This is a genomic window from Streptomyces sp. NPDC028305, assembly GCF_055569495.1.
In genome coordinates, this window is sequence record NZ_JBVHTN010000002.1 from 1,148,053 (window position 1) to 1,205,723 (window position 57,671).

A 57,671-nucleotide genomic window follows, 5' to 3' on the forward strand; every position below is an offset into this window, starting at 1 on the left:
TCCGACTGGTGGAAGGCGGTGTCGTCCTGGAACCACGGGTCGGTGTCCCCGTTGCACCGAGAGGTGACCTGGCCGTCGCAGTCGATGTCCATGTCGGCCTTCCAGAAGACCGCTCCGTTGGCGCCGCAGACCGGGATGGTGGCCGAGGTCTCGTCGTCGGTGCGGTACTTGCCGTTGGATATCTGCGAACAGCTCTGCACCTTGGCGAGTAACTGGGCCGCCGTGACCGTGCCTTCGTTGGCCGACTTGGGGGCCGGTGCCGGGCCCCGGGTGGCGGCACCGGCGCCCGTGGTGACGGAGACGGCCAGCAGACCGGCGCCGGCGAGCGCGAACGCGAGTCGCTTACGCATGACATCACCCCTTTGTTAGGAACCTTTCCTAACCTCCCCTGCACTGTGGCGACTTGATAAGATCATGTCAACTGTCGGGCGCGGATAGCCCTCCGCGCACGGCCCGTTTATCCCAACTCGCCCGCGATCTCCGGGACGCGGCCGCGCACCCCGATCTGCCCGCCACCGCGCTGCTCGTCCTCGGCTTCGTGGCCCTGCTCTACGGCGTCATCGAAGGACCCGAGCGGGGCTGGACCTCGGCCGCCGTCCTGGGCGCACTCGGGGTGGCCGCCAAGGCACCGTGTTCCGATGAGCCCGCTGACGGCACGCCACCGAGGTGCCGGAAGGGGCTGGGTCAGAGCGCGACTGCGCGCAGCAGCGGGAGGAGTCGGGCCACCTCGCGCGCCACCGCGTCGCGGGCCTTCGCGACATAGCGGCGCGGGTCGACGGCCTCGGGGTGCGCCGCGAGATGGTCGCGGATCGCCCGTGTGTAGGCGACGTTGAGGTGGGTGGCGATGTTCACCTTCGTCAGGCCCGCCTCGACCGCCCGGGTCAGATCCGCCTCGGGCACCCCGGAGGAGCCGTGCAGCACCAGCGGCACGGGCACGGCGGCGCGCAGGGCCGCCACCAGCCCGAGGTCCACCACCGCCGCCTTGACGACCATCGCGTGCGAGGTGCCGACCGCGACCGCGAGCGCGTCCACGCCGGTCGCCGCGACATAGGCGGCGGCCTCGGCCGGGTCCGTACGGGCCCCCGGCGCGTGGACCCCGTCCTTCCCGCCCACCTCTCCCAGCTCCGCCTCCACCCACACCCCATAGGCGTGGCAGTCGGCCGTGACCTCGGCGGTGGCCGCCACATTGGCCTCGTAGTCCAGCGCGGAGGCGTCGAACATCACCGACCCGAACCCGAGCCCCACGGCCTCCCGCACCAGGGCCGGCTCGGTGGCGTGGTCCAGGTGCACGGCGACCGGCACCCGGGCCGCGGCCGCGACCTCCACGGCCGCGCGCCCGATGGCGGCCAGCGCCCCGTGGTACCGCACGGCGTTCTCGCTGATCTGAAGGATGACCGGCGCCCCGGCCGCCTCCGCCCCGGCGACGATCGCCTGGGCGTGCTCGATCTGGATGACGTTGAACGCCCCCGCGCCGAGCCCGGCCCGTACGGCCGGCCCGACGATCTCGCCGGTCGCCACCAGCGGCATGGTCCGGCTCCTTCCGCTGCTCGTCGATCTGTTGGTTCGGTGTTCAGGTGTTCCGGTGTCGCGATCAGCCGAGGATCACCGAGCGGGTCAGATGCCGGGGGTGGTCCGGATCGAGGCCGCGCGCCTGGGCGATCGCGACGGCGAGCCGCTGCACCGCCACCAGTTCGGCCACCGGATCCCGGCCGTCACCCACCAGCCGGCCGCCGGTGGCCGCGATCTCCTCCTCCAGGCCGGAAGGGCCCTCGCCGAGCCACCACACCACGCTCTTCGGACCCGTGACGCTGATCGGACCGTGCCGGAACTCCATCACCGGATAGGCCTCGGTCCACGCCCCCGCCGCCTCGCGCATCTTGAGCGCGGCCTCCTGCGCCAGCCCGTACGTCCAACCCCGCCCGAGGAAGGTGAACTGCTCGGCCTCGAGCAGGTCGTCGGCCACCGGAGCGGCGAGCGCCGCGCGCCCGTCGGCCTCGAGACCGTCCAGCGGCGCCCCCAGATGGGCCCGCAGCAGAACGAGTTCGGTGGTCGCGAAGCGGGTCTGTACGACGGACTCCTCGTCGGCAAAGTCGAGCAGCACCACCGAGTCCGCCACCTCGGTGACCGGGGAGCCGGGCACGGCGGTGACCACCGTGGTCGGCGCGGTGCCGCGCAGCCGGCCGAGGAGTTCGAGCACCTCGGTCGTGGTGCCGGACCGGCACAGCGCGAGCACCCGGTCGTAGCGGCGGCCCGCCGGCATCTCCGAGGCGGCGAACGCGTCCGTCTCGCCCTGGCCTGCCGACTCGCGCAGCGCCGCGTACGACTGGGCGATGAACCACGACGTGCCGCACCCGACCACGGCGACCCGCTCGCCCGCCTGCGGCAGCGCCTCCCGCACCGCTCCGCCCGGTTCCCCGACCAGATGCGCGGCGCGGCGCCAGCAGTCCGGCTGGCTGGCGATCTCGGCCTCGGTGTAGCTCATACGGCTCCCCTTGTTATGCGTGAATGAGCAGGCAGCGTGATGTGAGTTGCATCGTACGGGCCGATAATGCGCATGATTTTGCAGAGAAGTCCAGCGTTCCTGTCAGGTCGCGATAGGGTGAGCCGCGCTGGTCGAGAGCGGGACGAGGGGCGAGGGAGGCGCGGAGTGAAACGGCCCGAACGCTGGAACGCCCTGCTGGAGCTGCTGGCCCGGGACGGCAGGGTGGACCTCGAACAGGCGGCGGCCGAGCTGGCGGTCTCCACCGCCACGATCCGCCGCGACCTCGACGAACTCGCCCGACAGCAGATGCTCACCCGCACCCGCGGCGGCGCGGTGGCGCACAACGTGTCCTACGACCTGCCGCTGCGCTACAAGACCGCCCGGCGCGCCTCCGAGAAGCAGCGGATCGGCGCCGCCGTCGCCCGTATGGTCGACCCCGGCGCGATCGTCGGCCTCAACGGCGGGACCACGACGACCGAGGCGGCCCGCGCCATCGGCACACGCGCGGACCTGGCCGCCGCCGGGGGCGCCCCCGCCGTCACCATCGTGACGAACGCGCTGAACATCGCGAGCGAGCTGGCGGTGCGCCCACAGATCAAGATCGTGCTCACCGGCGGCGTCGCCCGCCCCCAGTCCTTCGAGCTGATGGGCCCGCTGGCCACCGGGGTGCTCGACGCGGTCTCCCTCGATGTGGCCGTCATCGGTGTGGACGCGCTGGACCTCACCCAGGGCGCCACCGCCCACCACGAGGGCGAGGCGAGCATCAACCACCTGATGGCCCGCCGTGCGGAGCGGGTGATCGTCGTGGCCGACAGCACCAAGCTGGGCCACCGGGCGTTCGCCCGCATCTGTGCGATCGACGAGATCGATGTGCTGGTCACCGACACCGGTGCCCCCGACGAACTCGTCGCCCCGTTCACCGAGGCCGGCATCCGGGTCGTCCGGGCCTGACGGCGCCGGGGCCCGCCAATGGGCCCCGGCGGCGTGATCAGGGACCCAGCAGGGTCCGCAGAGGGCGCTCCGGGTCCTTCGCGACCTCTCCCAGGAGCCGGGTGAAGCCCGAACCCCACTCCTCGACGGTGGCCCGCGTGAACAGATCCGTGGAGTACTCGAACACCACGGTGATGGCGTCGTCCTGCGGCTGAAGGACGACGTACAGCTCGTTCCGGGCCACACCCGACATGGGCAGCGCGCGCACCGAGGCCGACACCGACCGCAGGTCAAGAGCGGGCGGTGGCGTGGTGACGACGGTGAACAGCACGGTGGGGAACGGCATGTCCCCGGTCTGCGGGGAGACCAGCTCGACCACATCCGTCAGCGGCAGTTCCTGGTGGTCGAGCGCCGTGAACAGCGTTCCGCCGAGTTGAGTCACGAGGGCGGCGAAGGTCTCGGCCTCGCCGATCCGGGCGCGCAGCAGGACGGCGTCGCCCAACAGCCCGACCACTTCGGATCGCTCGGACCGCAGGCGGTTCGCGCTGGACGCGGCCAGCACCACGTCGGCGGACCCGCCGCACACCCCGGCCAGCCAGGTGGCGAACGCCGCCGCCAGCACGGCGTAAGGGGTGGTGCCCAGGTGTGTCGCGGTGTCCCCGATCCGACGGGGTGTCCCGCCGTCGACGACCACGGTGTGCAGGGCGCCCCGGCCGGACAACATCTCGGGCCGCGGCCGGTCGCAGGGCAGGGCCGCGCGCAGTGGAGCGCCGTCGAGTTCGGTACGCCAGAACCGTTCGAGCTCCGCTCTGCGCTCGTCACCCAGCTCGTGCTCCGCTCGGGCGATATCCGCGAACTGTGTGGTGAGGGCGGGAAGCCGGGCGTCGAGGCCGGCCCGCCGCGCGTTGTACAGCTCTTGCAGGTCGCGCCAGATGAGCCCCAGGGACCAGCCGTCGCAGATGGCGTGGTGGAACACGGTCACCAGCACCCAGCGGTCCGCCCCGAGACGCGCCAGACGGAAACGGAACAGCGGTGCCCGATCCATCGCGAACGCGGGGGATGCCTGCTCCCGGCACCATCGTTCGACGGAGGCGGTGTCCTCGGCGGGTGCGGAGAGGTCGGTGACCGGCAGATCCACGGGCACCTCGGCCAGTATCTCGACGACGTACGCTCCGCCGTCGTGCCGCGCCGCCCGGCCGCGCAGCGCCTGGTGGCGCCGCACCAGATCCTGCAGGGCCCGGGCGAGGGTCCCGGGATCCAGATCGCCGCGCAGGTCGACGCGGTGGGCGACGTTGTAGACGCTCGGGTCGGCGCGTTCATGGTGGCGATGCCACAGGCGGCGCATGGTGGACGGCATCGGCGCGGTGTCCACCACCTCGTGCGCGGGGGCCGGCTCGTGGCGGGCCACCACGCCCCGGATGGTCGGGTCGAGGAAGAAGTCGGCCATGGCGAGGTCGATGTCCAGGCGGTCCCGCATCCGGTTCAGCAGTCTGATCGCGCCCAGGGAGTGGCCGCCGAGCCGGAAGAAGGAAGCGGCCAACGGGATCCGCCGCGCGTCGAGTTCCTCGCACCACAGGTCGTGCAGCGCCTTCTCCAGGGGGGTGACGGGCCCGTCGTCGGCCTCCCGGAACCCGTCGTCGGCGTCGGGCTCGGGCAGGGCGGCACGGTTGAGCTTGCCGGAGGCGTTCACGGGGAGCCGCTCCAGGGACACCCAGTGGCGCGGCACCAGATGGTCGGGGAGCGCGGCGCGCAGCCGCCCGACATCGGCCGCCAAGGACGCCGAGTCCGTGGGCACCACATAGGCGACCAGCTCCGTGTCTCCGTGCCGGTCGCGACGGGGTACGACGGCGGCGTCCCGGATGCCGGGGAGCGCGGTCAACGCCGCCAGGACCTCGCCGGGTTCGACCCGGTGTCCACGGATCTTGACCTGGTCGTCGGCCCGGCCGCAGTAGTGCAGGGCGCCGTCGGCACGCCAGCGCCCGAGATCTCCCGTCCGGTACAGCACCCCGCCCGCGCCGTCGTCGAGGAAAGCGGTGGCGGTCTCCTCGCGTCGGCCGTGGTAGCCGAGCGCGACCGGGGCGCCGCCCACGCAGATCTCGCCGACCGCGCCCACGGGCACCTCCCGCCCGGCACCGTCCAGGAGCGAGATCCGCGCTCCGGGCACCGGGGTGCCGATCGGTGGCCACTCCTCGCCGCCCGGGTCGACCAGGTGCGAGGTGACGATGACCGAGGCCTCCGTGGGCCCGTACTGGTTGTACAGCGCACACCGCGGGTGCGCGGCGAGGAAGCGGCGGAAGGCACCGGTGAGCTGGAGTGCCTCACCGGCCGACACCAGCTCGCGCAGGGACGGCAGCCGGGGCCCGGTCCCGATCAGATACTTCAGCGGGGTGCAGGGCATGAACATCCGCTGCACCTCGTGGCGCCGCACCACCTGCGCCAGGGCCGCGGGATCGTGCCGCACCTCGTCGCCGATCAGCACGAGCGCGGCCCCGGAGGCCAGCGTGGTGAAGATCTCCTGCACGCTGACGTCGAACGCGGCCGAGGTCCACTGAAGGGTACGCAGCGCCGGATGGTCCCGAAGGTGTCCGCGCACCAGGTTGGCCGGGCCTCGGTGAGGGACGACCACGCCCTTGGGGCGGCCGGTCGAGCCCGAGGTGTAGATGCAGTAGGCGGGATCCTCGGGACGGGCCCCGCCCTGAAGGGGATCGGCCGGGAGGGTGTCGTCGATATCCCCGGCCAGTTGTACGGGCAGCCGTGCCGCGAGGTCCGGGTGGAGCGCCAGGGCGGCGTCGGAGGTCAGCAGCAGGACGGGCGCGCAGTCGTCGAGGAGCCCGGCGAGCCGCGGGGTGGGTACGGAGGGGTCGAGGGGCACATACGCGGCGCCGCTCTTGAGCACGCCCAGCAGGGCGGTGATCAGCTGCGGGCCGCGCGGTAGAAGCACCGCCACCCGCTCCCCGCGCACCGCGCCCCGGGCGCGCAGCCGCCGGGCGAGCCGGTCCGCCCCCGCATCCAACTCCCGGTAGCCGACGTGCCGTTCGCCGCTGATCAGCGCGACGGAATCCGGGGTGCGCCGCGCCTGCCGCTCGAACAGGGCGTGCAGGGTGTCCTCGGTGTCGGGAGGCGGCTCGTCCGGGTGTCCCAGGCGGGCCAGGGTGTCCCGGTCGGGGTTGGTGACGGCGGTCAGTTCGCCGAGCGGCGCACCGGGGGCGTCGAGGGCGCGGCGCAGCGTCTGCTCCACGTAGTCCACCAACCGGCGCACGGTGGTCTCGTCGAACAGAGCCGTGTCGTACTCGACCATGAACCGCACGCCGTCACGGTGATGTGTCAGATAGACGCTGAGGTCGAACGGGGCGCGGCCACTCGGCATGTCCAGGAGCGTGGACGTCAGCCGGGGCGGATCGAAGTCCACCTCGCCCTCGTTCTCGTACTCCACCATCACCTGGAAGAGCGGATTGCGGCCGGGGTCGCGGTGCGGGTTCAACGCACCGACCAGCTCGTCGAAGGGCACGCCGCGGTGTTCGTACGCCGCGGTGCTCCGCTGCCGCACCCGGCGCAGCAGGGTCGGGAAGTCCGGGTCGCCGGTGAGGTCCAGCCGCAGGGCGACGGTGTCGAGGAAGAGACCGACCTGATGCTCGACGCCGGCCGGGCGGGCGGCCACCGCCGTGCCGAGGACCACGTCCCGCTGCCCGCTGAACCGGCCGAGCACCGCGCCGATGGCGCTGATGAGCGTCATGAAGAGGGTGGCGCGGTGTGCGGCGGCGAACGTCCGTAACCCGCCCACGAGCTCGGCGTCCAGCTCATGGGTGAGGCTCGCTCCCGCTCCCGACCGCACCGGCGGGCGGGGCCGGTCGGTGGGCAGGGAGAGCTGTGGGACGCCGCTCAGCTCCCGCCGCCAGAACTCCAGGGACTCGCCGACCTCGGCGGGGTTCGGCTCGCCGGGCGGGGGCGCCTCGGCGAGGTGCGGCAGCGCGGGCTCGCCGTTCGGCCAGGAGCGGTAGTAGGCGGCCAGGTCATGGACCAGGACCACCGTGGAGGAGGAGTCGAAGACGATGTGATGCACCAGCAGGAAGAGCACATGCCGCTCCTCCGACAGGCGCAGCAGCCGGGCCCTGACCAGCGGGCCGGTGTCCAGGGCGAGGAGTCGGCCCCCTTCGGTCTCCAGCGCGGCGCGCAGCGCCTCTTCCTCCGTCGCCCCGCCCAGGTCCTCGACCGGACACTCGAGCCGTGTCCGGCCGAGTGTCTCCCGGTACGGCACTCCGTCGGCGACCCCGAACACCGTGCGCAGCGCGGGATGCCGCTCCGCGACCCGCCGCAACGCCCACCGCAGGGCCGGGATGTTCAGGGGGCCGTCCAGACGGATCGCCTTCGGCTCGTGATACATGCTGGTGCCGGGGTGCAGCTGCTCCAGGAACCAGATGCGGCGCTGCGCCGGCGACAGCGGCATCCGCTCCGGCACGAGGGCGGCCTGCTCCCGCTCCCGGGGCTGGTTCCGGCGGCGCATCCGGTCGAGGGCGGGCAGCGCCGCCAGCACCCGCTCGGCCGGGATACCGAAATCGACGAAGCAGGAGATCTCGTCCACTCCGGCGGCCACCAGCCGGCGCACCGTCCCGGTGACACTGTGCTCATCGCCGATCAGGGCGCGGGAGTCGCAGTAGCGCTCGTAGGCGCGCCCGAGCAGGAACTCCACGTCCTCCTCGGGGGCGCTGTCCAGGTCGACGTCGAAGCCCAGGCTGTTGGTGACCTGGTCGAAGAGGGACAGCGAGGAGCGCAGATAGGAGACGAAGGGGCGGTACGCCTCGGCCCGTGCCCGTTCCGCGTCGTCGCCGAGGTAGGTGTGCACGAGCACCACGACCCGGCCCGCCGCCGGGTCGAGGCTGTGTTCGGCACGCGTGCGCCGGTACAGGGCGATGTTCTCGGCCAGTTGCTCGACGGTCTGCGTCATCAGGTTGGTGACCACGCCCAGGTCCTCGGCGGCCGCCCGGCGGTAGCTGTCCGGGTTGCCCACCACCGCCACATACAGGGGAAGCCGCTCCTGTAGCGGACGCGGGTGCAGCCGAATCTCGACCGGCTCGCCGTCTCCCGCGGTCATGGCGAGTGGCCGTCCCGACCACAGCTGCCGCAGGGTCGCCAGCTGCTCGTACATCACTTCGCGGTGCCGGCCGAAGTGCTGCGGGGCGAGCGCGAAGTCGGTGGCGTGCCAGCCGCTCGCCAGGCACAGGCCTGCCCTGCCACCGGAAATGTTGTCCACGACCGACCACTCCTCGGCGACCCGGACCGGGTGGTGGAGCGGCAGCACGACCGAACCGGCGTGCAGCCGGATGCGGCTGGTCCTGCCCGCGAGCGCGGCGGCGAGTACCGAGGGATTGGGGAAGAGCGCGCCGAAGGAGTTGAAGTGGCGCTCCGGGAACCACAGGGCGTGGAAGCCGTGCCGGTCGGCGAACTCCGCCGCCGCCATGATCAGCGCGTATTTGTCACGCTCGGCGTCCTCCGGGTAGTCGCCGAAGAAGTACAGGCTGAAGTCGCATCCCGGGTGCGGCGCGGTGGTGGGTGCCGCCGGTGCGGGTGGCGTCGGGACCGAGGCCGTCCGAACCGTGCGGGACACAGGCGTCGGGGCGGCGTCGGGCGGCTCCGCCGCGGACGCGTCCCGAGGGGTCTTCCCGGCCGGATCGCCGCCCAGGCGCGCCAGGTGCTCGGCCAGCCTGCGCGGTGTGTCGGCCGAGTCGAACAACTCGCGCACCGGAACGCGTACGCCGTACCGCTGTTCCAGCTCCGCCGTCATGCCCATCAGGGAGAGCGAGTCCGCGCCGAACTCGAAGAAGGAGCTGTCGGGCGTGACGTCCGAGACGTCCATACCGAGCTTGGCCGCGGTCAGCTCACGAACCGCCTCCAGAAGTTCACCCGGCAGGACAGACACCTTCGTGGGGGAGGGCGATGGGAGTGTCCGGGGGACCGGAGCCGCCACCGGGCGTCTTCGCAGCGGGTGCCCCGGCAGCGACACCCGGCCCCCGCCACCGGTGAGCACGCGCCAGTCCAGCTCGGCTCCCCTGCGGTAGAGCGAGCCGAGCGAGGTGAGCAGCCCGTGTGTCTGCGCCGCCGCCCCGTCACCGACACCCTGCCCGGCCGTCCACCGGCTCTCCGGTACGCAGTGCCGGCCGAGGGCGGCGAGGGTGTTCCCGGCCCCGATCTCCACGAAGTCCTCGCACCCTTCCCCGACGGCCCGGGCCACGGCCAGGTCGAAGCGGACCGGCTGCCGGGCTTGACGGCAGAGGTAGTCCGCGTCCACGGTCCAGCCCGTGCGGCGCACCTCCCCGTCGGCGGCGGTCACCAGCGGGGTGTGCAGCGGGCGGTACGCCACTTTCTCGGCGTGGGCCCGGAACCCCCGCAGGGCCGGTTCGATCGCGGCCGAGTGGTAGGCCCGGTCGACGGGCAGCGCCCGCCGGCGCAGTCCTTCCTGGTCGAGCAGTTTCGCCACCTCGTCCAGGGCCTGGCGCGAACCCGAGATGACGTGAGCGCGCGGCCCGTTGACCGCGGCCACTTCGGCACCGGCGACATCGGCGATGCGCCGCGCGGTGTGCGCGTCGGCGCGGACCGCGAGCATGCCACCGGCCGGGCAGTCCCTGTGCATCAGGCGTCCGCGCCACGCGGTGAGCCGCAGCCCCGCCTCCAGCGTCAGCGCGCCGGCCGCGTACAGCGCCGCGTACTCGCCGACGCTGTGGCCCAGCAGCAGCGTGGGGCGGACACCCGCCGCGCGCCACACCTCGGCGAGCGCCGACTGGTGGGCGAACAGGGCGGCCTGGGCCGTCTCGGAGGGCCAGACCTCGCTCTCGGCGGACGGCTCCGCCAGGAGAAGCGGCAACAGGGTTCCGCCGAACTCGCCCGCGTAGATCTCCTCGCACCGGTCCAGTACGCGCCGGGCGGCGGGATGCGCGGCGTAGAGTCCGCTCGCCATCCCGTGGCGCGCGCTGCCCTGTCCCGGGAAGGCGAAGGCAAGCGGCCCAAGAGGGCCGCCCCGCGGCGCCCGCCGCTCCGCCAGAGCGCGGGCGACGTCTTCGGCGGTCCGGCCGACGGCCGCGGCCCGCACCCCGCGGTGCGGCCTGCCGAGCGCCATGGTGGCCGCCACGTCCGCGGCCGCGAGTTCGGGCCGCTGCCGTAAGCGGTCGCGGAGCCGGCCGGTGAGTTCGTCCAGGGCCTGCGCGTCGCGGGCCGACACCGGCACGAGCACGGGCAGCTCGGGCGCGGCCGTCGACGCCTCGGACCGTGCGGGAGACTCCTCCAGCACGACATGCGCGTTGGTGCCGCCGACACCGAGAGCGCTGACTCCGGCCCGGCGCGGCACACCGCCCGGTGGCGACCACGGCCTCACCTCGGTGGCCAGCGTCAACGGGCCGTCGTCCAGGCGGAGTTCGGGGTTGGGCCGGGTCAGTCGCGGCGTGGGGACCAGCGTGCGGTGGCGCAGCATCAGGACCGTCTTGATCAGCCCCGCCATACCGGCGCAGCTGTCGAGGTGGCCGATGTTCGGCTTCACCGAGCCGACCGCGCAGAATCCTCTGCGCTCGGTGCCCTCGCCAAGGGCACGGGCGAGGGCCGCCACTTCCACCGGATCGCCGAGCCGCGTGCCCGTCCCGTGTGCCTCCACGTACGAGATCGTGTCCGCCGGGACGGCCGCCCTGCGCAACGCCTGGCGTACCACCTCGACCTGTCCCGCGACGCCGGGTGCGCCGAAGCCCACTTTGTCCGCGCCGTCGTTGTTGACCGCGGATCCCAGGATCACCGCGTGCACGGTGTCCCCGTCGGCCAGCGCACGGTCGAGCCGCTTGAGCAGGACGGCCGCCACACCGTTGCCGCCGACCGTGCCGTCGGCCTCCGCGTCGAAGGCACGGCAGCGCCCGGTGGGCGACAGGATCGACCCGGGGTGGCTGCGGTAGCCGGTCTCCTGAGGGAAGTGCACGGCCGCGGCGCCCGCCAGCGCCAGGTCCGCGTCCCCGCTCAGCACCGCCTGAGCCGCGAGGTGTACGGCGACCAGCGAGGTGGAACACGCCGTCTGCACACCGATGGCGGGGCCGGTGAGCCCGAGCCGGTAGGCGACACGAGAGGCGAGGAAGTCCGGCTGGCGACCGATGGCCGTTTGCAGGCCGGTGGCGGGGTCCGCCATGGCGTCGGGCGATCCGAACGCCGATGGCAGCTGGTGGTCGTACAGGTTCATACCCGACCCCGCGAACACGCCGATCCGGGTGCCCGGTTCGGCCGCCGCGTAGCCGCCGTCCTCCAGCGCCTGGTGGCAGCACTCCAGGAACAGCCGGTGCGCGGGGTGCGTGAGCTCGGCCTCCTTGGGGGGCATTCCGAAGAAGTCCGCGTCGAACTCCTCGACCCCGTCGAGGACTCCGCCGACGGGCACGAGGTCGGGGGCGCTCACGGACTCGGGCGGCAGACCCGCCGCGACAAGATCTTCCTCGTCGAAGGCCCGGACGCTGACCACGCCGTCGCGGAGGTTGGCCCAGAACTGCTCCGGCGTCTCCGCGCCCGGGAAACGAAGGGACAGTCCGACGACCGCGATACGCCGATCGGTGGTGTCCTCGGGGACGAGGCCGGCGTGCGTGGGTTCGGCCCGTGTGCCGGCGGCGCCGGACAGATGCGCGGCGAGCGCGGCGGCGGTGGGGTGTTCGAAGAGGGCGGTCTGGGCGATCCGCGTCCCGAGCCGCTCCTCCAGCCGGGCCCGCAGGCGCACCAGAAGCACGGAGGTCAGACCGAGCTCGTAAAACGGCAGGTCCGTGTCCACCGGCCGCCCCAGCACCGCGCCGATCTCCTCCCGCACCGCCCGCGTGACCGCGTCAGGATCCATCTCGGTGCGCGGGTCCGTGGCCGTGACCGCGGTGAATTCGCCTCCCGTCAGCCGGTCCCGGAGCTCGGCGCGGCGCACCTTTCCGGCGGGCGTCCTGGGAAACTCGTCTCGCGGGACCGGCAGGACATGCGTCACGGCGAGCCGGAGCCTGGAGAACAGCGCCGCCTTCACCTCGGCCGCGATCCGTACGTCATCGGTGGCGCCACGGCTCACGAAGAACACGGCCGCCTCCTCCGTGCCCCGCTCCGGGTGGGGGATGCCACAGGCGGCCACGTCCCCCTGCCGGACGCCGGCGACCGCGGTGGCGGCTTCCTCGACCTCGTGGCAGTAGACGTTGTGCCCGTTGAGGATGATCAGGTCCTTGCGCCGGCCGGTGATGACGACCTGGCCCGCGTCGAGGAAGGCGAGATCCCCGCTGTCCAGCCAGTCCCGCCCGGCGGGATAGGCCGCGGCGTCCGCGTCCGGGTTCCTCACATAGCCGGGGGTGAGACGGGCGGGGGAGTGCACCTGGAGGCGGCCGATTCTGCCCTCGGGAGCGAGTTCGCCGTGATCGTCGACGATGCGCAGGGCGACGCCGGGCGCCGGTGCCCCGGCCGCGACGAACGTGACGCAGTCGTCCTCGGCTGTTTCCTCACCGGCTCGTGTCAGGTGGCCGCTCAGGCTGCTCTTGAGCAGGCGGTGCACGGTACCGGGCCGGTCGAGCCGGCCGTAGGTCACGGCCGTGACCGTCTCGGCCATCCCCCACGCCGGGACGATGTGCCCCTGCCGGATGCCGTACGCGGCCGTGGCGTCGAGGAACCGGGTCAGGACCGGCAGCGCGATCCGCTCGCCCCCGCAGAGCAGGGACTTGACGCGGCTGAGGTCCCAGCTCCCCTCCGGCCGCTCCGCGAGCGCGTCCGCGACGAGTTGGTAGGCGAAGGTCGGAGCCCAGCTGTGCTGCGCCCGGTGTTCATCGAGAAGGTCGAGCCAGCGCCGGGGATCGGCGAGGACCAGCTCGGTCGGCGCGTGGACATTGGTGCAACCGGTGAAGACGGCGAGCATGTGGTACAGCAGGAACGCGCCGCTGTGGTCGACCGGCAGCCAGTTCACCATGGTGTCGTCGGGACCGACGTCCAGGATTCGCCGGGCGCCGGCCGCGAACTCCGCCAGGCCGGCGTGCGTCAGCCGCGCCGCCTTGGGCACGCCGGTGCTGCCGGAGGACAGCATCAGCAGGGCGGTGTCGGACGCGCTCGGCTCGATGTGGCCGGCCGCGGGCGTCGCGTGCAGGCAGTCCTGCGCGGCCACGACCCGGAGCTGCGGCGCGGACCGCGCGAGCCCCGCCGCGACGACCGGGTCGCTCAGCACCAGCGGCCGGTCCAGCAACTCGCACGCATGCAGGAGCCGTTCGAGGGTCGGCGAGCCCGGGGCAGGGTGCTCCGCGATGACGACGGGGCGGGCAGCGCCGAGCACACAGGCCCAGAAGGCGGGGAAGAACTCGGCCAGAGGCAGGCCGCACAGCACCACCGCGCCGCCGGGGCCGAGACCGCGCTCACGGAGCCCGGTGAGCAGCCGCCGGGCCCGCAGCAGAAGTTCGGGGTACGGCAGCGCGGTCGTCGAACCGTCCGCGGCCACGGTGACGACGGCCCCGCCGGGGGCGGAGTCCGCGGCCGTCAGCAGCGCCTGCACGGCGTCGCGCGGATCGTCCTCGGTGCGGTCCGGCTCGGGCCCCTGACAGAAGGATTGCCCCCGTACGCGTTGCATGCGTTTCCTCTCCCTCTTCTGGCCGTGGGTGTCGGGAGTACGTGCGGGTCGCGGTGTCGAGGCGGGCGGGTTCAGGCGGTGGCCGGCTCACTCCAACGAGGGCCCCACGCCGTGGTCAGCCTGCCACTGAACAAGGCCGGGGCGAACATCCCCACCATGTGCCACTGGATGACCATCGCGCCCTGGGACAAGGAGTGCCCGGCGTGCTTGCTTCCGATCGGGCCGACGGCCATCAGCATGGTCATCACGCCCGTGGACACCGCCAGCAAGCAGAAGGCCCGGCGGAAGTCGCTGGTGTGCACGACATCGCGTACGCGCGTGGCCCGGGCCGTCTCCTCCTCCACGTCGGGATCCGCCTCCGTCGTATGAGGCGAGGCGGGCCGCACGGCGAGGATCACAGGCACCACGGCGAACGCCAGGCACGACACCAGCAGGTAGGAGCCGGCGAACTGGGCGCCCATGATGCCGCTGCTCTCGGTCGCGGCCAGCGGACCGACGATCGCCGCTGCCACGCCACCACACAGAACCGTGCTCAGCGCCCTGGCCCGGGATGCCTCGGGCACCAGGTCTGCCGCGAGGAACCGGAAGTAGCCGCCCGTCGACCGGTACACGCCGACCATGCCGGTTCCGACACACAAGGTGAAGAATGAATCCGCCTGGACGGCGAGCATGGACACCAGACCACCGGCCACCGCGATACAGGCGCCCACCGCCAGGACCGCTCGATGGCCGTATCGCGCGGAAAGCATTCCGGTCGCGTACGAAGCGATGGTTCCGGTCACCGTCATCAGGGTGAGTGGCAGCGTCGCCAGGGCGGCCGCCGGCGCCATCTCGAGGCCGACGACGGCCGTCAGTGTCAAGTCGACGCTGACGCCCGCGTAGTAGAGGAATTGACAGATGGTGAGAGGGTAGACCGGTCTGCCCAGCCGGCGCGTCTCCTTGGCGGCCGGTCGGGGTACTTCTGCCACGGTCTTTTCTGCACTCGTCTCGCTGTCCACTGATTCAGTTCTCTCTGTCACGCGGCAGTATGCGGATACCGCCGCCGTCGCGGGCACTTCCAAAAAGAGAAAGGGTCACGCTCTGTCCGGCGAGAGAACCACGATGGCCATTTGATGCCCTGTCAGGCCTAAGTTCTTGGCGAGGGAATTCAGCACGTCCGCATAGATTCCGCCATTGAGTGCATCAGGTGCCCCGGCGCCCCGCTCGGGCAGGTATGCAAATACCACATCCGGTACTTCCTCGAGAGAGCCACCCCCCGAGGAGTTTCTCTGCCGGGGGTTGGCGGTGGCCGATCCAAATCGATTGCCGCGGGCCGAAACCAGCAGTGACTCAAACCTTTCACGGTCGTCGGCGGGCAGATCCAGGGCATTCACCAGAAGGCGCAGAGTTTCCTTCCGTGGCCTGGCCACTTTCCCGCGTTCGAGGTCCCGGATGGCGCGCACGCTGAGCGTCGAGAAGTCCGCCAGTTCCTGCTGTGTCATTCCGCATGATATTCGATACTCCCGAAGAACGTCCCCGAATTGAGGAGACTTCTTGGATATGCTCACGACATCCCTTTCCATGGGCATTGCCTCACATCGGGAGGCTGGTGCGTTGGATGGACGGGCAAATCGGCATACGGAAGAAGGCTTCAGCGTTGCGGTGCATGAGGGGCGCGCGAAACATTGCGCGCCCGATTAATCCCACGATGGGCTGTGGTTTCGTGTCCACCCGTCCCAATGTGCTGTCCCCCGTCCAGATTTGAAATGGTCACACTCTGGTCATGGTTCAGTATTATTGAACATCGTCCCGAAAGCTAAAGTGCGGCCCGCGGGGGTGTCAAGGGCTTTGGCAGTTTGTTGTCCACTGCCCTTCCGGAACGCGTCGCCCTGGTCGTGGTTGACGTCGATAGGTCCCGCAATGCGGGTGCTTTCATCTGTTGTGACCTCAACGCCCGGCGCATCAACGCGAACTCGACGACTTGCTCGGCCACCAGTTCAAGGCGTTCGGCCACCCGTGGATCGTTCACCCGGCCATCGGCGTCGAACGACGTGGTCTCCGTATTGATCGTGACCCCGAGCGGAGTGGGCCACCCGCGCAGTGCGTGAACGGTCGTCCGTAGCGCGGCGACCGCCGAAGCCGCCGCCTGCCATCCGCCGGCGACCGATATGCAGCCCACGGCTCGCCCCGAGAAGTACGGCCGCCGGTCCGTGCGCAGTTCCTCCATGTAGTCGAGCGCGTTCTTCACCATTCCCGAGAGCGAGCCGTGGTAGGCGGGTGTGGCGATCATCAGCCCATCTGCCGACGAGACGGCGTCGACGAGGGCTTTCGCCCGTTCGGACCGTTCAGCCGCCGCGTACTCGTACAGCGGCAGCACCAGGTCGGGCCCACTGATCAGCCTGACTCGCGCGCCTCGGCGGACAGCCTCGGCGAGGGCGATGCGCAAGGCCTTCTCCGCGGTCGAGTCCGCCCTGGTGGACCCGCCGATTCCGATGATCTGGACCGCTTCCGGCATGATGCCCTCACTCTCTTCCTGCATCACAAGTCCCCTGACTTCCGCCGTCGTGCGGCCGTCCTGTTCAGGCCGACACCGCTGTTCGAAGCCGCGCCGCCAGGACCGGGCCGATGACCGCGAGCGCTTCGGGCCGGGTCATGGCACCGTGTGCGACGGGTACGTCAGTTACGTCGATGGTCCCGGCCACATACGGGCGCCACCCATCCGGAGTCGGCCCTCCGTCCTCCCTGTCCACCGTGGCGGAGAAGCCTCCGTGTCCGGGAAACAACACGGTCGCGGATGCTCCAGTGATTCCTGCGAATGTAAGTACGCTGCAACCAGCGATCGCGGCCGTCGTATCGCGGCTCGAACTCGGAACGGGCGTGCAGGCCCTTCCGGTTATTGATGAGCAGCGCCTGGCCGGGGCGCAGGAAGACTTCGTGTGCGACTTCCCGGCAGGCGGACTGAAGCCGCCGCAGCGCTGCTTCGGCCTCAGGGGAAAGGGCATGAACTCCATTGGCGGAGGAGGCGATTTCAGGGCACCATTCGGGCCCGCTGATGATGGGCACGGGGGCGGAGAGCGTTTCGCTCTTGCCGACCAGCCGCGCATAACCCCCGGGAGCGTTGAGCCTGAAGAGAGGCTCCGTGAGCAGCTTGAGCGAGGAGGCGTCCAGGGCCTGGCAGACATCCCGGGCGTCCGCGTAGTAGGTTCCGGCAACACCCTCGTGGTCTGCGCGAAGGCAGTTGAGGACAAGGAAGTCCGGATTGCTCGCATTGTATGATCCGGCCTCGTCGTACACGATGTCGTTGTGGAAGTTGAGAAAAACGGTCGAACTGCGATTCGTCTGTGTCGTAGCTCCGTCCGCGACCGGAATGACATCGTGAATCAGTTGGCCATTTTTCTCGGTGGTGAACTCGACGGGCTCTCCCAGCATCCCACTGAGCCCGAGGAGAACTCCTTCCGAAAGGTATGTGCTCTTCGTTCGGCACGGCCCACCGTCGTCGGGGGTATCGGGAAGTCCGTGTTCGACGGGGAGGTTGCCCACTCGCGCGACGCCGGGGGTGTCCGCATGCCTGCCGAAATCCAGGATGCTCTGTAGGAGATCAATCGGTAAGGTCGCGAATATCTGATGGCAGAGAGCCATCGCCCGATCCATGTCCTGTGCCGGGTCGCCCAGGCCTGCGAGTTGCTCCCCGAGAGATTCCTTCACCCTCTCCGGAATGACGAGGTCTATGAATGTGGGCGCCGACCGGAGGTCCGCGCCAGTGTTCTCGGCTGCATTCATGATCTTCCTTCGTCCCCTTGAGCTCGGACAGGTTCGAGGAGATATACCCATGCCGATACCATCCACACGGTCAGCACTGTGAGTTGCCGGTCTCTTTCGGCACATGTGACAAGGAGAGAGGGAAAGCCATGCGCGTCGCACTGCACTCGGTCCTCAAGGAGGGCCAGGAAGCCGGATACGAAGAGGTGCACGCCACGGTTCCGGCGGATCTGCTGGAGGCGCTGGGCCGGGCGGGCATCACCAACTGGAGGATCTGGCGCAGCGGACGCCATCTGTTCCACCTCGTGGACTGCGAGGACTTCGCCGCCGCGATGGCCGCGCTCGACCAGGATCCGGTCAACCACCGGTGGCAGCCGCCGGATCGGGAACTGGCGCCAGAGGGGGAACTAACCAACCGACTGCTGGCAGGCCTTCATCGGCGACTACGTCGACCACTTCGAGACCACGGGCGGCACCCCGGCCGGGCCCTCGGTCGACATGGCGCTCGGGCAGGTGTGGGAGCTGAGCGAGCAGGCGGCGGCCACGGCGAAGGAGTGAGGGAGGGGCCGAACCGGCGGAGCATACTCATCCCGGGCGCCTCGCGCCCGGTTTTCATCACACCTTGAGTGGCCTTGAAAACACTGAACCACTACCTCCGTATGACCGGGTGACCACCGCGCAGGGACGCAGAGGAAACCACGAACACTCCTCGAGCACCCCCCGGCGCACCCCTACTGGAGGTCAGTGAGTTGAGCCACCGACGTGTGAACAAGCGGACCGTCGTCATAGCCGGCGCCGCCGCGGCCGCCCTCGCGGGAGCGGTCATTCTGCTTCCGAACGCCAACGCGAGCCCGGACAAGTCGGCCGAGTCCAAGACGTTTTCGCCGCAGGCTGCCGTGAAGCTCGCGACGGGCCTCGCTTCTGACCTGGGCACCAACGCGGCGGGGTGGTACTACCAGGGCGACTCCAAGCAGCTGGTGATGAACGTCCTGAACGAGGACGCGGCGAACGACGTCCGGGCCAAGGGCGCTGTGGCCAAGATCGTCGAGAACAGCATGGCGGAGCTCAAGGCCACCACCAAGACGCTGAGCGACAACGCCTCGATCCCCGGCACGGCCTGGTCGATCGACCCGAAGACCAACAAGGTCCGGGTCACCGCCGACAGAACTGTCACGGGTACGAAGTGGGCCACGCTGACCAAGGCCGTGGACGGCCTGGCGGGCACGGCCACCGTTCAGCGAACCAATGGCGAGTTCAAGAAGTTCGACGGGACCGACGAGAAGCAACCCGGCGCCGACGGAGGCGCGGGCCAGGGCCAGGGCCAGGGCGCGGGCGAAGGCCAGGGTCAAGGCGCAGACGACGGTGCCGGTCAGGGCGCCGGACAAGGCGGCGTGGACGACGGCGCGGGCCAGGGAGGCGCGGACGACGGCGCCGGCCAGGGAGCCGGCCAGGGTGGTGCCGACGACGGCGCCGGCCAGGGCGCGGGCGATGGCCAGGGTGCCGGTGACGGCCAGGGTGGCGGCGACGGCGCGGGCGGCGCCGGTGAGCAGGCCGGTGCCCTGGACGGCGGCGACGCCATCTTCGGCGGCGGCGCCCGCTGCTCGCTGGGCTTCAATGTCACGGTCGACGGCGCGCCCGCCTTCCTCACCGCGGGCCACTGCGGCAACATCGCGGAGACCTGGGCCACCGACCAGGCGGGCGCCCAGCAGGTGGGCACCACCGCCGAGTCCCAGTTCCCGGTGAGCGACTTCGCCCTGGTGACGTACGACGACCCGAACACCCAGGCGCCCAGCACGGTGGACCTCCAGGACGGCACCACCCAGGAGATCACCCGGGTCGCCGAGGCGAGCGTCGGGCTGCCGGTGCAGCGCTCCGGCAGCACCACGGGCCTCAGCGACGGCACCGTCACCGGCCTGAACGCCACCGTGAACTACGGCAACGGCGACATCGTCAACGGCCTGATCCAGACCGATGTGTGCGCCGAGCCCGGTGACAGCGGTGGCGCCATGTTCGCCGAGGACGCGGCCGTGGGGCTGACCTCCGGCGGCAGCGGCGACTGCACGCAGGGCGGCGAGACGTTCTTCCAGCCGGTGAGCACCGCGCTCCAGGCCACGGGCGCCGTCATCGGCGGCGACAACGGTGGCGGCGGCGCGGGCCAGGGCGACGGTGCCGGTGACGGCGCGGGCCAGGGTGACGGCGCGGGCCAGGGCGATGGTGCGGGCCAGGGCGATGCGGGCCAGGGCGCCGGAGATGGCGCCGGCCAGGGTGACGGCGCGGGCGCCGGCGACGGCGTCGGCCAGGGAGCCGAGGGCGGCGCGGACGAAGGTGGCGCGGCGGGCAACGGCGACAACGGCGCCGCCGGTAATGGCGACAACGGCGCGGCCGGAGACGGCAACGCCGCGAACCACACGTAACGGCTGATCCGGGCAGGACACCTCCTGCCACCCCTGACCGAGGTCCCGGGCGCCCACCTGCCCCAGTGCCTGGGACCTCGTACCACCCCCCACCGGGCCGCCGGCGCTTCACCGCGCCGGCGGCCCGTCTTCGTCGGCGCGGGTCACAGCCCGGCCGCCTCCGCCGCCGAGCGGAGCACCTCCCGCAGCATCGCCGGGGTCAGCCGCCCGGTGAAGGTGTTCTGCTGACTGACGTGGTAGCAGCCGAACACCCGCAGCGGCGCCCCCGCCTCCACATCCCGCAGTGTGACGCGCGCGCCGTGTGCGAACGCCGGGCGCGGGCGGGGCACCTCCCAGCCGGCCACGGCGAACGCGGGCAGCGCCGCCTGCCAGCCGAACGCCCCCAGCACCACCACCGAGCGCAATGTCGGTCGCAGCAGCCCCAGTTCGCGCACCAGCCAAGGGCGGCAGGTGTCGCGCTCCGAGGCTGTGGGCCGGTTGGCCGGCGGTGCGCAGTGCACGGGCGCGGTGACCCGGACGCCGCGCAGTTCCAGGCCGTCGCCCCGATGGGTCGCCGTCGGCTGATTGGCCAGGCCGACGGCGTACAGCGCCGCGTACAGGAAGTCCCCGGAGCGGTCGCCGGTGAACATCCGGCCGGTGCGGTTGCCGCCGTGCGCGGCGGGGGCCAGACCGACGATGGCCAGCGCGGCGTCGTCCGGTCCGAACCCCGGCACCGGGCGGGCCCAGTAGTCCCACTCGCGGTAGGCCGGGCGCTTGATACGGGCGGCCTCCTCGCGCCACCCCACCAGGCGCGGGCAGGCGCGGCAGCCGCTGACCCGCTGGTCCAGCTCGCGCAGCGTGCCGGCCCCGGGCGCCTGATGAGCGGGGTGTTCGGGGTGCTCGGGTTGTGCGCGGTGTTCAGAGCGTTCAGGGCGTTCAGGGCGTTCGGAGGTGCTCAGCTGTGTCCCTCCTTGCGCAGAAAACGCCGCAGCCGGGCCAGCGGCCATGTGTTGATCACATCGTCGGCGGTCAGCCAGCCGCGCTGCGCCGTCCCCACCCCATAGCGCAGGGCGGCGATGTCGAGGGTGGAGTGCGCGTCGCTGTCGACCGCGAACTTCGCGCCGTGTTCCTTGGCCCGCAGGATGTTCTCGTCCGACAGGTCCAGCCGGTCGGGGTGCGCGTTGATCTCCAGCGCGGTGCCGGTGCGGGCACACGCGGCGAACACCGCGTCCAGATCGGCGTCGATGCCCGGCCGCTTCCCGATCAGCCGGGTGGTCGGATGGCCGATGATGCTGACGTTCGGGTTCTCGCATGCCCGCAGGAGCCGCCGGGTCATCTCGTCCCGCCCCAGGCCGAACTGCGTGTGCACCGACGCCACGCACAGGTCGAAACCCTCGAGGAACTCGTCGGGCCAGTCCACGTCTCCCTGGACGTCGATGTTGAGCTCCACGCCGTGCAGCAGCCGCATCCCGCGCCGCCCCCGGTCCAGGTCCCGGATCTGCTCGCGCTGGTCCAGGATCTTCTCGTCGGTCATCTGCTGCATGTACAGCTTCGGGGCGTGGTCGGTGACGGCGTAGTACGCGTATCCGCGCCGCCGCGCCGCCGCGATCATCTCCTCCAGCGATTCGAGGCCGTCGGTGAGGTTGGTGTGGGTGTGCAGATCGCCGCGCAGATCGGACTCCGTCACCAGCTCGGGGAGGTGCCCGTTCAAGGCCGCCTCGACCTCGCCGCGGTCCTCGCGCAGCGTCGGCGGGATCCAGTCCATGCCGAGCCTGGCGTACACGTCCTCCTCACTGCGGGAGGCGACTCTCTCCCCGCTCCTGGAGTCGAACAGGCCGTACTCGGAGAGCTTGAGGCCGTGGCGCATCGCGATCGCGCGGATCCGGATGTTGTGCGCCTTGGATCCGGTGAAGTACACGAGCCCCGCACCCCAGGAGTCGAGGGGCAGCACCCGCAGATCGACCTGGAGCCCCTTGGTGGTGCGGATCGAGGTCTTCTTCTCCCCGCGCGCGATGACCTCGGCGGTGTACGGCAGGTGGGCGAACGCCTCCATGAACGGGACCGATTCGTCGGCCGCGACCAGGATGTCGATGTCGCCGACGGTCTCCTTCATCCGCCGCAGCGACCCCGCGTACTCGCAGCCCTCACAGCCGGTCACCCGCGACAGCTCGGCCACGATCTCATCGGCCACGCCCATGGCCACGTTCAGCGGCACCCGATCGCCGGCTGCCTGCATGAGGGCGATGCCGTGGCGGATGTTCTCCTCCGTCTTCGGGCCGAAGCCCTTCAGATCGCGCAGCTTGTGTCCGTGGATCGCGTCGGAGAGCTCGTCGATCGACGCGATGTGCAACTCCTCGTACAGCACCATGGCCTTCTTCGGCCCGAGCGCCGGGATGGCGGTCAGCTGCCGCACCCCCGCCGGGATCGCGGCGCGCGCCTCGTCGACGGCCGGCACGCTGCCGGTGCGCAGATACTCCACGACCTTGTCGGCGATCGACTTGCCCACCCCGGGGATCTCGCGCAGGCCCTTCGCGTCGAGCTCGGAGACATCGCGGGGGAAGCCGCCGATCGCGCGGGCGGCCTTCTCGTAGGCGCGCGCCTTGAACGCGTCCCCGCCGGTGATCAGAAGGAGGTCCGCGTACTCGCGGAGCAGCGCCTCGACCTCCTCGTTGGAGCGAGTCACACCGTCAAGTCTAGGCGGGACACGCCGTCGATGGCGCGGCCGGGCGTGCCTGGCGCTCGTGGACCGGTGGAGGGATCCTGGGGTCAGGAACGGGGCGGCGCCCCGGATTCCCCCGGGTGCGCCCCGGCTCTCGCGCGTTTCCCCGGGATGGGGGAGATCATGGATGTTGGATTCCTGAAGCCGCTGTTCGAGCGCCCGGGTCCCTGGGCCTGTGTCTATCTGGACACCTCGCGCGCGACCGAGGACGCGCCCAGGCGGCGCAGGCTGCGGGAGCGGTTCGTCTGCGACCAGCTCGCCCGGCAGGGCGCCGACGCCCCCACCCGCGAGGCGCTGGTCGAGCGGCTGGCGGGCGAGCGGATGGCCAGGCCGTCGGCCGGGCGGGCGCTGTTCGCGGAGGGCGGGGAGGTGGTCCTCGACCTTCCGCTGGCCGCATCGCCGCCCGATGTGGCCACCTCCTGGTCGACGCTTCCCCGGGTCGCGCCGCTGGCGTCCCTGCGCGGCGAGTGTCCCCCGTGTCTGGTGGCCCGTGTCGACCGCTCCGGAGCCGACCTCGAACTGCTCGACGACGCCGGGCCCCGCCCCGTCGGCCGGGCGAGCGGCAGCCCGCCGCCGACCCGCGGACACCGCTCCGTACCCGCCGACCGCTACGAGTGGCACTACCGCAACCGGGTCGAGAACACCTGGGACCAGACCGCCGATCTGGTCGCCGACGAGCTCGCGCGGCGGTGGCCGGACAGCGATGCGCGGCTGCTGGTCCTGGCCGGCGATCCGCGCGAGCGCAGGGCCGTGCACGACCGGCTGCCCGAGCCGCTGCGCGCCCGCACGGTGGAGGCGCAGCACGGCAGCAGGGCCGCGGGCAGCTCCCGGGAGCAGCTCGAAGCGGAGATCGACCGGGTCCGCGAGGAGTACGTCCGCTCCCACCTGGAGGATGTCCTCGACCTGTTCCGCGCCGCGCGGGGCCGCCCGGGCGAGCCGGGTGCGGGTGGCGCCCACGACGGTTCGGCGCCCGGTGGGGCCGCGGAAGGGATGCCTGCGGTGGTGGAGGCGGTACGCAGCCATCAGGCGGCGACCCTGTTGCTGGGGCAGACGGGGGCGGACGCCCGCCGCGAGGTGTGGGTCGGCCCCGGCGTCGACCAGGTGGCGGTGCAGCGCGCCCAGGCCCGCGCGCTGGGTGTCGCGGCGCCCGAGCCGGCGCGCGCGGACGACGCGCTGGTGCGCGCGGCCGCGGCGGCGGACACCGAGGTGCTGCTGGTGCCCGAGGGCATGGCCGGCCCGGCGGGGGGCCTCGGCGCGGTCCTGCGCTGGCACGCCTGAGCGCGCTCCCCGGCCACAGGCCCTGTCTCATCGGCGCGGTTCCGCCGTACGGGGGCACTGCTCCCGCCACGCGGCGGAGCCGGGTGTTGACATGTCGCATTCACGTCTCTAGCGTCCAAAGACTGTTAGGAAAGTTGCCTAACCAACGCCCGGCCTCTCAGGGAGACCTCCGTGTTCCTCCGCCCGGCACCACCCCGGCGGCGGGCGACAGCCCGCGTGCGCTCCGTCCTGACCACCGCGTTCGCCGTCGGCGGTCTGCTCCTGGCGCTCTCCCTCCCGGCCGGGGCCGCCCCGCCGCCCCGTACGCCGACGGCCGTCGGCCAGGCCCCGCCGCCGGTCACCCGGGTGGGGGACGCCGCGGGCACGGCCGCCGCCCTGGCCGGGTTCGCCGTGCAGTCCTCGGCGAAGGTCACCGACACCCCCGCCGCCGTCTCCTCGCCCGGCTACCCCGCCACCGGCTGGTACGCCATGGCGCCCCGGTCGACGGTGCTCGCGGGCCTGCTGGCCAAGGGCGCGTACCCGGATCCGTTCTACTCGACCAACCTCAAGAAAATCCCGGCCGCCGACTTCGCCGTCCCCTGGTGGTACCGCTCCGACTTCACCGTCACCGACCCCGGCTCCCGCACCTACCTGGACTTCAGCGGGGTCGTCTCCGCCGCCGACGTGTACGTCAACGGCGAGCGGATCGCCACCAAGGACCAGGTCGCCGGCGCGTACACCCGCCATGAACTGGACATCACCGACCTGGTCACGGCCGGCACCAACACGGTGGCCTTCAAGGTGGAGCCCAACGACCCGCGCAAGAACCTCACCATGGGCTGGATCGACTGGTTGCAGCCCCCGCCCGACGAGAACATGGGGCTGGTCCGCGATGTCCTGGTGCGCCGCGGCGGCCCGGTGGCCCTGCGCGGGGCGCATGTGACCACCGCGCTGGCCGTCCCCTCGCTGTCCTCCGCCGAACTGACCGTCAAGGCCGAGGCCCGCAACGACTCCGGCGCGCCCGTCACCGCCACCGTCTCCGGGACCGTCGGCCCGGTGTCCTTCAGCCAGACCGTGGCGCTGGCCGCACACGAGAAGAAGACCGTCACCTTCACGCCCTCCGCCTATCCGCAACTGCGCCTGGACCGGCCCCGGGTGTGGTGGCCGGCCGGGATGGGCGGCCAGCCGCTGTACGACCTCGACCTGACCGCCACCGTCTCGGGCACTGCCTCCGATACCGCTCACCAGACCTTCGGCATCCGGGACGTCAAGGCCCCGCTGAACGCGGACGGCGCCCGCCGGTACTCCGTCAACGGCCGCCCGCTGCTGATCAAGGCGGGCGGCTGGTCCCCGGACGTGTTCCTGCGCTGGGACGCCCGCTATGTCGAGGACCGGCTGAAGTACGCCCTCGACCTCGGCCTGAACACCATCCGTCTCGAAGGCCACATCGAACCGGACGAGTTCTTCGACCTCACCGACCGCTACGGCATCCTCACCCTCCCCGGGTGGGAGTGCTGCGACAAGTGGGAGGGCCAGGTCAACGGGGATGAGACGGGCGACAAGTGGACCGCGGCCGACTATGTGGTGGCCAAGGACTCCATGGCCGCCGAGGCCGCGCGGCTGCGCGACCACCCCAGCGTCATCTCCTTCCTCATCGGCAGCGACTTCGCCCCCGACGCGACCATCGAGAAGAACTACCTCGATGCCCTGAAGGCCGCGGACTGGCCCAACCCGGTGATCCCCGCCGCCTCCGCGAAGTCCTCCCCGGTCCTCGGCAAGTCCGGGATGAAGATGACCGGCCCCTACGACTGGGTGCCCCCGAACTACTGGTACGCCAAGCGCGAGGGCGGCGCGACCGGTTTCAACTCCGAGACCAGCGCCGGGCCCGACATCCCGACCCTCGACACGCTCCGGCGGATGATGTCCCCGAGCGAGCTGGAAACGCTGTGGAAGGACCCGAAGGCCAAGCAGTACCACCGCTCGCCGTCGAACACCTTCGGCGACCTGAAGCTCTTCGGCAACGCACTCAACGGCCGCTACGGCCCGCCGACCGGCCTCGAGGACTATGTGCGCAAGGCGCAGCTCGCGCAGTACGAGGCGGTGCGCGCCCAGTACGAGGCGTACGGCCGGAACTTCTCCGACACCTCCAAGCCGGCCACCGGCGTCGTCTACTGGATGCTGAACAGCGGCTGGACCTCCCTGCACTGGCAGCTCTTCGACCGCTACCTCGACCAGGGCGGGGCCTACTTCGGAGCCAAGAAGGCGAACGAACCGCTGCACATCCAGTACTCGTACGACTCGCGGGAGGTGGTCGTGGTCAACAACCGGCACGAGGCGGCCACCGGACTCACCGCGCGGGTGAGCCTCTACGACACCAAGGGCGCGCCCAAGTACGACAAGACCGCCACCGGTGTCACCGCCCCGGCCGACGGGGGCAAGACCACCGCGCTGACCGTGCCCGCCGACGTCAGTGGAGTGTCGGGCACCTACCTGGCCAAGCTCGTCCTCACCGACGGCGCGGGCAACGAGGTCAGCCGCAACGTCTACTGGCTGTCCACCGAGCCGGACGTGCTCGACTGGGACAACACCGACTGGTACTACACCCCGACCACCTCCTACGCCGACCTCACCGGGCTCAGTCGGATGGACCAGGCCCCGGTGTCCGCCACCGCGGCCACCACCACCGGGCCCGACGGGACCGCCACCACGACCGTGACCCTGCGCAACACCTCCAGCGGCCGGACCCCGGCCCTGATGGTGGACGCCCACCTGGTGACCGGCGCGGGCGCGCCCGTCCTGCCCGTGCGCTGGTCGGACAATCAGGTCAGCCTGTGGCCGGGGGAGTCCACGACGCTCACCGCCACCTACCGCGCGGCCGACCTGGGCGGCTCCTCGCCGTCCGTCCGGGTCTCGGGCTGGAACACCGCGACCCGGACGGTGGCGGCGAAGCGTGTGAGCTAGAGCGAATTCCCGGCGGGTCCTGCGGGTTTCACAAGATCACAATCTTGTATGCTATGGGCAGCGCAAAGGAGCCCGCAGCCAGCGGCCCGGTGACGCCCGGCGCCGACGGGCTCCCAGCGTGGACCCGCTGGTGTCCGTACGCTCACGAAAGGGGCTCCACATGCTGTCTACGCAGGATCGTCCCCCGGCGCCCAGTCGCTCCACCGGACGGTGGCGCCGCTATGGCCGGCTCGCGGTGGCGAATTTCGTGCGCGGTGCCTCGTATGCGTGCGGTACGGCGGTCATCGGCCTGATGACCTGGTGGGTGCAGTCCCACTAGCCGTACGCCGAGGGGATCCTGACGCCCGGTCGGGGCCGGGCGCCGGGATCCCCGGTCTCAGCGCGGGCCCGCCATCGGGCCCGTTTCGGCCATGGCCTGCTCGCACAGGCGGGAGCAGGTGCGGCTGAGCAGCCGGGAGACATGCATCTGGGAGATGCCCAACTGCTCTGCGATATGTCTTTGCGTCATGTCGCAGAAGAAGCGCATGTAGAGGATCCGCCGCTCCCGCTCGGGGAGCCGGACCAGCCCCGGCCGCACGGCCTCCCGGTCCACCACCCGGTCATAGGCGGGCTCCCGCTCGCCGAGGGTGTCCAGCAGGGCGTAGCCGTCGTCGGCACCGGTCAGCGGCGCGTCCAGCGAGAGCGGGGTGAAGCTGTCCAGGGCCTCCACTCCGATGCGTACGTCCTGTTCGCAGAGGCCGGTGCGCTCGGCGATCTCCCGGACGTCGGGCGCGTGGTCGTCCAGCGAGTGGCACAGCTCGCGATGGGCGGCCCGCACCTGGTTGCGCAACTCCTGGACCCGGCGCGGGACGTGCAGCCCCCACAGGTGGTCGCGGAAGTGGCGCTTGATCTCGCCGACGACGGTCGGCACCGCGAAGCTCTCGAAGGCCGAACCGCGCCCCGGGTCGAAGCGGTTGACGGCCTTCACCAGGCCCAGGGCGGCCACCTGGCGCAGGTCCTCCAGCGCCTCGCCGCGGTTGCGGTACTGGCCGGCCAGCCGCTCGGCCATCGGCATCCAGGCTTCCACCACCCGCTGACGCAGGGCCTCCCGCTCCGGTCCGTCCGGGAGTTCGGCGATTCTCGTGAATTCGGCAGAGGTGTCGGGGGCGTCGTCGTGGGGGTGGGCCGACGGGCGGGCCTTGTGCTGCACAGCGGTCGTCATGGGACACACCTCCTGCGGTTCGGCTGACGGTTCCAGGGGCGGAGGACGCCGTGTCGCGGGAGGAGGCCCGGGACCGGGCCGTACCCTGAGCGGACACACTGCTCCCGCGGGGCGTGCCTCCGGTCCGAAGCACGGGTTTCGCCTTCCCGGGCCGTCGGGCGGTAAACCGCCTCCGCCCCGGCTCTCCTACGGCCGGGCGCCCGGAGACGACTGCCGAGTTCATGAGACTGCTCGCGCCTTGCGGCGGTAACCGCTGAGCGGCGCTCCCTGATCCTTCTCGGTGGCAACGGCGGAGGCGGAGACGAGCGTCGCCGCGGCCAGACCGCCCCAGAGGGCAGCCGGGCCCCGGGCCGCGAGAGTGGTGATGACCGCTGGGGAGACGGCGAGGCCGAACCCCGTGGAGAGCTGGAAGCGGGCGAGGGCCCGTCCCAGGACATGCGCCGGGGCGAGATGGGTCACGAGTGCCGTGGCGCTGCCCGCGTAGACGATCTCGCCGAGGGTGCAGACCACGGACACCGCGGCGACGGCCGGGGCGCCCCAGCCGTGCCCCAGCGAGGTGGCCGCGAGGAAGCCGAGGTAGGACGCGCTGAGCACCACGCCGGCCAGGGCGAGCGCGGTCCGCTGGGAGAACCGGGCCATCATGACGGTGACCGGAACCTGGAGGATGACCACCAGCACCGTGTTGGCCACGAAGATGACGGCCGACCACACCGGGGACGCGTGCAACTGTGTCACCAGGACCAGCGGAAGCGCGATTTCGGGGACGTTGAGGCAGAAGACGTAGACCACGTTGGCGATCAGCAGTGTGCGGGTCCGGGGCGCGGGCTCGTCGCCCCTGCCCCTGTCCTCGGTGGAGTCGGCGGCCGTATGCGCGTGCACATGGACCGACCACACCAGGGCCGCCGCGACCAGGTAGGTGAGTCCGGTGACGGCTGCCAGCGCCCGAAAAGCGGTCGTGCCGCCCGCCAGGCAGGCGGTGGCGACGAGTGCGCCGACGCCCATGCCGGCGTTGCGCAGGGCACGGCCGGCCGCGAGGGCCGCGTCGCGTTCCCGGCCGTGGGCGACCGTGGCCACGAGAGCGGCGTGGGCGGCCGGCCATGCCTGGTTGCCGATGCCGAGGAAGAGCGCCGCCGCCACGAACAGCGAGACATGCCCCGCCGGGGCTGCCAGCAACAGGGCCACGCCCACCACCCGCACCAGCATCGACGCCGCCACGGCCGCGCTCCGCGCGCCCCGGTCCAGCCATCGGCCCAGCGCGGGCACGCACATCAGACCCGCGACGATGCCCACCGTCATGGCAACGCCGGTGACGGTCGCGGACAGACTCAGCACCGTCACTCCGTAGAGCAGCAGAAAGGGCCGCAGCAGACCGGTGCCGAGCGCGTCCACGGCCAGGGCGACGGCATAGCGGGGGCCTCCCGAGGCCCGGACGAGGGCACGGGGCTTGATCTTGGTGGTGGTTGCCATGGCGCCCAAGCTGCGTCCGGCCACCGCGCGGGGCACGCCGATTGACGGATACTGCCAACCGACGCCGTCGTCGACCATCTGGCCAGGGATGATGAGTGGATGACGCTTCGCATCGACATCAGCGGTCCGCCGTCCGAGCGGCTGCGGTTCGCCGCCTCGCCACTGGCCGAGCTGACCGCGATGCTGCATGTGCTGGCCGAACCCGGGCATCATCCGCAGCTCGCCGGCTGGGCCGGGGACGTCTGGGCCGGGCTGCGGCCGGAGTTGGCCGAGCGGTTGCGGGAAGCGGAGTTCCTCTGGCGTTCCTCACAAGCCGACTTTCTGATCCCCGGCCGACCTCGGTTGACCCTCGCCGAGGAGTTGGACGACGTGGACCGGATCGACGACGAGACGTATGTGACCGCCGCGCTCGTCACCACGTGCGGCAGCAACCGGGTCCACTTCGCCACGCGGTCGCCGCTCGCGGACGTGACGGCGCGCGAGCGGGCGCTGGACCTGGCCCAGGCCCGCGGCGCGCGGCAAGAGGCCTTCGCGGAACGGCTGCTCGCGGACCCGGCCGTGGTGCGGGCGCGATTGCGCCACACCCTCGAACAGTGCGCCGAGGCCTTCTTCGATGCCGCCTGGACGGGCGCCGCCGTGCGGCTCGCCACCGACCTGCGGCTGAAGAACGACCTGCTCAAGCGTCAGGGCATCGGGGCGGCGCTCGCATCGGTCTCGGGCGCGGTCACCCTGGCGCCGGACGGCGACTGCATCATCGTGGACAAGCTCCAGGACAAGGCGACCGCCGCCCATGGCACCGGGGTCACCTTCATCCCCAGTGTCTTCGGCAGCCCGCACCTGGTGGCCGTCCACACGTCCGGGTGGCAGCCGGTGGTGCAGTACCCCGTGGCCGAGCCGAGTCCATCAGAGCCGGTATCGCTGGAAACGGTCACTCTACGGCTGGAGGCACTCGCACATCCGGTACGGCTGCGGCTGCTGCGCACCCTGGCCCGCGGCCCGCACACCACCCGCGAGCTGGCCCATGCCTGGGAGCTCTCACCCCCGGAGGTGTCCCGCCACCTCGCTGCCCTGCGCCGCGCGGGTCTGCTCACGGCCCGGCGGCAGGGTCGCTACGTCCGCTACTCCCTCAATCTGCCCGATCTGACGGCGCTGGGCGCCGACCTGCTGGCGGCCGTACTGCGCTGAGCGGCTGTCCCAGGGTGGCGGCGGCTACCGTGTACCTGTGACGAGGAGGCCGACGAGCGCATGATGGGCATCGAACGCGGCGGGTACCCGCGATGAGCCAACCGGTGTTCCTCGGTGTCGACATCGGCACCGGATCCTCCAAAGGCGTGGCCGTGTGCGCCGACGGCCGGGTGCTCGCCCGCGCCACGCGCCCGCACCGCACCGCGACCCCCCGCCCCGGCTGGTTCGAACATGACGCCGAGAGCGTGTGGTGGGCCGACTTCACCTCCCTCGTCCGGGAGCTCCTCGGCGCCGACGGCGTGGCCGCGCGGGCGGTGGCCGCGGTCGGGGTCTCCGGCATCGGCCCGTGTCTGCTGCCCGCCGACGCGGCCGGCCGACCGCTGCGCCCCGCGATCCTGTACGGGGTCGACACCCGCGCCACCGCCGAGATCGCCGAACTGACCGCCGAACTCGGCGCGGAGGAGATCCTGGCGCGCGGCGGCTCCCCGCTCACCAGCCAGGCGGTCGGCCCGAAGCTGCGCTGGCTCGCCCGCCACGAGCCGGACGTGTGGCGGGCGACCCGCCGGTTCTTCATGGCCTCCAGCCTGCTGGTGCACCGGCTGACGGGGGAGTATGTGCTGGATCACCACTCGGCCAGCCAGTGCGATCCGCTGTACGACCTCGACGCCCGGCGCTGGAACGACAGCTGGGCCCAGCGGGTCGCCCCCGGCCTCGAACTCCCCGCGCTGGCCTGGCCCGGCGAGGTGGTGGGTGCCGTGCACGCGGCCGCCGCCGCGGAGACCGGGCTGCCCGAGGGGGTGCCGGTGACCGCGGGCACCATCGACGCCTGGGCGGAGGCCGCGAGCGTCGACGCGCTGGCCCCCGGCGACACCATGGTGATGTACGGCTCGACCATGTTCCTCACCGTCATGGGCGAGCGGCCGATGCGCCACCCCGCGCTGTGGGGCACCACCGGAGTGCGCCCGGCCGGCTACTGCCTCGCGGCGGGCATGGCGACCTCCGGCAGCCTTACCGACTGGCTGCGGGAGCTCACCGGCTCGGACTTCGCCACGCTGCTGGCCGAGGCCGAGCGGGTGCCGCCCGGCTCACGGGGGCTGCTGATGCTGCCGTACTTCGCCGGGGAGCGCACCCCGCTGTTCGACCCGCGGGCGCGCGGCACCGTCATCGGGCTGACGCTGGGCCACGGGCGCGCGGAGCTGTACCGGGCGGCGCTCGAGGCCACCGCGTTCGGAGTGCGCCACAACCTCGAGGCGTTCGCCGACGCCGGGGCCCGTATCGACCGCCTGGTCGCGGTGGGCGGCGGCGCCAGGAGCCTGTGGACGGCCATCGTCTCCGCCGCGATCGGCCTGCCGCAGCAGATCCCGGCCGAGACGATCGGCGCCTGCCTGGGCGACGCGGCTCTCGCGGCCCGGGCCCTCGGCGCCGACACCGGCGGCTGGAACCCGATCATCGCGACCGTCGAACCGGACGAGGCCTGGCGCGCGGTCTACGACGGCCGGTACCCCCTGTACCGGGAGCTCTACGACGCGACGCGACGCATCAGCCACGCCCTGGCCGCCTCGACGCCGTAGCGCCCGGGCGGCCGTGGGGCCGAGCGGCCGCGGTTCAGCTCTGCCGCTCGTCCATGCCGGCCATCAGCGCCTGGTGGCTCAGCCGTACGTGCTCGCGCATCACGCGCTCCGCGCCGTCGCCGTCCTTGGCCAGGATCAGGCTGAGCACACGGTGGTGCTCGCTGTCCGACTCGGTGAGCCGCCCCGGCCGCGACAGCGAGGTGCGCACCAGGCGGGCGTAGGCCAGCTGGTTCATCAGGGTGCGGTAGTGCGCCTCCAGCTTGCTGTTGTCGGCGCCCTTGACGATCAGGTCGTGGAACTCGTGGACCAGCGCCGCGTACCCCTCGGCGTCGCCGTCCCGGACCGCCGTGTCGGCCGCCCGCATATTGGCCTCCAGCAGCTCCACCTCCGGCACGTTCCCCCGGAAGGCCAGCAGCCGGGCGGCGGCGCCCTCCAGCAGTTCCTTCATCTGGAACAGCTCGGTCAGCTCGCGCCGGGAGGGCACGGCCACAAAGGTCCCGACCCGCGGCCGGACCTCCACCAACCCCTCGATCTGAAGCTGCTTGAGCGCCTCGCGGATCGGCGTGCGGCTGACCCCGAAGGTCTCGGACAGCGCCATCTCGGACAGGCTGGAGCGGGGCGGCAGCTCTCCGCTGATGATCATCTGCCGCAGCTCCTCGGCGACCCTCGCCTGCATGCTGGTCTGCTGAAGCCGCTTGCCTGTGGGTTGTTGCATGGTACGTGACACTAGATGTGGGCAGCGCCCGCCGTCAACCGGCGCGGGCCCTGGTGTGAGCCCGCGCCGGTCGCTGCCATGCAAGACAAGCGCATCTGCTCATGACCTCAGGATGAAGGGATCCCCCGCGGGCTCCTCGCTCGTATTGATCCACACGCTCTTCAGCCGGGTGTACTCCCGGATGACCTCCGTGCCGTGCTCGGTCCCCACGCCGCTGCTCTTGAAGCCCGCCCGGGGCGACATCGGCGACATCGAGCGATAGGTGTTGGCCCACACCGTGCCCGCCTCCAGCCGGGCGGCCATCCGGTGGACACGGTTGACGTCCCGGGTCCACACGCCCGCCGCGAGGCCGTACGAGGAGTCGTTGGCGATCGCCAGCGCCTCCTCCTCGGAGCCGAACGGCATCACCGTGGCGACCGGCCCGAAGATCTCCTCCTGGCAGATGCGCATGGAGTTGTCGGTGCCGGTGAAGACGGTGGGGGAGTAGAAGTACCCGTCGAGGTCCACCTGGGGACGCCGCCCGCCGCACACCACCTTGCCGCCCTCGGCCTGCCCCAGCTCGACATACGACTCGACCTTCGCCAGCTGGTCGGCGATGGCCAGCGGGCCCAGTTCGGTGGTCTCCTCCAGCGGGTCCCCGATCCGGATCGTGGCCGCCCTCGCCGTCACCCGCTCCAGGACCTCGTCGTACACCTCCCGGTGCACCAGCACCCGGCTGCCCGCCACACAGGTCTGGCCGGCGGCCGCGAAGATCCCGGCGATCACACCCATGGCCGCCGAGCCGAGGTCTGCGTCCGGGAAGATGATGTTGGGCGACTTCCCGCCGAGCTCCAGGGTGCAGCGGATGAGCCGGTCCGCGCAGGTGCGGGCGATACGGCGGCCGGTCTCGGTGGAACCGGTGAACGTCACCTTCGCCACGCCCGGGTGCTCGGTCAGCGGCGCGCCCGCGCCCGCGCCGAGGCCGGTGACCACATTGACCACCCCGGGCGGGAAGCCTGCCCGCTCGAAGAGCGGCGCGAGCGCCAGCAGCGAGGCCGAGGTGTGCTCGGAGGGCTTGACGACCACCGTGTTCCCGGCAGCGAGGGCCGGGGCGAGCTTGGTGGCGGTGAGCAGCAGCGGGGAGTTCCACGGAGTGATGGCGCCGACCACGCCGACCGGTTCGCGCAGCGTGTAGTTGAGCAGGGTGCGGGTCGCACCGGGGATCACCTCGCCGTGGATCTTGTCGGCCAGCCCGGCGTAGTAGTGGAAGTACTCCGGCAGCCCGGCCATCTGGGCCCGCATCTCACGCAGCAGCTTGCCGTTGTCGAGGGTCTCGGTACGGGCCAGCTCCTCGGCGTGTTCGCCGATCAGCTCGGCCAGGGCGCGCAGCAGCCGCCCGCGCCCGGTCTGGCTCAGATCGCGCCAGCGCGGGTCCTCGAAGGCGGTGCGGGCCGCGGCGACCGCGCGGTCCACATCGGCGGCGGTGCCGCTCGCCGCCTCGTACCAGGGCTCGGCGGTGGCCGGGTTGAGGCTCGGGAAGTAGCCGCCGTCGGCGGGGGCGGTCCACTCGCCCGCGATGTAGTGGTCGTGGCGCGGCAGGCGGTTCATGGGCGGTGACACTCCTGTCCGGTGTGGCTGAGGATCACGTCGGTGAGCCCTTCCGGGGACTCCAGCGGCAGCAGATGGCGGGCTCCGGGCACGATCACCGCCCGGCCGCCGGGGATCCGCCCGGCCAGTCGGCGCGACATCTCCGGGGTCGAGCCGGGGTCGTCCGCGCCGGTCACCGCGAGGGTGGGGGCGCCGATCCGGGGCAGCAGCGGCCACAGCCCGGCGTCGGCGGTCGCGAACACGTCGTAGCAGGCGAGATAGGAGGCCCGGTCGTTGGCCAGCAGGGTGCCGAGCACGTCCTGCGCCAGGCCGGGCTCCTGGGCCCGCCAGCCGGGCGAGAACCATCTGTCGACAGCCGCCCACGCGGACGCCCCGAAGTCCCGGGCGGCCAGCTCCCTGCGCCGCGCCACCGCCACCCGCTCCTCCTCGGTGCGCCCGGCGACCGAGCTGACGAGGGTGAGCGAGGCGGCGAGCTCGGGCCGGGCCAGCCCGAGCTGCTGGGCCACCAGGGCGCCGAGCGAGAAGCCGACGAGGTGCGTGGGGCCGTCCAGCAGCGCCGCGACATCCGCGGCCAGTTCGGCGAGGGACACCCCGGCGGCCGCGGCGGGGGAGGCGCCATGACCGCGCAGATCGACCAGGGTCACCCGGTGCCGGGCCGCGAGCCGGGGCAGGCAGCGGTCCCACAGGTGGCGGTCGAGCCCGACGCCGTGCAGCAGCATCAGGCCGGGGCCCTCGCCGTGCGTCTCGTGGCTCAGCGCGACCGAGGCGAGGGCTTGTGCCCGGGGCGGCCGGTCGAGGCCGCCGGCCCCGGACCCGCGATCGAGAGCCCGTGCCGTGCCCATGTCGCTCACGGCGTCCCTCACCGTTCCGTCGACAGCGGGGCCAGCCGGGCCTGCGGACGCCCCTGGGCGGCGGCCGCCAGACCGATCACGATCTCGTCGGCGCGCGGCCCGTCCGGCACCCGGGCCTCGATGCTCTGGTGGTGCGAGCGGACGGTCGCGTCGGTGATGTGCTTGAGCGGTATGTCGAAGACGGTGCCCGCCGCGGCCCGCTTCTCCACCGCCGGCAGCAGCGTGGTGGCCTGCGCGGCCCGGCGGAAGTGGTCGCCGAACTTGAGCGTGTGGATCAGCCCGGAGCCGTGCTCGACCTCCCCGTCCAGGCCCACGACGGCGGCCTTGCCGTACGCCTCCACCGGCGCGCCCAGCGCCTCGACCACCCGGGGGGCCAGCAGCTCGCCGAGTTTCGGGGCGACCTCGTCGATCCCGGGCAGCAGATCCGCGACATAGCCCTGCCCGGCCCAGGGGTTCTCGATCACGGCGAGCACCACCGCGGTACGGGCCGGCGGGTCGACCGGGCGGCCGCCTTCGGTGTGGATGTCCTCGGTGAAGGTGATGATCTTGCGGATGTTCACGGGGCGGTCTCCAGATCGGCGAGGCGTACGAGGGGGTCGGTGGCGCGGTCCCCGATCCGCGCGTTCGGACGGGGGCCGGACGCGCCGGCCGCGACGACGACGATCTCGTCCGGCCGGGGCGCGTCGGGGACCCGGATATGGCAGGTCTGGTAGTGCGAGCGGGTCGCGGCCGCGGTCTTGTGCCACAGCGGTACGGTCAGCGGCTCGCCGGCCGGGAACCGGTCGTCGCTGAAGACGATGATCGAGGTGCCCTCGGTCAGCTCGCGGAGGACATTGCCGAAGAACGGCGTGTGGATCAGCGCGCCGCCGTGCTCGATCTCCCCGTCCAGCCCCACGATCGCGGCCTTGCCGAAGGACTCGACGCGCCCGACCCCGCCCAGCGCCTCGATCACCCGGTCGGTGAGCAGCCGCGCCAGCCCCGGCGCGATCGCCTCGACCTCGGGCTGTAGATCGGCGACGAAGCCGCGCCCGGCCCAGGGGTTGCGGATCACCGCGGCCGCGGCGGCCCGGCGCACCGGCACGGCCACCGGGCGGCCGAGCTCCAGCAGCAGCTCGTCGGTCACGGTCACCACCTTCCGCAGCCCGGCCAGGCCGTTCGCGGCACTCATGAGGTGAACTCCGGCATGACCTTCTCCGCGAACAGCTCCAGGCTGCGCATCGCCTTGCGGTGCTCCAGGCCGGGGTGGGTGGTCCACAGCAGCAGATGCTCCAGACCCACCTCGTCACGCAGCTCGGCGATCTTCTCCGTGACGTACTCCGGGGTGCCGACCAGCAGGTTGCGCCCGTGCAGAAAGTCGAAGGACAGCTCGTGGGCGTCGGTGAGTTCCTCGCCCGCCTCCATCAGGTTGGCCAGGCCCCGCCAGTGCATGATCCACCGGTAGGTGGTCATCAGCGACTCCTCGAAGTCGGCACGGGCCTGTTCCATGGTGTCCGCGACATAGACGTCGCGGACCAGGCCGATGCCCTCGCCGAGCGCGTACTCGCGGCCCGAGGCCCGGCTGGCGGTGGCGCGGTAGAGCTCGAAGCGCTCCTTGAGCGCGGAGACCGGCGGCAGCCAGAACATGCCCTGGACGCCCTCGGCCGCGGCCGCCTGGATCGAGCGGGGGCTGTCGATGACCTGCCACAGGGGCGGGTGCGGGCGCTGTAGCGGGAACGGCGTGACCTGCATCTTGGTGATCACCCCGGCCTCGGTGTACTCGGGGGTGGCGGGGGAGAGCGGGTGGTTCCACTTCACACCGGGGGCAGGAAACTCGTAAAACTGTCCTTTGTGGGAGAAAAACTCGCCGCTCCACGCCTTGCGCAGGATCTCCACGGTCTCCTCGTACAGCGCGCGGTTCCGCTCCTGGTCGCGCGGGTCGGCCAGGGCGTTGAGGTTGAGCGCCTCCCGTCCGTACAGGCCGCGCCCGAGGCCCACCTCGACCCGGCCGCCGGACAGCTGGTCGAGCATGGCGATGTCCTCGGCGAGCCGCAGCGGATGCCAGAAGGTGGCGATGCTCGCGGCCTGGCCGATCCTGATGCGCTCGGTGCGGGCGGCGATGTCCGCGCCCATGAGGACCGGGTTCGGGGTGATCTCGATCGCCTCGTGCCCGAAGTGGTGCTCCGTGTACCAGGTGGACCAGAAACCGGCCCGCTCCGCGGCGATCGCGAACTCGCGGGCCTCGTCCATGACATGGGCGTAGGAGTCGAGCCGCCCAGGCGCTCCGAGGTTGTGGAATATCGAAAATCGCATCCGATGACCCTCCAGCTCAAGCTGTGCCATGGCAGCGAGGCTAGGAGTCCGGTTTCGACTCGTCAAGGGTTAGCGTCAAGACGACAACATTGACCTGTGTATTTGGCGCCGACCAGGGTCTTCAGGGCTCTTTCTGTCCGAGGTGTTGACAGCGGCTGGTGCCGTTCTTACCGTCCTCTGCCATACAAGAGCTGAGTGAGGGAACCGTCATGACGCGAACTCTTGACCGCACCGCCCGAATCCGCTCCGCCTGGCGGGCCGCCTGGGACCAGGGCCGCCTCGAGGCGCTGGACGAACTGCTCAGCCCCGGCTATGTCCGGCGCCGCGGACCGGCCGGCGCCCCGCAGGACCGGGAGCAGTTCAAGGACTCTGTCCGCGCCGTCCGCCAGGCCTTTCCCGATCTGCGGACCGAGATCGAGGAGATCGTCGAGGACGGCGAACGGCTGGCGATCCGCTGGCGCTCCACCGGCCGCCACACCGGGGACTTTCTCGGTGTGCCGCCCACCGGCCGGCCGGTCGAGGTGTCCGGCGCGACCTTCAGCCGCTTCGACGGGGCCGCGGTGGCCGAGGAGTGGGTCACCTTCGACTCCCGCCAACTGCTCGAGGCGCTGGGAATCGTCACCACCACCCAGCGGGCCGCGGCCGACGCCGAGCTGGTGCGCGGGGTGCACCGCAAGTTCATCACCGGGGTGACCGTGGTGACCTGCGACGACGACGGCAGGCCCCGGGGCCTCGCGGTCAACGCCTTCGCCAGCATCTCCCTGGACCCGCCCATGGTGCTGGTCTGCGTCCAGCGCAGCTCCACCACCCACCCCGCGCTCCACCGCGCCACCCACCTCGGCATCAACATCCTGGCCGCCGGCCAGCTGGATGTGGCCAGGACCTTCGCCTCCAAGGCCGACGACAAGTTCGCCGGGCACCCCTGGACCCCAGGCGGCCACGGCGTGCCGCTGCTCGATGGGTGCTGCGCCCAGCTGGAGGTGGAGATCGGCGAGCGGCTGGAGGCCGGCAGCCACACCGTCTTCACCGGCCGGGTGGTCCACGCCCACCACGACGACCTGGCGCCGCTGGTCTACAGCGGAGGCGGGTTCTTCGACATCTCGCAGACGGCACCCCTGCCGTGGTGAGCCGAGCCGGTCCGCGCCCGTACGCGCTTCCGCACCCCGCCACCCCCCGACGCCCACCTCCTCCCGTCCCCAGGAGCACCCCATGACGCATGACGCCCCCGCGCCGGTGTACGGCAGCGCGGTCACCAAGGTCGAACCCTTCGGGGTCGACCACATCCCCGACAACGAGCGGCACGGCAAGCCCAGCTCACAGTTCTTCGTCTGGTTCGCCGCCGGCCTCAACTTCCCCATCATCCTGCTCGGATTCAGCGCGGCCTGGTTCGGGCTGAGCTTCACCGCCGCCGTCGCCGCGATCGTCCTGGGTGCCGCGCTCGGCTCGCTGCTGATGGCGGTGATGTCCCGGATGGGCGTACGGCTCGGTGTGCCGCAGCAGATCCAGGCGCGCGGCCCGCTCGGCTTCTTCGGCAACTTCCTGCCCGTGGCCTACATCAATGTCTTCGCCGGGATCGGGTGGGCGTCGGTCACCGTGATCCTGGGCGGAAAGGCGTTCGCGGAGCTGACCCATCTGCCGTTCTGGCTCTGCGCGCTGGCGCTCACCGCCGTCGAACTGGTGGTGTCCGTCTACGGCTACAACATGATCAATTATCTACAGCGGGTGCTCACCTATGTCCTTACCCCGCTGTTTGTGATGATCACGGTGGTCGCCGTGGTCCGCGGCGGAGGCACCTTCGGCGCCGACCCGCACGCCAAGGGGTACATCGGCGGCACAGGCGGCTGGATCACCTTCGGCGGCTGGTTCCTGTCGTTCCTGGTCGCCTGGGCGCCGTTCGCCTCCGACTACTCCCGCTATCTGCCCGACTCGCCGCAGGTGGTGAAGCGCACCGCCTGGTACACCGGGCTCGGCAACTTCGTCACCATCTGCTGGCTCGGCATCCTGGGCGTGCTGGTGGGCTCCAGCGCCACCAGCACGGACTCCATCACCGCCCTGCACGAGCTGGCCGGCCCGTTCGCCGTGCCCGCGCTCATCGCGATCACCCTGTCCGCGCTCGCGCAGAACTTCCTCAACGTCTACGGCGGCGCGATCTCCGTCCAGACGCTGAAGGTGCCGGTCAGCCGCACCCAGGCGGTCGTGGTGATCTGTCTGCTGGCCTATGCGATCAGCCTGTGGGGCGAGTCCGGGACCGAGGACAAGTTCAAGGTCTTCCTCAACCTCACCGCGTACTTCATCGCCCCCTTCGCGGCCGTGCTGCTGCTCGACTACCACCTGGGCGGACGCTCCGACCCGGCCAGGATCGCCGAGCTGTACGACCGGAGCAGGGTGCTCGGCTGGGGCTTCGTGGCCTGGGCGGGCGGGGTGCTGGCCTCGGTGCCGTTCTGGCAGTCCAGCTTCTACACAGGGCCCTTCTCGGCGGCGTACCCGGGCGCGGGCGACCTGAGCATGTTCGTCGCGTCCGGCGCGTCCGTGGTGCTCTATCTGCTGACCTACCGACTGCGGCCGCTGTGGGTGCGCGAGGACGCTACCGCGCCTGCTCTGAGTACGGAGGAACCTGCGGTGGTCGCGGGCTCCTGAGGGGGATATCGGCGGCGGGCGGCATCGCTGAGGCGGTGCCGCCCGATCGCGGTGGCGGGCCCGGCGGGGTGCCTCAGCCCTCCGCCCGGGACGTGTCGTCGCGCAGCGCGGAGCGCAGCTGGTCGCGGGCGTCGCCGAGATGTGCGCGCAGGGCGGCGAGGGCCGCCTCGCGGTCGCCGCGGCGGGCGGCGTCCAGCAGTGCGGCGTGGTTCTCGGCCGGGGAGTGCAGATCGACGCCCTGGGCGTTGGTGATGTCGAGGACCACCGCGAACGTCGGCCGGTACTGCTCCCATACCGCGATCAGCCGCCGGTGCCCGGACAGCTCGTAGAACCGCGAGTGGAAGTCCAGGTCGGCCTCGGCGAACAGCCGGGCATCGGCCCGGCCGGCGGCCTGCCGCATGCGTTCCACACACGCCTGGGAGCGGGCCCAGTCGGCGTCCCGGGCCTTGTTCATGGCCAGGGACAGGGCCAGGCTCTCCAGGGACTCGCGCAGGGTGTACAGCTCCTCGACGTCCTCGGCGTCCAGGCCGGTGACATAGACCCCGCGCCGCTGGGAGGCGACCAGCCCCTCCGCCTCGAGCCGGCGCAGCGCGTCCCGCACCGGGCCGCGGCTGACGTCGAAGCGCTCGGCCAGCTGGCCCTCCACCAGGTGGGTACCGGGCCGCAGCCGGCCGCTGATGACCTGGACCCGCAGCTCATGGGCGACGCGCTCGCCCAGAGAGTCCTCCCGCTTGATCGCAAGGTTGTCCACGTCGGGCACCTCTCGCTCGCTCCCTGCCTGTCCGGTCAACGGTTGACGGACGGTCATTATCGCGGACCGGCGGCACCGCTCTCGCCACCGGCGCCGGCGGACGCGCGCAGGCGCGGGAAGGAGCGACACGCGACCCTGGAGAGGGGGCCGGCAGCCGTCGGAAAGGCAGGGCAGGCCATGGATCCCGTGGAGGCGCTGGACCGGATCGCGTTCCTCCTCGAGCGCGACCAGGCCCCGACCTATCGCGTACGCGCCTTCCGTACGGCCGCCGAGCTGCTGGGCCGGCTGCCCGCCGAGGACGTGGCGCGGCGGGCGGCTTCGGGCACGCTGGAGTCGCTGAAGGGGATCGGCCCCACGACCTCCCAGGTGATCCGGGAGGCGCTGGCCGGAGGGGTGCCCGGCTATCTGGCGAAGCTGGAGGCCGGGTACGAAGCGGGAGCAGCGGGAGCAGCGGGAGCAGCGGGGGCCGGCCGGCCGGACGAGCGGCCCGGGGCCGCGCTGCGCGCCGCCCTGCGCGGCGACTGCCATCTGCACTCCGACTGGTCGGACGGGGGCTCGCCGATCGAGCTGATGGCCCGCACCGCGGCCCGACTCGGCCACGAGTGGGCCGTGCTCACCGACCACTCGCCCCGGCTGACCGTGGCCCGAGGCCTGTCCGCGGACCGGCTGCGCGAACAGCTGGAGGTGATCGCGGAGCTGAACGGGCGGCTCGCACCCTTCCGGCTGCTCACCGGCATCGAGGTCGACATCCTCCTCGACGGCTCCCTGGACCAGGAGCCGGAGCTGCTGGACCGGCTGGACGTGGTGGTGGCCTCGGTCCACTCCAAGCTGCGGATGGACCCCCGCCCCATGACCCGCCGGATGGTCGCGGCCATCGGCAATCCCCTGGTCGATGTGTTGGGGCACTGCACCGGGCGGCTGCTCGACGGACGCCGCCCGGAGTCGCGCTTCGACGCCGACGAGGTGTTCGGCGCCTGCGCCGCCTCGGGCACGGCCGTGGAGATCAACTGCCGTCCGGAGCGCCTTGACCCGCCGCGCCGGCTGCTGCGCCAGGCCGTCGAGGCGGGCGTCCTCTTCTCGATCGACACCGACGCGCACGCCCCGGGCCAGCTCGACTGGCAGATCCATGGCTGCGCCCGGGCCGAGGAGTGCGGCGTCTCCCCGGAGCGGGTCGTCAACACCTGGACCGCCCGTCGGCTGCTGACCTGGACCCGCACCCGCCGGGCCCCCCGCCGCTGAAACCCGCGGCGGCCCCTATCCCTTCACCGCGCCCGAGGTCAGCCCCTGCACGATGTGGCGGCTGGCGAAGGCGAACAGCACCATGGTCGGCACGATGGTGAGCACGGCCGCCGCGGACATCGAACCCCAGTCGATGTTGAAGCTGGAGATGAAGCCGTTCAGCGCCGTGGGGACGGTCTTGTTCGCGTCGCTGTTCATCAGGGTGACCGACAGGAACAGCTCGTTCCAGCAGTTCACGAAGTTGAAGATGAACGCGGCCACGATGCCCGGCTTCATCACGGGCAGCAGCACCCGGAACAGCGCCCCGAACCGCGAACACCCGTCGATCATGGCCGCTTCCTCCAGCGCGTCCGGGATGTTCTCGAAGAACCCGCGGAGCATCACGGTGCTGAACGGAATGCACACCGCGATGTAGACGAGGATGAGCCCGAGCCGGTTGTCGACCAGTTTCAGCTGGGTCATCATCATGTACAGCGGCCCGAGCGCGATGAACGACGGAATCATCTGGGTGACCAGGGCGGCCATCAGCAGCGCCGTCTTGCTCCGGAACTCGAACCGCGCCAGCACATAGGCCGAGAGCACGGAAATGGCCGTCGCCACCGTGCCCGCCACCGTCGCGACGAGCAGGCTGTTGGTGAGGTAGTCGCCGAACCGGGCCTTTCCGAACAGCCCACTGTAGTTCTCCAGGGAGAAGTGCTCGGGCCAGTAGGCGATCGGAAAGGTGAAGATGTCGCCGGGCGCTTTGAAGGAGGTGACGGCGATCCAGTAGAGCGGGAAGACCGTGATGATCAGCCATACCGAGAGAAAGGCGATCCGGGTCACGCGTCCCGCGACGGTCTCCTTGTTCATCAAGACCTCGCTCCCTTCTTCTCGCGGGTGGCCATGAGGTAGAAGACGGAGAACACCAGGAGCAGCCCGACCACGACGAGACCGAGCGCCGAGGCCTTTCCGTAGTCGCCCTGCTGGGTGATCGTGATCATCCAGGTGGTCACGATGTGTGTCTCATTGGACGGTCCGCCGCCGGTCATCCCGAAGATGATGTCGGGGAAGTTGAAGATCCAGATGACCCGGAGCAGCACGGTCAGCGCCAGCGTGGCGCGGATGTACGGAATGGTGACCTGGAACAGCGTGCGGGCCTTGCCCGCCCCGTCGAGTTCGGCCGCCTCGTACAGCTCGTCGGGGATCGACTGGAGGGCCGCCAGGATCATGATGGCGAAGAAGGTGACGCCGTACCAGACATTGGCGATGATGACGGCGACCATGGCCGTCTTCGGATCCGCCAGCCAGGGGATCGGCTCGTCGATCAGGCCGGCCTTCGAGAGCAGATCGTTGATGACGCCGAATTCGCTGTTGAACATCCAGCGGAACAGGATGCCGATGAGAAATCCGGAGATGGCCCACGGGAAGAAGATCAACGCCTGGTAGAGCCCCCGGAAGCGGAAGCGCCGGCGCAGCCACAGGGCGATCGCGAAGCCGATCACCAGCTGCGGTACGAGCGAGGCGACCACCCAGATCAGGGTGTTGTCGAGCACGGTGTAGAACACCGGGTCCCGGAAGATCTCCTGGAAGTTCCTGATCCCCACCCACGAGGTGTCGGTGAGGTCGTTGAGGTTCCAGTTGCGGAACGCCATCTGACTGCCCGAGACCATCGGGTAGTAGATGAACACCGAGACGAAGAGCACGGCCGGAGCCATGAACCCGGCGATCGCCAGGCTCCGGCGGACGGTGAACACCGGTCTGCGCGAGCGCGGGTCCGCCGTCTTGACCGGCGCGGGCCGGGCGCCCCCCTGGGAGGGGCGCCCCGCCTGCTTGGAGGTGGACAGGCTCACGTCTGGCTCTTCCACTTCTTCGTCCAGTACGCGTCCCAGTCGGCCAGCAGCTCCTTGGGCGTCATCTTGCCCAGCAGCATCTTCTGCACCTCGGCGTCGGACTTCTGGATCCACTCGGTCCACCAGGACGCGTCACGCGGCTGGGTGACGGTGAGGTACTTGTCCGGGTTCTCGGTCATCGTCACATAGCTCGCCCAGGGCCCGGTCTTGTAGAAGGAGTCCTCGGCCGCGCCCTTGAGGATCGGCACCAGGCTGTTCTCCTTGGTGAAGGTGGTCGAGGCGTCGCCCTGCGAGAGGAACTCGACCAGCTTGATCGCCTCCGCCTTGTGCTTGCTGCCGGCGGCTATGCCCCAGCCCGCGCTCGCCACCGGCTGGATCGCCTTGCCGCTGGGGCCGGCCAGCAGGGGAGCCGTGGTCCACTGGCTCTCCTTGATGGACTTCGACTGCCGCACCGTGGCGATGACCTCGGGGTCCTGAAGCAGGAAGGCCGTGGAGCCGTTGGAGAAGCCCTCCACCATCTCCGGGTAGCCCCAGGCGACCGACGAGGGCGGCGACGCCTCCTTGAACAGCTTGAGGTAGGTGTTCATGGCGTCCAGCGCCTCGGGCGCCGAGAAGATCGTCTTGCCGTCGGTGAGCTTGAACCCGTTGTCGCGGTCGATCTTGTCCGCGACATACGCCTCGATGACGGCGACCGCGTTGCTGTTGGCGTTGGCCCCGCCCCGGAAGGCGTAGCCGTACTGGCGCTTGGACGGGTTCTGGATCTTGCTCGCCTGGTTCAGCAGCTCGGCCCAGCTGGCCGGCGGGTTCTTGAAGCCCGCCTCCTGGACAAGGTCGGAGCGGTAGAACAGGCTCAACCCGTAGAAGCCGTAGGGGATGTAGTACGTGCGGCCCTTGGCGTCCTTGGAGTACTTGACGGCGTTGTCGGTGAGGTCCTTCCAGCCGCCCCACCCCTTCAGATCCTTGCCCATGTCGTAGAGCCAGCCGTTGGTGGACCACGGCCCGGCGGTGATGTCCCGCACCTCGAGCGTGTCCACGCCGCTGCCGGACTGGAGCATCTGCTGGATCTTCTGGTCCGCCTGATCGGTCGGCGGCGAGATCAGATCGACCTTGATCTTCGGGTTCTGCTTCTCGAAGTCCGCGATGAGCTTCTTCAGAACCTCGGTGCGGCTGGGATTGGTCAGGCTCTCGACCATCTTGAGGTGGACCGAGCCGTCGCTCACCCCGGAGGTACAGCCCGTCATGGCCGTCATGACCGTGGTGGCGGCCAGGCCGAGGGCGATGACTGCCTTCCTTCTTCTCATCCCTGTCCTCATTCCATGGGAGTTCCGTGGGTATCGATATGCGCCACGGCCGTGGCGGGTCACGAAGGTGTGCCGGCGTCGCTACGGGGCGACGCCCGGGGTGCGGGCCCATTCGGCGAGCACCGGGACACAGCGCTCGGCGAAGTACTCGTAGTCGGCCGCCGTGTTGTACACATGCGTCGACAGGCGGAAGTAACCGATGCCGCCGAAGCTGGTGAAGGCCGCTTCCACACCCAGCTCATGGGCCATCCGGTCGCGCAGCGCGTCGGCCTCGAGGCGGGTGGCGCCGAGCCCCGCGGGAAGCCGGACCAGGCGCATCGGGCCCACCGGCATGCCGACGTCCACGGCCGTGCTCTCGCCCATGACCTCGGCGAAGGCCTCGCCGATGACGCGCTCGGCGTAGTCGGCCAGGTCGCTCATATAGGTACGGGCGCGGTCCCAGCCCCAGGTGGCGTCGATGAAGTCCACGGCGGTCGGCGCCGCCAGATAGCCGGTGACGTCCACCGTCCCCTGGGTGTCGAACCGGTCGGGGAAGGGGTCGCCGGCGCCCCAGGAGTCGATCAGGGGATGGAGCTCGTCGCGCAGCGGACCCCGGGCGACCAGGGCCGCGGTGCCGCGCGGTGCGCAGCCGAACTTGTGCAGATTGCCGACCCAGAAGTCGCAGTCGAGGCCCGCGAGCGGGTCGGCGATCAGACCGGGCACATGCGCCCCGTCCACCAGGAGCGGAATGCCCCGCTCCCGCGCCGTCGCGGCGATCCGCTCCACCGGCATCCGGCGGGCGGTCGCCGAGGTGATGTGGTCCAGCACGATCAGCCCGGTGGCCTCGCTCAGCCCGGACACCACGGCCGCGTGGGCCCGCTCCTCATCGGCGTCGAGCGGCACATGCACGGTACGGACCGTGGCGCCCTGGCGCCGGGCCAGGCGCTCGGCCCCCATGGTCACCGCCCCGTACCCGTGGTCGGTGACCAGGATCTCGGCGCCGGACCGCAGCGGCACATTCGCGTACACCACGCTGGCGCCGCCGCTCGCGTTCGGCACCAGGGCGAGGTCCTGGGGCGCGACGCGCAGAAACCCGGCGACGGCCGTCCGGGCGGCCGCGACCCGGCCCGGCAGCGTCGCGAACCACACCACGGGCGACCGGTCCATCTCCTCGCGCAGCCGCTGCTGCTCGCGCTGCGCCACCACCGGAACCGCCCCGAAGGACCCGTGGTTGAGATGGCGCTGCCCGGGGTGCAGGGACCACGCCTCCGCGGCCGGGCGGCCGTCGGGAAGGAGCAGGGGGCGTGGTGCTGTGCTCACGTCGGTCTCACTCACGTGACTGGACATCTCCCAGGAATCGGGCCGAGACATCAGACACTCAGTGAAGATAGGTCTGATGACTTGGCCGGTGACTTGGCCCGGGATCCTGGCACAGCAGCGAGGATGAAGGCAATAGGTGTACGCCGCCGATAAGTCATCTGATGACTTGCCGCCGCCGTGGGGGAGAGATCTGATGAATCGGTAGGGTGGGAGCCGGAGGCCCGGCGCCGTCGCCGAGCCACGGGGAAGGGAAGCGATGTCCGCAGTCGACAAGGCCTTTCACGGCCTACGGCACATGATTTCCACCGGCCGGCTGGTCGCCGGGCAGCGCATTCCGCCCGAGAGCGAGCTGTGTGACGAGCTGGGCGTCTCCCGGGGTTCGCTCCGGGAGGCGGTGCGCATGCTGGCGGCCCTGCGTGTCATCGAGCCACGCCACGGCTCGGGCACCTATGTCTCCCAGCTGCGCCCGGAGGACATCGTCGGCAGCCTCTCGCTGACCGTCGACCTGCTGCCGCTCGAAGGGCTGCTGGAGATGTTCGAGATCCGGCGCGTCCTGGAGTCCCACGCCGCGGCGCAGGCGGCGGCGCGGATGACGCCCGAGACGCTGGCCAGGCTTTTTGAGTACATCGAGGCCATGGAGGCCACCGAGAACCCGGCCGAGGTCTCCGACCTGGACCACCGCTTCCACGCCGAGATCGCCAGGATGGGCGGGAACCCCACCCTCGGTTCGCTGCTCGGGGTGTTCCGCGCGCGCTCCCGCAACTATCAGGTGTTCACGCTGCCCGAGGGCCCGAGCATCAAGCGCGCCAGCGACGAGGATCACCGGGCCATCGCGGGCGCGCTCGCCCAGCGCGACCCGGCGGCCGCCGCGGGCGCGGCCGCGGCGCATGTCGCCCACACCGAGAAGTGGCTGCACGCGTTTCTGCCCGACCGGCCGGAGCCGTCCCCCAGCCATGGGACCTGACCAGGCATCGAGGGAGGAATCACCCCGCCGCGTAACAACTCCGTCTCGGAAATTCCCTTCGGCCGAGTGATCACGCTTTACTGGTGCGCCGTAGCGAGGACATGTCATAACGGGAGACTCGAGCCAGATGGGCCGACACAGCCGCCCCACCCCTGCGCAGCAGGCGCGTGCCACAACGATCAAGGCAGCCGCCGCTCTGGGGGTGGCGGGCGGCATCGCTTTCGCTCTCCACTCGTCGACCGGCAGCGACAGGACCGTGCAGGCGCGCTCCGACGTCAGCTCCCAGCCGGCGGGCACGCCGGAGACCGACGAGCCCACCGGCTCCGACCGGCCGAGCGGCTCCGACCGGTCCGCCGACACCGACCGGCCCTCCGGCGGTGGCCTGGCCCCCACCGCCTCCGGCAAGCCCAAGCTCGTACGGGACGGTGGCGACGGCGCCTCCCGGGGCGAGACCTCGCAGACCCGCACGCCTTCGGGCGCTCCGAAGACGAACGCCCCGTCGGCCGAGCCCGCCGGCGCCCCCGGTTCCACGGCGCCCTCGGCCTCGGAGCCGGACGCCGCGCAGCCCACCTCGCCCGCCCCGGCCCCCTCCGAGGACGAGTCCGGCGACCAGCAGGACGACGGTCAGCAGGACGGCGGCCAGCAGGACGACGGGGATGGCAAGGGCAGGGACAAGGGGCTGGTGGGCGGCGTGGTCGAGGGCGTCGGCGACACGGTCGGCGGTGTGCTCGACGGCCTGACCGGCGGCCTCCTCGGCGGCTGAGCGGTCCGCTCCCCGGCCGGTTCCCGCGGCTCGGACATGGTGCATATCGGACCTGATGTGGAAATATGAGGTAACCGGGTCTGTAAGGGGTGTCCTCGTGCACGACAGGATCAACCGGACGGGTCGGACGGGTCACGGGAGCATACGGCTCGACCGCACGGGTCAGGCCCGTACGGGACGGTGGAGCTCGCGCGGCGCCATGTCCTGCACGGCACCATCCGGGTGTCCGGAAACCTCCGGGAGGACCCGCGCACGGCCGTCCGGGGAGCGCCATGGGTCACCGCATCCCCTGTGAAGGACCGGACCGGCCCACCGCCGGGGCCGAGCGGCCGACCGCTCCCCCCGGCCGGGGAGCGCGCGCCGCTCCCACGGGCCACGGGCGACCGGCCGCCGACCGGCCCGCGGCACCCGCCCGGGACGAGGCGGCGTACGGAGCCGGAGCGCACACCGAACGCCTGCGCTATCTCGACGAGGCGACCCGCCGCATCGCCCGCGGTATGGACCCGGACGAGACGCTGTGGGAGCTGTGCCGGGCCGCCGCCCCCGCCTTCGCCGACGCGGCGTTCATCCATCTGTGCGACCACCCCCTGCCGTCCGGGGCCGCGATCCCCACGGCGCCCGTGGTGCTGCGGCCGCACACCACGGGCGCCAGGCCCCGGGCACCGGCCGGAACCGGCACCCGGGGCGACCCGCCGGGCGCGCCTCCCGCGCCCCGGAGCCCGGACGGCCCGAGGGACCCCGGGCCGAACGCCGCGCCGGAAGCCGCCCCCGGGGCCGGGCCCGATCTCGCGCCGGTGACCGTCACCGGCCGGTTCGTCGAGCTGCTGCTGGCCGGGCGGCCGGTGTTCGGTGACATGCAGGGGATCGCGCCGTCGGTGCGCCGGCTGCTGCATGGCGGGGCGAAGGGCGACGGGCCGGTGCCGCCGGCCCGGCGGCTGATCGTAGCCCCGCTGCACGGCCGCCACCACGTCATCGGCACCCTCCTGCTGCTGCGCGAGCCCGATCGCCCCGCCTTCACCCCGGATGACCTGCTGGTCGCCTCCCAGCTCGCCACGCACACCGCCCTCGGCATCGACAAGGCGGTGCGATACGGGCGCGAGGCGTCGGTCGCGGATGTGCTTCAGCGCGCCATGCTCCCCTCCTCGCTGCCCGAGGCCACCGGTGTCCGCCTGGCCAGCCGCTATCTGCCGGCCTCGGAGACCGCCCGGGTCGGCGGCGACTGGTACGACGCTATTCCGCTGCCCGGCAACCGCGTCGCGCTGGTCATCGGAGACGTCATGGGCCACTCCATGATCTCCGCCGCTGTCATGGGCCAGCTGCGCACCACCGTGCAGACCCTGGCCGGACTCGACCTGCCGCCCGAGGATGTCCTGCACCACCTCGACGACCAGGCCCAGCGTCTCGGCAGCCAGCACATCGCCACCTGCCTCTACGCCATCTACGACCCCATCGCGCACCGGCTGCAACTGGCCAATGCCGGCCACCCGCCGCCACTCCTGCTGCACCCCGACGGCCGGGGCGAGGCACTGCTGATCCCGCCCGGGGCGCCGATCGGCGTCGGCGGGGTGCCCCTCGACCCGAGGCAGCGGGACGACGACGTGGCGCTGCTCGCCGCCCGCTTCGACTGCATCCCCTGGTACCACGTCGCCTATTGGTTCCTGGGCCCCCAGCCGCGGACCGCGGGCCGGGCGCGCCGGCTGGCCCGCAGAACACTCCACCGCTGGAAGCTCGACTCCCTGTGCGAGTCCACCGAGCTCATGGTCGGAGAGGTGGTGACCAACGCGGTGCGCTATGCCACCCGGCCGCTGTCGCTGCGGCTGGTCCGTACGGATGTGCTCCGCTGCGAGGTGGGCGACGACTCGCCGCAGCTGCCCCGGATGCGCCACGCCCAGCTGAGCGACGAGGGCGGCCGCGGTCTGTTCCTGGTCAACCAGTTCGCGGAGCGCTGGGGCGCGACGAGGCTGAGTACGGGGAAGGTGGTCTGGTTCGAGCAGCGGATCCCGGAGGACGCCACCGGCAACCACGCCGCCGGCGAAGATGCCACGGATGAAACTCACAAAGGTGTTGTTTTGTAGCATTGGGCATAGATCGGATCACTCTGTGAAGGGCTCCCATCTCGCAGGAGAGGAGTGCTGAGATGACCCGCGCAGTCGGTATCGACCTGGGGACGACGAACTCCGTGGTGTGTGTCCTGGAGGGCGGCGAGCCAACGGTCATCACCAACACCGAGGGCACCCGGACGACCCCCTCGGTGGTGGCCTTCGCCAAGAACGGCGAGGTGCTGGTGGGCGAGGTGGCCAAGCGTCAGGCCGTGACCAACGTGGAACGCACCGCGCGGTCCGTCAAACGCCACATGGGGGAGGAGCGATGGCGGTTCCCGGCCACCGGCGAGGTGGACGGCAAGCGCTACACCGCGCAGGAGATCTCCGCCCGCGTGCTCCAGAAGCTCAAGCGCGACGCGGAGGGCTACCTCGGCGAGGATGTGACGGACGCGGTGGTCACCGTCCCGGCGTACTTCAACGACAGCCAGCGGACCGCCACCAAGGAGGCGGGCGAGATCGCCGGTCTGAAGGTGCTGCGGATCATCAACGAGCCCACCGCCGCCGCCCTGGCCTACGGCCTGGACAAGGAGAACGACCAGACCATCCTGGTGTTCGACCTCGGCGGCGGCACCTTCGACGTCTCGCTGCTGGAGATCGGCGAGGGGGTCGTCGAGGTCAAGGCCACCAACGGCGACACCCACCTCGGCGGCGACGACTGGGACCAGCGGATCGTCGACCACCTCGTCACCCGGTTCAAAAACGGCTACGGGGTGGATCTGGCGCAGGACAAGATGGCGCTCCAGCGGCTGCGCGAGACCGCGGAGAAGGCGAAGATCGAGCTGTCCGCGGCGTCCGAGACCACCATCAACCTGCCCTACATCACGGCCTCCGACGAGGGGCCGCTGCACCTGGACGAGAAGCTCACCCGGGCGCAGTTCGAGCAGCTGACCGAGGACCTCCTGGAGCGCTGCAAGGGGCCGTTCCACCAGGCGGTCGAGGACGCCGGGATCAAGGTGTCCGACATCGACCATGTGATCCTGGTCGGCGGCTCGACCCGGATGCCCGCCGTGACCGGGCTGGTCAAGGAGCTGACCGGCAAGGATCCGCACCGGGGCGTCAACCCGGACGAGGTGGTCGCGGTCGGCGCCTCGCTCCAGGCCGGTGTCCTCAGGGGCGAGGTCAAGGACGTCCTGCTGCTGGACGTCACCCCGCTGTCCCTCGGCATCGAGACCAAGGGCGGCATCATGACCAGGCTGATCGAGCGCAACACGACCATTCCGACCAAGCGTTCGGAGATCTTCACCACGGCCGAGGACAACCAGCCGTCCGTGCAGATCCAGGTGTTCCAGGGCGAGCGCGAGATCGCGGCGTACAACAAGAAGCTCGGCATGTTCGAGCTGACGGGCCTGCCGCCGGCCCCGCGTGGCGTGCCGCAGATCGAGGTCGCCTTCGACATCGACGCCAACGGAATCATGCATGTGTCCGCGAAGGACCTCGGCACCGGCAGGGAACAGCGGATGACCGTCACCGGCGGTTCCGCGCTGCCGAAGGACGACATCGACCGCATGATGCGCGACGCCGAGCGCTACGCGGACGAGGACCGCCGCAAGCGCGAGGCGGCCGAGACCCGCAACTCGGCCGAGTCCCTCCTCTACAACACCGAGAAACTGCTGCGCGACCAGGCGGACAAGGTGCCGCGGGACGCGCGGGAGGAGACCGAATCGGCGCTCTCCGAGCTGAAGGAGGCGCTGAAGGGCGAGGACACCGGCCGGATCCGCGCGGCCACCGACCAGGCCGCCACGGCCGCGCAGAAGATCGGCACGGCCATGTACGCCCAGGCCGGGGACCGGGGTGAGGGCTCCGGGCCGGCCGGCGGTACGGCCGACGGCACGGGTGGCGACGGCGCGGGCCCGGGCCACGGCGCCGATGACGATGTCGTCGAGGCGGAGATCGTCGACGAGGACCGCCCCAAGGGGGACACCGGATGACCGACCCCCTGCCACCGCGGGACGGCGGTCCGGCGGGCCCGGGAGACGCCACGGGCGGCTTAGCCCGTCCGGGCGGCGGTGGCCTGGCGGCCGCCGTGGCGCTGACCATGGTCACCGGGTCGATGGACGCGGTCTCCTTTCTCGCCCTCGGCGGTGTCTTCACCAGCGTGATGACGGCCAACCTCTCGCTGCTCGGCATGTCGGCCGGGGCCCGCGACCCGGCGCTCGCCGGCCATGCCGCCCTCGCGGTCACCGGCTATGTCCTGGGCGCGCTGATGAGCGGCCGGATCGTCCGCGGGCCGGAAAAGACACGGCTCGCCCGCCGCGCGCTCGGCGTGGAACTGATCGCGCTCGGCGCGCTGTGGGCGCTGTGGGCGTCGGCCGGCGGCCACCCCGGCGGAGGGCGGCGGCAGGGGCTGCTGGCCCTGGCCGCGGTGGCCATGGGGGGACAGAGCGCGCTGGTGCGCGCCGTCGCGCCACCGGGTCTTTCCACCACCTACTTCACCGGCATCCTGACCAATCTGCTGGCCGACCTCGCCGCCACCGGCAGGGTGCGCCGGGTGAGCGCGGGGCTGCTGGGCGCCCTGGTGGTGGGGGCGGTCGGGGGAGGGGTACTGCTCACCGTGGCGCCGTCGGCCGCGCCCGCGCTGCCGACCGGGCTGGTCGCCGCGGTCTGGCTGGGGGCCGTCGCGGCCTCGGTGTGCGAACGGCCGCGTGGCGCGGGCGGGAGAGGGCCGGGTCAAGGCTGAGTGTCGAGCTGATCGGCCAGACAGGCCAGATACAGGGCGAGCGTGGTGCGGTGGTCGCGCAGCGGGCGGCCGCTGATCTGCTCGATCTTGTTCATGCGGTAGACGAGGGTGTTGCGGTGGATGTGCAGCGCCGAGGAGGCGCGGACTAAGTTGAAGCCGTTCTCGCACCAGGCCACCACGGTGTCCCGGAGCACCGGCCAGTCCGGTTGCTCGCGCAGGTCCGCCGCGGTGAGCGTCAGCAGCCGGGTGCGGGTGTTCCGGCCGGCGGCCGCAAGCAGCTGATGGGCGCGCAGGTCGGACACGAGGTGCACCGGCAGCTCGGGCATGACGAGGGCCCCCAGGCGCAGCGCGTCACACGCGTCCTGGTACGAGTCGTGCAGCGCGCCGACCGAGGTGGCGGGCTCCCCGATGCCCACCCGCGCCGCCAGGCCGTGCTGGACACCCACGAGATCCGCCAGCCGCTGACAGGCCGTCATCACCCGGCTCGTCGAGGCCTGTTCCGGCAGCCGGTGCAGCACCCCGATCCACCCGGGGGCCGCCGCCGCGACCACGTCCTGCGGGTCGGAGAACACCTCCCGCACGGTGCGCAGCAGCTCCGCGCGGACCAGCGCGGTGTCGGCGACCGGCGGCCCGGCCCGGTGGCGGGCGCCGTTCGTACCACCGGGCGCGGCCACCTCGACGGTCACCGCGATCCGGCGCAGCCGCAGATCGAAGCCCACCTCGGCGGCTCGGAAGACGACGAAGTCAGGCTCGACCGACTCGGCGTCGTACGTGGCGACATCGGCGAGCAGCTCCTCAAGCACCCGCTCCCTGAGCACCCGTGAGCGCAGGACGGCCGACTCGCGCAGCAGGATCTCCGTCTGCCGCTTGACCACAAGACCGAAGCGCCGCACCTGGGCGGGGGTACCGGTGATGCCGACCGTGCCCACCGCGTGTCCGTCCATGACCAGCGGCAGGGTCACGCCGGCGCGCACCCCCTTGAGCTCCTGCGCCTGGGTGGCGGTGTGCGTGGCGGTCTCCTGAGTGCGCATCACCTCCACGGACGCCTCGTGGAAGGTGCCGATGCGGCTGCTGTCGCCGCTGCCGATGACGACGCCCTCGCTGTCGGTGATGAGGACGTTCAAACCGATGACCGCGGAGGTGTCCCCGGCGATCTCCTGGGCGAGTGAGGGGCTGAGCACGAACTGGATCCTCCGGCCGGTGGGCTGGACGCACCGTACAGCGCGGTGGCCCCGGCTCGCCACACATTCGTACGGAGTGACCAACGACTGTCCGGCCCCGCCTCCGCCACCGCCCCCGGGGCGGCGGGCCGAGCCGCAGCACCCGCGTGCGGGGCCCGTTGGGGAGCCACTTTGGAGTGGTCATATGATGCTCCATAAGATGCCGCGGTGATCATAAAGAAACGCCTGGCGACAGGCGCCTTCGGGCTGCTCGCGGCCGTGGTGTGCGGTCTGGTGTTCCCGACCGCGGCCGTCGCCGACGACGAACCGGCCCGCGAGTCCCCCAAAGTCGAACTCGTCCTGGACGTCAGCGGCTCGATGCGCGCCCGCGACGTCGACGGCATGTCCCGCATGGCCGCCGCCAAGCAGGCGTTCAATGAGGTGCTCGACGCCGTCCCCGACGACGTGCGGCTCGGCATACGCACCCTCGGCGCCAACTACCCCGGCAAGGACCGCGAGACCGGCTGCCTGGACAGCAAACAGCTCTACCCCGTCGGCCGGGTGGACCGCACCGAGGCCAAGGCGGCCGTCGCCACGCTGCGCCCCACCGGCTGGACACCCATCGGCCTCGCCCTGCGCGGCGCGTCCAAGGACCTGGCGGGCGGTGACGCGACCCGTCGGATCGTGCTCATCACGGACGGCGAGGACTCCTGCGGTCTGCCCGACCCGTGCGACGTGGCCCGGGAACTGGCCGCCGAGGGAACCCATCTGGTCGTCGACACGCTCGGGCTGACCCTGGACAGCAAGGTCCGGGACCAGCTCAGCTGTATCGCCGAGGCCACCGGTGGCACCTACACCGCGGTCCAGCACACCGACCAGCTCTCCACCCGCATCAAGCAGCTGGTGCGGCGCGCGGCGGAAGCCCCGGTCCAGACCCCGACCGCCGTGGACGGCGCCGAGGCCTGCGCCAAGGCCCCCGTCCTCGGCGCGGGCCTCTACAGCGACCGGGAAGGCTTCGGCGAGCACCGCTGGTACCGGGTGAAGGTCGCCCCCGGCCAGGAGCTGCGGGCCTCGGCGAGCGTGGCCGCCGACCGCGCCGTCGACCCCGACTACGGCGTGCTGGTGCGCGCGGTGAACGAGCGCGGCCGCGAGCTGGTGCGCGGCAGCGAGGCCGGCAGCGGCCGCACGGACGTCATCTCGACCGGGCTGCGCTACCCGGTGGCCGAGGGCCGCGAGGTCGAGGACTCGACGCCGCGCACCATCTGCCTCGAGGTGAGCCAGTCGTTCTCCGCGCCCGCGTCCGTCAAGCGCACCCCCGGGCTGCCCGTCGAGCTGGCCGTGAACATCGTCGACGCCGGCGACCCGCCCGGTGACGTGGCCGCCTTCGGTCTCGGCCGCGGCTGGGTGCTGCTGACCGTGCTCACCGTGACCGGGCTGCTGGTGGGGCTGGTGTGGGGCTGGCTGGCCCGCTGGCGCGTCACCGTCTGGAGGACCAACTGATGCGTGCCCTACGTACCGCGGGCGCCGCGTTCGCGCTCTGCGCCGCCCTGCTCGCCACCGCGCCCACGGCGGCGGCCGACGCGTCCCCGAGCGCGGGCGCGGGCGACAGCGACGGGCCCACCGAGGCGGGCACCGGCTTCCGGACCGCCACGGCCATCGAGCAGGGACAGACCGCCACCGCGTCGGCGTCGGCCGGCGACTACCTCTACTGGGTGTTCCCCGCGGCGGCCGGGCAGGTACCCACCGTCAAGGCGACCGTCAAGCTCCCCGAGGCGCAGGCCCGGCACGGCAGGACCACCTGGCAGCTCGACGTCTACGACGGGCTGCGCCGCCGCCAGGCCTGCACCTCGGGCAGCCAGACCGTGACCGCCGGGCAGGACGACGCCTCCGTCGACCTCAGCTGCCGGGTGCGCCGGGTGCGCCCCTGGTCCGAGGCCTGGGCCAACGAGCCGCTGCCGGGTTCCTATTACGTCCGGCTGACCGTGGTGAACCTGCCGGAACAGGACCTCGGGCTGGCCTTCACCGCCACCGTCACGGCGTCCACCCGGGACACCGGGGGCGCGCACGCGGAGGGCGGCGAGCTGGAGCCGCTGACCCCGGCCCTGCGCGCCGGGGCGACCCAGGCGCCGGACGCCTCCGAGTCGGCCGACTCGTCGGACGGCGATGACGAGTCGTCGAACACCGCGTCGGCCGCCGAGCCGGACGGCGGCTGGGGCTCGGGCTGGTGGTCGGACCGCTGGGTGTGGACCGTGGTGGGCGGCGCCCTGGGGGCGCTCGCGGGGGTGGGCGGCTATGCGCTGTCCCGCGGCCGCAGCTCCTTCCGGCGCCCGCCGGCCGCCGAGTGAACCGCACAGGCCGGTCGGCGACCGGCTGAACGGCGCGCGCACCGCCCCCTCGCCCCGGCGAGCGGGCGGTGCGCGCCGGCCGGGGGTCGCCTCGGGGCTGCGTCTACGGGCGTCAGTCGCGGATCCCGATCGTGATGGCCGCGAGGACGGCCGCAATCAGCAGCATCACCACCCCGTAGACCACGCGATGGGACCGCAGCCCGGGGATCAGGGCGTCGACGGCGATCCGGCCCGGCCCGCTCAACGCGAGCCCCGCCGCGCCCACGCCGATCAGCAGGGGAAACTCAATGCCGCTGAAGTACCCCAACGGCCATATGACATCGACCGCGTTGGCCATCGTGCCCGCCACCGCGGCGCCCGCGAGCGGCGTGAGCAGGCCCACGGCCAGCCCCAGACCGCCGAACGTCTCCGCGATACCGCACACCACCGCCAGGAACTTGGGCGCGGGATAGCCGAACTTCTCGAAGAAGCGGGCCGTGTTGTCGATCCCCAGGCCGCCCCACCAACCGAGCAGATGCTGCGCGCCCCGCGCGGCGACGATCAGCCCCACCCCCAGGCGTATCACCAGCAGTCCCACGTCGTGTGCGACCAGCACATGGGGCGAGGAGCGCGGTGAGGACGCGTCGTTCGGGGGAGCGGTGCGATGGTAGGCAGACATGGCGCCCTCGTCTGGTCGGAT

Annotated in this window: 42 protein-coding genes (1 of these 42 running past the window's edge); 17 read left to right on the forward strand and 25 right to left on the reverse strand. The window is 71.7% G+C overall.

The window, feature by feature from the left end; translation table 11 throughout:
• The 3 genes from ACZ4WQ_RS11135 to ACZ4WQ_RS11145 all read right to left on the reverse strand — a co-directional run.
• Positions 1-350, reverse strand: partial view of a glycoside hydrolase family 75 protein gene (locus ACZ4WQ_RS11135; protein ID WP_311722991.1) — the 5' end (the start) only. It extends 352 nt beyond the left edge of the window; 350 of the gene's 702 nt are visible here — the first part of the coding sequence; its start codon is at positions 348-350; its stop codon lies off the left edge, out of view.
• A 334-nt stretch (positions 351-684) separates the two neighbouring features.
• Complete coding sequence (locus tag ACZ4WQ_RS11140) at positions 685-1,527, reverse strand: class II fructose-bisphosphate aldolase (RefSeq protein WP_468022175.1); 843 nt, start codon at positions 1,525-1,527, stop codon at positions 685-687.
• Between the two features lie 64 nt (positions 1,528-1,591).
• Positions 1,592-2,482: an SIS domain-containing protein gene (locus ACZ4WQ_RS11145; RefSeq protein WP_385341986.1), complete on the reverse strand. Its 891-nt coding sequence runs from the start codon at positions 2,480-2,482 to the stop codon at positions 1,592-1,594.
• A gap of 165 nt (positions 2,483-2,647) precedes the next feature.
• Between ACZ4WQ_RS11145 and ACZ4WQ_RS11150 the strand changes: the two genes are divergently transcribed.
• Positions 2,648-3,433 (forward strand): DeoR/GlpR family DNA-binding transcription regulator, encoded by a 786-nt coding sequence (locus ACZ4WQ_RS11150; RefSeq protein WP_311722988.1) that lies wholly within the window; start codon positions 2,648-2,650, stop codon positions 3,431-3,433.
• Positions 3,434-3,470: 37 nt separating this feature from the next.
• Here ACZ4WQ_RS11150 and ACZ4WQ_RS11155 read toward each other — a convergent pair whose 3' ends face one another.
• From ACZ4WQ_RS11155 to ACZ4WQ_RS11175, 5 genes are all read right to left on the reverse strand, one after another.
• Positions 3,471-13,991, reverse strand: a complete 10,521-nt coding sequence (locus tag ACZ4WQ_RS11155) for an amino acid adenylation domain-containing protein (RefSeq protein WP_468022176.1) — start codon at positions 13,989-13,991, stop codon at positions 3,471-3,473.
• Positions 13,992-14,062: 71 nt separating this feature from the next.
• A complete protein-coding gene (locus ACZ4WQ_RS11160) occupies positions 14,063-14,959 on the reverse strand; it encodes an MFS transporter (RefSeq protein ID WP_398376899.1) in 897 nt (298 codons plus the stop codon).
• A gap of 105 nt (positions 14,960-15,064) precedes the next feature.
• Entirely contained in the window at positions 15,065-15,538 is a 474-nt protein-coding gene (locus ACZ4WQ_RS11165) for a helix-turn-helix domain-containing protein (protein WP_398376900.1), read from the reverse strand.
• Positions 15,539-15,786: 248 nt separating this feature from the next.
• Positions 15,787-16,509: an NADPH-dependent FMN reductase gene (locus ACZ4WQ_RS11170; protein WP_398376901.1), complete on the reverse strand. Its 723-nt coding sequence runs from the start codon at positions 16,507-16,509 to the stop codon at positions 15,787-15,789.
• A 137-nt stretch (positions 16,510-16,646) separates the two neighbouring features.
• Positions 16,647-17,750, reverse strand: a complete 1,104-nt coding sequence (locus tag ACZ4WQ_RS11175; RefSeq protein WP_398376902.1) for a TauD/TfdA family dioxygenase — start codon at positions 17,748-17,750, stop codon at positions 16,647-16,649.
• 128 nt (positions 17,751-17,878) lie between these two features.
• Here ACZ4WQ_RS11175 and ACZ4WQ_RS11180 point away from each other — a divergent pair, with 128 nt between their 5' ends.
• Together ACZ4WQ_RS11180 and ACZ4WQ_RS11185 are read left to right on the forward strand one after the other, a co-directional pair.
• The gene (locus ACZ4WQ_RS11180) at positions 17,879-18,355 is read left to right on the forward strand and encodes an L-rhamnose mutarotase (protein ID WP_398376903.1); all 477 of its coding nucleotides are present in this window, start codon (positions 17,879-17,881) and stop codon (positions 18,353-18,355) included.
• 138 nt (positions 18,356-18,493) lie between these two features.
• On the forward strand, positions 18,494-20,143 hold the full coding sequence (locus ACZ4WQ_RS11185; RefSeq protein ID WP_398376904.1) for a S1 family peptidase: 1,650 nt from the start codon (positions 18,494-18,496) through the stop codon (positions 20,141-20,143).
• 143 nt (positions 20,144-20,286) lie between these two features.
• Here ACZ4WQ_RS11185 and ACZ4WQ_RS11190 read toward each other — a convergent pair whose 3' ends face one another.
• Both ACZ4WQ_RS11190 and polX read right to left on the reverse strand, forming a co-directional pair.
• A complete protein-coding gene (locus tag ACZ4WQ_RS11190) occupies positions 20,287-21,129 on the reverse strand; it encodes a uracil-DNA glycosylase (protein ID WP_398376905.1) in 843 nt (280 codons plus the stop codon).
• Entirely contained in the window at positions 21,078-22,805 is a 1,728-nt protein-coding gene (gene polX / locus ACZ4WQ_RS11195) for a DNA polymerase/3'-5' exonuclease PolX (protein WP_398376906.1), read from the reverse strand. Before polX ends, ACZ4WQ_RS11190 begins: the two co-directional genes overlap by 52 nt.
• 159 nt (positions 22,806-22,964) lie before the next feature.
• On the opposite strand from polX, the gene ACZ4WQ_RS11200 reads away from it, so the two are divergent.
• Both ACZ4WQ_RS11200 and ACZ4WQ_RS11205 read left to right on the forward strand, forming a co-directional pair.
• Positions 22,965-24,119, forward strand: a complete 1,155-nt coding sequence (locus ACZ4WQ_RS11200; protein WP_311722977.1) for a baeRF2 domain-containing protein — start codon at positions 22,965-22,967, stop codon at positions 24,117-24,119.
• Positions 24,120-24,290: 171 nt separating this feature from the next.
• Positions 24,291-27,059 (forward strand): glycoside hydrolase family 2 protein, encoded by a 2,769-nt coding sequence (locus ACZ4WQ_RS11205; RefSeq protein ID WP_398376908.1) that lies wholly within the window; start codon positions 24,291-24,293, stop codon positions 27,057-27,059.
• 376 nt (positions 27,060-27,435) lie between these two features.
• On the opposite strand, the gene ACZ4WQ_RS11210 is transcribed toward ACZ4WQ_RS11205, so the two are convergent.
• Positions 27,436-28,260, reverse strand: a complete 825-nt coding sequence (locus ACZ4WQ_RS11210; protein ID WP_398376910.1) for a SigB/SigF/SigG family RNA polymerase sigma factor — start codon at positions 28,258-28,260, stop codon at positions 27,436-27,438.
• A 219-nt stretch (positions 28,261-28,479) separates the two neighbouring features.
• Positions 28,480-29,727, reverse strand: a complete 1,248-nt coding sequence (locus tag ACZ4WQ_RS11215; RefSeq protein WP_385341965.1) for an MFS transporter — start codon at positions 29,725-29,727, stop codon at positions 28,480-28,482.
• 99 nt (positions 29,728-29,826) lie between these two features.
• Here ACZ4WQ_RS11215 and ACZ4WQ_RS11220 point away from each other — a divergent pair, with 99 nt between their 5' ends.
• Together ACZ4WQ_RS11220 and ACZ4WQ_RS11225 are read left to right on the forward strand one after the other, a co-directional pair.
• The gene (locus ACZ4WQ_RS11220) at positions 29,827-30,912 is read left to right on the forward strand and encodes a DUF5937 family protein (RefSeq protein ID WP_398376911.1); all 1,086 of its coding nucleotides are present in this window, start codon (positions 29,827-29,829) and stop codon (positions 30,910-30,912) included.
• A 92-nt stretch (positions 30,913-31,004) separates the two neighbouring features.
• Positions 31,005-32,483 carry an FGGY-family carbohydrate kinase gene (locus tag ACZ4WQ_RS11225; protein WP_398376913.1) on the forward strand — a complete coding sequence of 493 codons (1,479 nt, stop codon included), beginning with the start codon at positions 31,005-31,007 and terminating at the stop codon, positions 32,481-32,483.
• A gap of 34 nt (positions 32,484-32,517) precedes the next feature.
• Here ACZ4WQ_RS11225 and ACZ4WQ_RS11230 read toward each other — a convergent pair whose 3' ends face one another.
• From ACZ4WQ_RS11230 to ACZ4WQ_RS11255, 6 genes are all read right to left on the reverse strand, one after another.
• Complete coding sequence (locus ACZ4WQ_RS11230; protein WP_398376914.1) at positions 32,518-33,198, reverse strand: GntR family transcriptional regulator; 681 nt, start codon at positions 33,196-33,198, stop codon at positions 32,518-32,520.
• 99 nt (positions 33,199-33,297) lie between these two features.
• Complete coding sequence (locus tag ACZ4WQ_RS11235; protein ID WP_361184810.1) at positions 33,298-34,785, reverse strand: aldehyde dehydrogenase; 1,488 nt, start codon at positions 34,783-34,785, stop codon at positions 33,298-33,300.
• Positions 34,782-35,627, reverse strand: coding sequence for an alpha/beta fold hydrolase (locus tag ACZ4WQ_RS11240; RefSeq protein ID WP_398376952.1), 846 nt, complete (start codon positions 35,625-35,627; stop codon positions 34,782-34,784). Before ACZ4WQ_RS11240 ends, ACZ4WQ_RS11235 begins: the two co-directional genes overlap by 4 nt.
• A gap of 17 nt (positions 35,628-35,644) precedes the next feature.
• A complete protein-coding gene (locus ACZ4WQ_RS11245) occupies positions 35,645-36,196 on the reverse strand; it encodes an amino acid synthesis family protein (protein ID WP_385341958.1) in 552 nt (183 codons plus the stop codon).
• Positions 36,193-36,804 (reverse strand): amino acid synthesis family protein, encoded by a 612-nt coding sequence (locus tag ACZ4WQ_RS11250; RefSeq protein ID WP_358845669.1) that lies wholly within the window; start codon positions 36,802-36,804, stop codon positions 36,193-36,195. The genes ACZ4WQ_RS11245 and ACZ4WQ_RS11250 overlap by 4 nt, the downstream gene beginning before the upstream one ends.
• Complete coding sequence (locus ACZ4WQ_RS11255; RefSeq protein WP_311722966.1) at positions 36,801-37,925, reverse strand: LLM class flavin-dependent oxidoreductase; 1,125 nt, start codon at positions 37,923-37,925, stop codon at positions 36,801-36,803. Before ACZ4WQ_RS11255 ends, ACZ4WQ_RS11250 begins: the two co-directional genes overlap by 4 nt.
• Positions 37,926-38,134: 209 nt before the next feature.
• Between ACZ4WQ_RS11255 and ACZ4WQ_RS11260 the strand changes: the two genes are divergently transcribed.
• Together ACZ4WQ_RS11260 and ACZ4WQ_RS11265 are read left to right on the forward strand one after the other, a co-directional pair.
• Positions 38,135-39,052, forward strand: coding sequence for a flavin reductase (locus ACZ4WQ_RS11260; protein ID WP_311722965.1), 918 nt, complete (start codon positions 38,135-38,137; stop codon positions 39,050-39,052).
• Positions 39,053-39,134: 82 nt separating this feature from the next.
• Positions 39,135-40,562, forward strand: coding sequence for a purine-cytosine permease family protein (locus ACZ4WQ_RS11265; protein WP_311722964.1), 1,428 nt, complete (start codon positions 39,135-39,137; stop codon positions 40,560-40,562).
• 73 nt (positions 40,563-40,635) lie between these two features.
• Here the strand turns inward: ACZ4WQ_RS11265 and ACZ4WQ_RS11270 are convergent, their stop codons facing one another.
• The gene (locus tag ACZ4WQ_RS11270; RefSeq protein ID WP_398376915.1) at positions 40,636-41,313 is read right to left on the reverse strand and encodes a GntR family transcriptional regulator; all 678 of its coding nucleotides are present in this window, start codon (positions 41,311-41,313) and stop codon (positions 40,636-40,638) included.
• Between the two features lie 177 nt (positions 41,314-41,490).
• Here ACZ4WQ_RS11270 and ACZ4WQ_RS11275 point away from each other — a divergent pair, with 177 nt between their 5' ends.
• On the forward strand, positions 41,491-42,552 hold the full coding sequence (locus ACZ4WQ_RS11275; protein ID WP_398376916.1) for a PHP domain-containing protein: 1,062 nt from the start codon (positions 41,491-41,493) through the stop codon (positions 42,550-42,552).
• A gap of 15 nt (positions 42,553-42,567) precedes the next feature.
• Here ACZ4WQ_RS11275 and ACZ4WQ_RS11280 read toward each other — a convergent pair whose 3' ends face one another.
• From ACZ4WQ_RS11280 to ACZ4WQ_RS11295, 4 genes are all read right to left on the reverse strand, one after another.
• On the reverse strand, positions 42,568-43,404 hold the full coding sequence (locus ACZ4WQ_RS11280) for a carbohydrate ABC transporter permease (RefSeq protein ID WP_311722961.1): 837 nt from the start codon (positions 43,402-43,404) through the stop codon (positions 42,568-42,570).
• Positions 43,401-44,381, reverse strand: a complete 981-nt coding sequence (locus ACZ4WQ_RS11285) for a carbohydrate ABC transporter permease (RefSeq protein ID WP_385351492.1) — start codon at positions 44,379-44,381, stop codon at positions 43,401-43,403. Before ACZ4WQ_RS11285 ends, ACZ4WQ_RS11280 begins: the two co-directional genes overlap by 4 nt.
• Positions 44,378-45,682 (reverse strand): ABC transporter substrate-binding protein, encoded by a 1,305-nt coding sequence (locus ACZ4WQ_RS11290; RefSeq protein WP_398376917.1) that lies wholly within the window; start codon positions 45,680-45,682, stop codon positions 44,378-44,380. The genes ACZ4WQ_RS11285 and ACZ4WQ_RS11290 overlap by 4 nt, the downstream gene beginning before the upstream one ends.
• An 81-nt stretch (positions 45,683-45,763) precedes the next feature.
• Positions 45,764-47,008 carry an aminotransferase class V-fold PLP-dependent enzyme gene (locus ACZ4WQ_RS11295; RefSeq protein WP_394816711.1) on the reverse strand — a complete coding sequence of 415 codons (1,245 nt, stop codon included), beginning with the start codon at positions 47,006-47,008 and terminating at the stop codon, positions 45,764-45,766.
• A gap of 229 nt (positions 47,009-47,237) precedes the next feature.
• Between ACZ4WQ_RS11295 and ACZ4WQ_RS11300 the strand changes: the two genes are divergently transcribed.
• The 5 genes from ACZ4WQ_RS11300 to ACZ4WQ_RS11320 all read left to right on the forward strand — a co-directional run bounded on the left by ACZ4WQ_RS11300 (position 47,238) and on the right by ACZ4WQ_RS11320 (position 53,487).
• Positions 47,238-47,945 carry a FadR/GntR family transcriptional regulator gene (locus ACZ4WQ_RS11300; RefSeq protein WP_311722957.1) on the forward strand — a complete coding sequence of 236 codons (708 nt, stop codon included), beginning with the start codon at positions 47,238-47,240 and terminating at the stop codon, positions 47,943-47,945.
• A 127-nt stretch (positions 47,946-48,072) separates the two neighbouring features.
• Entirely contained in the window at positions 48,073-48,708 is a 636-nt protein-coding gene (locus ACZ4WQ_RS11305; protein WP_385351483.1) for an extensin, read from the forward strand.
• Between the two features lie 272 nt (positions 48,709-48,980).
• A complete protein-coding gene (locus ACZ4WQ_RS11310) occupies positions 48,981-50,783 on the forward strand; it encodes a SpoIIE family protein phosphatase (RefSeq protein ID WP_398376920.1) in 1,803 nt (600 codons plus the stop codon).
• A gap of 62 nt (positions 50,784-50,845) precedes the next feature.
• Positions 50,846-52,738, forward strand: a complete 1,893-nt coding sequence (gene dnaK / locus ACZ4WQ_RS11315) for a molecular chaperone DnaK (protein ID WP_385351477.1) — start codon at positions 50,846-50,848, stop codon at positions 52,736-52,738.
• Entirely contained in the window at positions 52,735-53,487 is a 753-nt protein-coding gene (locus ACZ4WQ_RS11320) for a YoaK family protein (protein WP_398376922.1), read from the forward strand. The genes dnaK and ACZ4WQ_RS11320 overlap by 4 nt, the downstream gene beginning before the upstream one ends.
• Here the strand turns inward: ACZ4WQ_RS11320 and ACZ4WQ_RS11325 are convergent.
• Entirely contained in the window at positions 53,478-54,668 is a 1,191-nt protein-coding gene (locus ACZ4WQ_RS11325; protein WP_311722952.1) for a CdaR family transcriptional regulator, read from the reverse strand. The genes ACZ4WQ_RS11320 and ACZ4WQ_RS11325 overlap by 10 nt on opposite strands.
• Positions 54,669-54,875: 207 nt before the next feature.
• Between ACZ4WQ_RS11325 and ACZ4WQ_RS11330 the strand changes: the two genes are divergently transcribed.
• Entirely contained in the window at positions 54,876-56,147 is a 1,272-nt protein-coding gene (locus tag ACZ4WQ_RS11330) for a VWA domain-containing protein (RefSeq protein ID WP_398376924.1), read from the forward strand.
• Positions 56,147-56,992, forward strand: coding sequence for a hypothetical protein (locus tag ACZ4WQ_RS11335; RefSeq protein WP_398376925.1), 846 nt, complete (start codon positions 56,147-56,149; stop codon positions 56,990-56,992). Before ACZ4WQ_RS11330 ends, ACZ4WQ_RS11335 begins: the two co-directional genes overlap by 1 nt.
• Before the next feature lie 112 nt (positions 56,993-57,104).
• On the opposite strand, the gene ACZ4WQ_RS11340 is transcribed toward ACZ4WQ_RS11335, so the two are convergent.
• Complete coding sequence (locus tag ACZ4WQ_RS11340; RefSeq protein WP_311728138.1) at positions 57,105-57,650, reverse strand: DoxX family protein; 546 nt, start codon at positions 57,648-57,650, stop codon at positions 57,105-57,107.
• Positions 57,651-57,671 lie beyond the last annotated feature (21 nt).

Bases quoted from the DNA above. Each gene is read 5' to 3' on its own strand.
- ACZ4WQ_RS11275 (WP_398376916.1), top strand. From the start codon at position 41,491: ATGGATCCCGTGGAGGCGCTGGACCGGATCGCGTTCCTCCTCGAGCGC.
- ACZ4WQ_RS11260 (WP_311722965.1), top strand. From the start codon at position 38,135: ATGACGCGAACTCTTGACCGCACCGCCCGAATCCGCTCCGCCTGGCGG.
- ACZ4WQ_RS11250 (WP_358845669.1), bottom strand. From the start codon at position 36,804: ATGAGTGCCGCGAACGGCCTGGCCGGGCTGCGGAAGGTGGTGACCGTG.
- ACZ4WQ_RS11255 (WP_311722966.1), bottom strand. From the start codon at position 37,925: ATGCGATTTTCGATATTCCACAACCTCGGAGCGCCTGGGCGGCTCGAC.
- ACZ4WQ_RS11265 (WP_311722964.1), top strand. From the start codon at position 39,135: ATGACGCATGACGCCCCCGCGCCGGTGTACGGCAGCGCGGTCACCAAG.
- ACZ4WQ_RS11180 (WP_398376903.1), top strand. From the start codon at position 17,879: ATGCGCGTCGCACTGCACTCGGTCCTCAAGGAGGGCCAGGAAGCCGGA.
- ACZ4WQ_RS11335 (WP_398376925.1), top strand. From the start codon at position 56,147: ATGCGTGCCCTACGTACCGCGGGCGCCGCGTTCGCGCTCTGCGCCGCC.
- ACZ4WQ_RS11190 (WP_398376905.1), bottom strand. From the start codon at position 21,129: ATGGCCGCTGGCCCGGCTGCGGCGTTTTCTGCGCAAGGAGGGACACAG.
- ACZ4WQ_RS11295 (WP_394816711.1), bottom strand. From the start codon at position 47,008: ATGTCCAGTCACGTGAGTGAGACCGACGTGAGCACAGCACCACGCCCC.
- ACZ4WQ_RS11220 (WP_398376911.1), top strand. From the start codon at position 29,827: ATGACGCTTCGCATCGACATCAGCGGTCCGCCGTCCGAGCGGCTGCGG.
- ACZ4WQ_RS11200 (WP_311722977.1), top strand. From the start codon at position 22,965: ATGGATGTTGGATTCCTGAAGCCGCTGTTCGAGCGCCCGGGTCCCTGG.
- ACZ4WQ_RS11240 (WP_398376952.1), bottom strand. From the start codon at position 35,627: ATGGGCACGGCACGGGCTCTCGATCGCGGGTCCGGGGCCGGCGGCCTC.
- dnaK (WP_385351477.1), top strand. From the start codon at position 50,846: ATGACCCGCGCAGTCGGTATCGACCTGGGGACGACGAACTCCGTGGTG.
- ACZ4WQ_RS11300 (WP_311722957.1), top strand. From the start codon at position 47,238: ATGTCCGCAGTCGACAAGGCCTTTCACGGCCTACGGCACATGATTTCC.
- ACZ4WQ_RS11320 (WP_398376922.1), top strand. From the start codon at position 52,735: ATGACCGACCCCCTGCCACCGCGGGACGGCGGTCCGGCGGGCCCGGGA.
- ACZ4WQ_RS11225 (WP_398376913.1), top strand. From the start codon at position 31,005: ATGAGCCAACCGGTGTTCCTCGGTGTCGACATCGGCACCGGATCCTCC.
- ACZ4WQ_RS11290 (WP_398376917.1), bottom strand. From the start codon at position 45,682: ATGAGAAGAAGGAAGGCAGTCATCGCCCTCGGCCTGGCCGCCACCACG.
- ACZ4WQ_RS11235 (WP_361184810.1), bottom strand. From the start codon at position 34,785: ATGAACCGCCTGCCGCGCCACGACCACTACATCGCGGGCGAGTGGACC.
- ACZ4WQ_RS11170 (WP_398376901.1), bottom strand. From the start codon at position 16,509: ATGCAGGAAGAGAGTGAGGGCATCATGCCGGAAGCGGTCCAGATCATC.
- ACZ4WQ_RS11305 (WP_385351483.1), top strand. From the start codon at position 48,073: ATGGGCCGACACAGCCGCCCCACCCCTGCGCAGCAGGCGCGTGCCACA.
- ACZ4WQ_RS11145 (WP_385341986.1), bottom strand. From the start codon at position 2,482: ATGAGCTACACCGAGGCCGAGATCGCCAGCCAGCCGGACTGCTGGCGC.
- ACZ4WQ_RS11215 (WP_385341965.1), bottom strand. From the start codon at position 29,727: ATGGCAACCACCACCAAGATCAAGCCCCGTGCCCTCGTCCGGGCCTCG.
- ACZ4WQ_RS11340 (WP_311728138.1), bottom strand. From the start codon at position 57,650: ATGTCTGCCTACCATCGCACCGCTCCCCCGAACGACGCGTCCTCACCG.
- ACZ4WQ_RS11175 (WP_398376902.1), bottom strand. From the start codon at position 17,750: ATGAATGCAGCCGAGAACACTGGCGCGGACCTCCGGTCGGCGCCCACA.
- ACZ4WQ_RS11310 (WP_398376920.1), top strand. From the start codon at position 48,981: ATGGGTCACCGCATCCCCTGTGAAGGACCGGACCGGCCCACCGCCGGG.
- ACZ4WQ_RS11140 (WP_468022175.1), bottom strand. From the start codon at position 1,527: ATGCCGCTGGTGGCGACCGGCGAGATCGTCGGGCCGGCCGTACGGGCC.
- ACZ4WQ_RS11230 (WP_398376914.1), bottom strand. From the start codon at position 33,198: ATGCAACAACCCACAGGCAAGCGGCTTCAGCAGACCAGCATGCAGGCG.
- ACZ4WQ_RS11210 (WP_398376910.1), bottom strand. From the start codon at position 28,260: ATGACGACCGCTGTGCAGCACAAGGCCCGCCCGTCGGCCCACCCCCAC.
- ACZ4WQ_RS11155 (WP_468022176.1), bottom strand. From the start codon at position 13,991: ATGCAACGCGTACGGGGGCAATCCTTCTGTCAGGGGCCCGAGCCGGAC.